At 61.1% G+C, this 54,719-nt stretch carries 58 protein-coding genes (2 of these 58 running past the window's edge); 28 read left to right on the top strand and 30 right to left on the bottom strand.

Going from position 1 to position 54,719, the window contains the following annotated elements; genetic code table 11:
- On the top strand, positions 1-226 hold the 3' portion of the coding sequence (gene murI / locus AD662_RS23935; protein ID WP_053189851.1) for a glutamate racemase. It extends 566 nt beyond the left edge of the window; the window shows 226 of its 792 coding nt (coding positions 567-792); the start codon falls outside the window, past its left edge; it ends in the stop codon at positions 224-226.
- 114 nt (positions 227-340) lie between these two features.
- Complete coding sequence (locus AD662_RS23930) at positions 341-859, top strand: acyloxyacyl hydrolase (RefSeq protein ID WP_014340188.1); 519 nt, start codon at positions 341-343, stop codon at positions 857-859.
- A 124-nt stretch (positions 860-983) separates the two neighbouring features.
- On the opposite strand, the gene AD662_RS23925 is transcribed toward AD662_RS23930, so the two are convergent.
- From AD662_RS23925 to AD662_RS23900, 6 genes are all read right to left on the bottom strand, one after another.
- A complete protein-coding gene (locus AD662_RS23925) occupies positions 984-1,289 on the bottom strand; it encodes a YkgJ family cysteine cluster protein (RefSeq protein WP_053189850.1) in 306 nt (101 codons plus the stop codon).
- Between the two features lie 27 nt (positions 1,290-1,316).
- Positions 1,317-2,090: an SDR family NAD(P)-dependent oxidoreductase gene (locus AD662_RS23920; RefSeq protein ID WP_018606472.1), complete on the bottom strand. Its 774-nt coding sequence runs from the start codon at positions 2,088-2,090 to the stop codon at positions 1,317-1,319.
- A 123-nt stretch (positions 2,091-2,213) separates the two neighbouring features.
- The gene (phrB, locus tag AD662_RS23915; protein WP_033062618.1) at positions 2,214-3,665 is read right to left on the bottom strand and encodes a deoxyribodipyrimidine photo-lyase; all 1,452 of its coding nucleotides are present in this window, start codon (positions 3,663-3,665) and stop codon (positions 2,214-2,216) included.
- Between the two features lie 12 nt (positions 3,666-3,677).
- The gene (locus AD662_RS23910; protein WP_053189849.1) at positions 3,678-4,625 is read right to left on the bottom strand and encodes a MerR family transcriptional regulator; all 948 of its coding nucleotides are present in this window, start codon (positions 4,623-4,625) and stop codon (positions 3,678-3,680) included.
- On the bottom strand, positions 4,625-5,587 hold the full coding sequence (locus tag AD662_RS23905) for a YbgA family protein (RefSeq protein WP_018606477.1): 963 nt from the start codon (positions 5,585-5,587) through the stop codon (positions 4,625-4,627). Before AD662_RS23905 ends, AD662_RS23910 begins: the two co-directional genes overlap by 1 nt.
- 174 nt (positions 5,588-5,761) lie before the next feature.
- Positions 5,762-6,748 carry an NAD(P)/FAD-dependent oxidoreductase gene (locus tag AD662_RS23900; protein WP_018606479.1) on the bottom strand — a complete coding sequence of 329 codons (987 nt, stop codon included), beginning with the start codon at positions 6,746-6,748 and terminating at the stop codon, positions 5,762-5,764.
- Between the two features lie 196 nt (positions 6,749-6,944).
- Here AD662_RS23900 and AD662_RS23895 point away from each other — a divergent pair, with 196 nt between their 5' ends.
- Both AD662_RS23895 and hemH read left to right on the top strand, forming a co-directional pair.
- Positions 6,945-7,844, top strand: coding sequence for a TIGR01777 family oxidoreductase (locus tag AD662_RS23895; protein ID WP_024617817.1), 900 nt, complete (start codon positions 6,945-6,947; stop codon positions 7,842-7,844).
- A 13-nt stretch (positions 7,845-7,857) separates the two neighbouring features.
- Entirely contained in the window at positions 7,858-8,883 is a 1,026-nt protein-coding gene (gene hemH / locus AD662_RS23890; protein ID WP_018606482.1) for a ferrochelatase, read from the top strand.
- A 134-nt stretch (positions 8,884-9,017) separates the two neighbouring features.
- Here the strand turns inward: hemH and AD662_RS23885 are convergent, their stop codons facing one another.
- Together AD662_RS23885 and upp are read right to left on the bottom strand one after the other, a co-directional pair.
- Entirely contained in the window at positions 9,018-10,292 is a 1,275-nt protein-coding gene (locus AD662_RS23885) for a uracil-xanthine permease family protein (RefSeq protein ID WP_018606484.1), read from the bottom strand.
- 2 nt (positions 10,293-10,294) lie between these two features.
- The gene (gene upp / locus AD662_RS23880) at positions 10,295-10,933 is read right to left on the bottom strand and encodes a uracil phosphoribosyltransferase (protein WP_018606486.1); all 639 of its coding nucleotides are present in this window, start codon (positions 10,931-10,933) and stop codon (positions 10,295-10,297) included.
- Positions 10,934-11,095: 162 nt separating this feature from the next.
- Here upp and AD662_RS23875 point away from each other — a divergent pair, with 162 nt between their 5' ends.
- Together AD662_RS23875 and AD662_RS23870 are read left to right on the top strand one after the other, a co-directional pair.
- On the top strand, positions 11,096-11,653 hold the full coding sequence (locus AD662_RS23875) for a hypoxanthine-guanine phosphoribosyltransferase (RefSeq protein ID WP_018606488.1): 558 nt from the start codon (positions 11,096-11,098) through the stop codon (positions 11,651-11,653).
- A gap of 3 nt (positions 11,654-11,656) precedes the next feature.
- Positions 11,657-12,130 carry a WbuC family cupin fold metalloprotein gene (locus AD662_RS23870; protein WP_018606490.1) on the top strand — a complete coding sequence of 158 codons (474 nt, stop codon included), beginning with the start codon at positions 11,657-11,659 and terminating at the stop codon, positions 12,128-12,130.
- A 183-nt stretch (positions 12,131-12,313) separates the two neighbouring features.
- On the opposite strand, the gene dauA is transcribed toward AD662_RS23870, so the two are convergent.
- A complete protein-coding gene (gene dauA, locus AD662_RS23865) occupies positions 12,314-14,044 on the bottom strand; it encodes a C4-dicarboxylic acid transporter DauA (protein WP_053189848.1) in 1,731 nt (576 codons plus the stop codon).
- Between the two features lie 324 nt (positions 14,045-14,368).
- On the opposite strand from dauA, the gene AD662_RS23860 reads away from it, so the two are divergent.
- The 3 genes from AD662_RS23860 (at position 14,369) to AD662_RS23850 (ending at position 15,846) form a co-directional block, all read left to right on the top strand.
- Entirely contained in the window at positions 14,369-14,851 is a 483-nt protein-coding gene (locus tag AD662_RS23860; RefSeq protein WP_003205495.1) for a hypothetical protein, read from the top strand.
- 61 nt (positions 14,852-14,912) lie between these two features.
- Positions 14,913-15,200 (top strand): PA4642 family protein, encoded by a 288-nt coding sequence (locus AD662_RS23855; RefSeq protein ID WP_018606494.1) that lies wholly within the window; start codon positions 14,913-14,915, stop codon positions 15,198-15,200.
- 187 nt (positions 15,201-15,387) lie between these two features.
- Positions 15,388-15,846, top strand: a complete 459-nt coding sequence (locus AD662_RS23850) for a hypothetical protein (protein WP_053181860.1) — start codon at positions 15,388-15,390, stop codon at positions 15,844-15,846.
- Positions 15,847-15,908: 62 nt separating this feature from the next.
- Here the strand turns inward: AD662_RS23850 and mqo are convergent, their stop codons facing one another.
- Complete coding sequence (gene mqo, locus AD662_RS23845; RefSeq protein WP_018606499.1) at positions 15,909-17,414, bottom strand: malate dehydrogenase (quinone); 1,506 nt, start codon at positions 17,412-17,414, stop codon at positions 15,909-15,911.
- Between the two features lie 738 nt (positions 17,415-18,152).
- Positions 18,153-18,386, bottom strand: a complete 234-nt coding sequence (locus tag AD662_RS23840; protein ID WP_018606501.1) for a hypothetical protein — start codon at positions 18,384-18,386, stop codon at positions 18,153-18,155.
- Between the two features lie 205 nt (positions 18,387-18,591).
- Between AD662_RS23840 and AD662_RS23835 the strand changes: the two genes are divergently transcribed.
- Complete coding sequence (locus AD662_RS23835; RefSeq protein WP_053189847.1) at positions 18,592-19,176, top strand: YajG family lipoprotein; 585 nt, start codon at positions 18,592-18,594, stop codon at positions 19,174-19,176.
- Between the two features lie 161 nt (positions 19,177-19,337).
- Here the strand turns inward: AD662_RS23835 and AD662_RS23830 are convergent, their stop codons facing one another.
- Entirely contained in the window at positions 19,338-19,544 is a 207-nt protein-coding gene (locus AD662_RS23830; protein ID WP_014340170.1) for a hypothetical protein, read from the bottom strand.
- A gap of 253 nt (positions 19,545-19,797) precedes the next feature.
- On the opposite strand from AD662_RS23830, the gene AD662_RS23825 reads away from it, so the two are divergent.
- A complete protein-coding gene (locus tag AD662_RS23825) occupies positions 19,798-20,079 on the top strand; it encodes a hypothetical protein (RefSeq protein ID WP_014340169.1) in 282 nt (93 codons plus the stop codon).
- A gap of 185 nt (positions 20,080-20,264) precedes the next feature.
- On the opposite strand, the gene AD662_RS23820 is transcribed toward AD662_RS23825, so the two are convergent.
- Positions 20,265-21,431, bottom strand: a complete 1,167-nt coding sequence (locus AD662_RS23820; protein WP_053181857.1) for a 1-acyl-sn-glycerol-3-phosphate acyltransferase — start codon at positions 21,429-21,431, stop codon at positions 20,265-20,267.
- A 139-nt stretch (positions 21,432-21,570) separates the two neighbouring features.
- Here AD662_RS23820 and AD662_RS23815 point away from each other — a divergent pair, with 139 nt between their 5' ends.
- The 3 genes from AD662_RS23815 to AD662_RS23805 are packed head-to-tail and all read left to right on the top strand — an operon-like array spanning position 21,571 to position 22,687.
- Complete coding sequence (locus AD662_RS23815) at positions 21,571-21,753, top strand: CPXCG motif-containing cysteine-rich protein (protein WP_053181855.1); 183 nt, start codon at positions 21,571-21,573, stop codon at positions 21,751-21,753.
- Positions 21,754-21,764: 11 nt separating this feature from the next.
- Positions 21,765-22,025, top strand: a complete 261-nt coding sequence (locus AD662_RS23810) for a putative signal transducing protein (RefSeq protein ID WP_024619861.1) — start codon at positions 21,765-21,767, stop codon at positions 22,023-22,025.
- A gap of 38 nt (positions 22,026-22,063) precedes the next feature.
- Positions 22,064-22,687, top strand: coding sequence for an SOS response-associated peptidase (locus AD662_RS23805; protein ID WP_053189846.1), 624 nt, complete (start codon positions 22,064-22,066; stop codon positions 22,685-22,687).
- Positions 22,688-22,830: 143 nt separating this feature from the next.
- Here the strand turns inward: AD662_RS23805 and AD662_RS23800 are convergent, their stop codons facing one another.
- The 3 genes from AD662_RS23800 to algW form a co-directional block, all read right to left on the bottom strand.
- Positions 22,831-23,550, bottom strand: a complete 720-nt coding sequence (locus tag AD662_RS23800) for a DUF4198 domain-containing protein (protein ID WP_024616622.1) — start codon at positions 23,548-23,550, stop codon at positions 22,831-22,833.
- Between the two features lie 11 nt (positions 23,551-23,561).
- Positions 23,562-25,664, bottom strand: coding sequence for a TonB-dependent siderophore receptor (locus AD662_RS23795; RefSeq protein WP_053189845.1), 2,103 nt, complete (start codon positions 25,662-25,664; stop codon positions 23,562-23,564).
- Positions 25,665-25,907: 243 nt separating this feature from the next.
- On the bottom strand, positions 25,908-27,068 hold the full coding sequence (gene algW, locus AD662_RS23790; RefSeq protein ID WP_014340162.1) for a Do family serine endopeptidase AlgW: 1,161 nt from the start codon (positions 27,066-27,068) through the stop codon (positions 25,908-25,910).
- A gap of 104 nt (positions 27,069-27,172) precedes the next feature.
- Between algW and AD662_RS23785 the strand changes: the two genes are divergently transcribed.
- The 3 genes from AD662_RS23785 to cysN all read left to right on the top strand — a co-directional run bounded on the left by AD662_RS23785 (position 27,173) and on the right by cysN (position 31,053).
- Complete coding sequence (locus AD662_RS23785) at positions 27,173-27,931, top strand: Nif3-like dinuclear metal center hexameric protein (protein ID WP_053189844.1); 759 nt, start codon at positions 27,173-27,175, stop codon at positions 27,929-27,931.
- Between the two features lie 296 nt (positions 27,932-28,227).
- A complete protein-coding gene (gene cysD / locus AD662_RS23780) occupies positions 28,228-29,145 on the top strand; it encodes a sulfate adenylyltransferase subunit CysD (protein ID WP_003178041.1) in 918 nt (305 codons plus the stop codon).
- A 9-nt stretch (positions 29,146-29,154) separates the two neighbouring features.
- The gene (gene cysN / locus AD662_RS23775; RefSeq protein ID WP_014340160.1) at positions 29,155-31,053 is read left to right on the top strand and encodes a sulfate adenylyltransferase subunit CysN; all 1,899 of its coding nucleotides are present in this window, start codon (positions 29,155-29,157) and stop codon (positions 31,051-31,053) included.
- A 204-nt stretch (positions 31,054-31,257) separates the two neighbouring features.
- On the opposite strand, the gene AD662_RS23770 is transcribed toward cysN, so the two are convergent.
- Genes AD662_RS23770 through AD662_RS23760 form a run of 3 tightly spaced genes read right to left on the bottom strand, consistent with a single transcriptional unit; the run spans position 31,258 to position 34,659 of the window.
- The gene (locus tag AD662_RS23770; RefSeq protein WP_053189843.1) at positions 31,258-32,166 is read right to left on the bottom strand and encodes a 1-acylglycerol-3-phosphate O-acyltransferase, YihG family; all 909 of its coding nucleotides are present in this window, start codon (positions 32,164-32,166) and stop codon (positions 31,258-31,260) included.
- Complete coding sequence (pta, locus tag AD662_RS23765) at positions 32,167-34,266, bottom strand: phosphate acetyltransferase (protein ID WP_014340158.1); 2,100 nt, start codon at positions 34,264-34,266, stop codon at positions 32,167-32,169.
- Between the two features lie 54 nt (positions 34,267-34,320).
- Positions 34,321-34,659: a DUF3565 domain-containing protein gene (locus AD662_RS23760; protein WP_018612608.1), complete on the bottom strand. Its 339-nt coding sequence runs from the start codon at positions 34,657-34,659 to the stop codon at positions 34,321-34,323.
- On the opposite strand from AD662_RS23760, the gene AD662_RS23755 reads away from it, so the two are divergent.
- From AD662_RS23755 to AD662_RS23745, 3 genes are all read left to right on the top strand, one after another.
- Positions 34,628-35,113 (top strand): FKBP-type peptidyl-prolyl cis-trans isomerase, encoded by a 486-nt coding sequence (locus tag AD662_RS23755; RefSeq protein WP_018612607.1) that lies wholly within the window; start codon positions 34,628-34,630, stop codon positions 35,111-35,113. The genes AD662_RS23760 and AD662_RS23755 overlap by 32 nt on opposite strands.
- Before the next feature lie 121 nt (positions 35,114-35,234).
- Positions 35,235-35,717, top strand: coding sequence for a glutathione peroxidase (locus AD662_RS23750; protein WP_018612606.1), 483 nt, complete (start codon positions 35,235-35,237; stop codon positions 35,715-35,717).
- Positions 35,718-36,017: 300 nt separating this feature from the next.
- The gene (locus tag AD662_RS23745) at positions 36,018-37,121 is read left to right on the top strand and encodes an NADH:flavin oxidoreductase (protein WP_018612605.1); all 1,104 of its coding nucleotides are present in this window, start codon (positions 36,018-36,020) and stop codon (positions 37,119-37,121) included.
- A 118-nt stretch (positions 37,122-37,239) separates the two neighbouring features.
- Here AD662_RS23745 and AD662_RS23740 read toward each other — a convergent pair whose 3' ends face one another.
- Positions 37,240-38,439: a glycosyltransferase family 4 protein gene (locus AD662_RS23740; protein WP_018612603.1), complete on the bottom strand. Its 1,200-nt coding sequence runs from the start codon at positions 38,437-38,439 to the stop codon at positions 37,240-37,242.
- 40 nt (positions 38,440-38,479) lie between these two features.
- The gene (gene cysZ, locus AD662_RS23735; RefSeq protein ID WP_014340153.1) at positions 38,480-39,235 is read right to left on the bottom strand and encodes a sulfate transporter CysZ; all 756 of its coding nucleotides are present in this window, start codon (positions 39,233-39,235) and stop codon (positions 38,480-38,482) included.
- A gap of 311 nt (positions 39,236-39,546) precedes the next feature.
- On the opposite strand from cysZ, the gene trxB reads away from it, so the two are divergent.
- Positions 39,547-40,509, top strand: a complete 963-nt coding sequence (gene trxB, locus AD662_RS23730; protein ID WP_018612600.1) for a thioredoxin-disulfide reductase — start codon at positions 39,547-39,549, stop codon at positions 40,507-40,509.
- Positions 40,510-40,704: 195 nt separating this feature from the next.
- On the opposite strand, the gene AD662_RS23725 is transcribed toward trxB, so the two are convergent.
- The 7 genes from AD662_RS23725 to AD662_RS23690 all read right to left on the bottom strand — a co-directional run bounded on the left by AD662_RS23725 (position 40,705) and on the right by AD662_RS23690 (position 45,406).
- Positions 40,705-41,955 (bottom strand): 2-aminoadipate transaminase, encoded by a 1,251-nt coding sequence (locus tag AD662_RS23725; protein WP_053189842.1) that lies wholly within the window; start codon positions 41,953-41,955, stop codon positions 40,705-40,707.
- A gap of 272 nt (positions 41,956-42,227) precedes the next feature.
- Positions 42,228-42,566 (bottom strand): HopJ type III effector protein, encoded by a 339-nt coding sequence (locus AD662_RS23715; protein ID WP_053189841.1) that lies wholly within the window; start codon positions 42,564-42,566, stop codon positions 42,228-42,230.
- Positions 42,559-42,855 carry a DUF1244 domain-containing protein gene (locus tag AD662_RS23710; protein WP_003205454.1) on the bottom strand — a complete coding sequence of 99 codons (297 nt, stop codon included), beginning with the start codon at positions 42,853-42,855 and terminating at the stop codon, positions 42,559-42,561. Before AD662_RS23710 ends, AD662_RS23715 begins: the two co-directional genes overlap by 8 nt.
- Before the next feature lie 97 nt (positions 42,856-42,952).
- Positions 42,953-43,333 carry a dihydroneopterin triphosphate 2'-epimerase gene (gene folX, locus AD662_RS23705; protein ID WP_014340149.1) on the bottom strand — a complete coding sequence of 127 codons (381 nt, stop codon included), beginning with the start codon at positions 43,331-43,333 and terminating at the stop codon, positions 42,953-42,955.
- On the bottom strand, positions 43,334-43,894 hold the full coding sequence (folE, locus tag AD662_RS23700; RefSeq protein ID WP_003205453.1) for a GTP cyclohydrolase I FolE: 561 nt from the start codon (positions 43,892-43,894) through the stop codon (positions 43,334-43,336).
- 20 nt (positions 43,895-43,914) lie between these two features.
- The gene (gene folM, locus AD662_RS23695) at positions 43,915-44,625 is read right to left on the bottom strand and encodes a dihydromonapterin reductase (protein WP_053181818.1); all 711 of its coding nucleotides are present in this window, start codon (positions 44,623-44,625) and stop codon (positions 43,915-43,917) included.
- A 211-nt stretch (positions 44,626-44,836) separates the two neighbouring features.
- Entirely contained in the window at positions 44,837-45,406 is a 570-nt protein-coding gene (locus AD662_RS23690) for an antibiotic biosynthesis monooxygenase (RefSeq protein WP_018604180.1), read from the bottom strand.
- Positions 45,407-45,626: 220 nt separating this feature from the next.
- Between AD662_RS23690 and AD662_RS23685 the strand changes: the two genes are divergently transcribed.
- Entirely contained in the window at positions 45,627-46,586 is a 960-nt protein-coding gene (locus tag AD662_RS23685) for a MerR family transcriptional regulator (protein WP_053189840.1), read from the top strand.
- Here the strand turns inward: AD662_RS23685 and AD662_RS23680 are convergent.
- Positions 46,583-47,188, bottom strand: a complete 606-nt coding sequence (locus AD662_RS23680) for a hypothetical protein (RefSeq protein WP_018604184.1) — start codon at positions 47,186-47,188, stop codon at positions 46,583-46,585. The genes AD662_RS23685 and AD662_RS23680 overlap by 4 nt on opposite strands.
- 54 nt (positions 47,189-47,242) lie before the next feature.
- Positions 47,243-47,716, bottom strand: coding sequence for a PAS domain-containing protein (locus tag AD662_RS23675; RefSeq protein WP_053181811.1), 474 nt, complete (start codon positions 47,714-47,716; stop codon positions 47,243-47,245).
- A 153-nt stretch (positions 47,717-47,869) separates the two neighbouring features.
- On the opposite strand from AD662_RS23675, the gene AD662_RS23670 reads away from it, so the two are divergent.
- The 6 genes from AD662_RS23670 to AD662_RS23640 all read left to right on the top strand — a co-directional run.
- On the top strand, positions 47,870-48,325 hold the full coding sequence (locus AD662_RS23670) for a flavodoxin (protein ID WP_018604188.1): 456 nt from the start codon (positions 47,870-47,872) through the stop codon (positions 48,323-48,325).
- A 136-nt stretch (positions 48,326-48,461) separates the two neighbouring features.
- Positions 48,462-49,244: a class II aldolase/adducin family protein gene (locus AD662_RS23665; RefSeq protein ID WP_018604190.1), complete on the top strand. Its 783-nt coding sequence runs from the start codon at positions 48,462-48,464 to the stop codon at positions 49,242-49,244.
- Complete coding sequence (locus AD662_RS23660; RefSeq protein ID WP_053189839.1) at positions 49,244-50,146, top strand: alpha/beta fold hydrolase; 903 nt, start codon at positions 49,244-49,246, stop codon at positions 50,144-50,146. Before AD662_RS23665 ends, AD662_RS23660 begins: the two co-directional genes overlap by 1 nt.
- A 362-nt stretch (positions 50,147-50,508) precedes the next feature.
- Entirely contained in the window at positions 50,509-51,420 is a 912-nt protein-coding gene (locus AD662_RS23655) for an SDR family oxidoreductase (protein ID WP_014340139.1), read from the top strand.
- Positions 51,421-52,101: 681 nt separating this feature from the next.
- Positions 52,102-53,910, top strand: coding sequence for a DUF1302 domain-containing protein (locus AD662_RS23645; protein WP_033062544.1), 1,809 nt, complete (start codon positions 52,102-52,104; stop codon positions 53,908-53,910).
- Positions 53,911-53,932: 22 nt separating this feature from the next.
- A protein-coding gene (locus AD662_RS23640) for a DUF1329 domain-containing protein (RefSeq protein ID WP_053189837.1) crosses the window boundary here: on the top strand, positions 53,933-54,719 show its 5' portion. The gene runs 581 nt beyond the window's last position; 787 of the gene's 1,368 nt are visible here — the first part of the coding sequence; its start codon is at positions 53,933-53,935; its stop codon lies off the right edge, out of view.

Below are 54,719 nucleotides of genomic sequence, written 5' to 3'. Positions count from 1 at the left end.
CCTCAAGCCATTGCTCGCGCGGATGATTCCGGAGCACATCAGCCTGATCGATACCGGTGCCGCCGTGGCCCGGCAACTTCAGCGCCTCCTGGCGGAGCGAGGGTTGTTGGCTGAAGGACCTGCCAGCGAAACGCACTTCTGGACGAGTGCAGACCCGATACATTTAAGAAAAATCCTACCGATGCTATGGCATTCGTCCGGCGTTGTGCGAAGCTTCGATCTGTAAAAAGAATGTGAAAACCGTGTGAAACGGGCTGAACTTCTGTTTGGATGCGGATTTCTATAGCTTTGTCTGTTTGTAACAAAACTAACTAAGTCTGTTCGGAAAAGGATGTTTCTAATGAAGCGCTTATTCTGCTTTGCCGCGTTTGCGGCTGCATTGTTGGGGCACACTTACACTGCACAAGCAGCAGGTGTGGAGTTTGGGGTTGGCCAGACCAGCGACTCGACCATGACCTACCGCCTGGGCATGCAGTTCGACTGGGACAAGAGTTGGCTGCAAAGTGATGTTGGTCGCCTGACCGGCTACTGGAGTGGCGCCTATACCTATTGGGAAGGGGACGAGACATCCAGCAATCACAGCCTGTCGTTCTCGCCTGTGTTTGTGTATGAGTTTTCCGGTCAGAACGTGAAGCCTTACATCGAGGCCGGTATCGGCGTGGCGTTGTTTGCCAATACCGAAGTCGAAGACAACAAGCTCGGTACGGCCTTCCAGTTCGAAGATCGCATCGGCTTCGGCCTGCGCTTCAACGGTGGACATGAAGTGGGCATTCGCGCCACTCATTACTCCAACGCCGGCATCAAGTCGACTAACGACGGTGTGGAAAGCTACGCGCTGCACTACACGATGCCGCTGTAACAAAACAGCTTGAGAACGGTGGGAGCGAGCTTGCTCGCGATGGCAATAGACCAGCCAAGATAAAGTTGTCTGAGCCACCGCTATCGCGAGCAAGCTCGCTCCCACAGTAGATCAGACCAGACCTTTATCGATACGCCGTCGCAATCCCTTGGCGTTCTTCCAGGCACTCCGGCGCGCCCATCTCGAACTCGCGGCAGATCAGCGGGCGCTTTTCGTAGATGGTGCACATCATGCTGTCGCGATCCAGGGCCGCGCACCAACCGTCATCCAGCCGCAGCATCACCTCTCCACCCCAGTCGTCCGTGTCGATAAAGCGCTCCGGGACCCCGGTGTCGGTGATCAGCATCACTTCCAACTGGCAGCAGCACGCCGCGCACGTCGAACACGTGACGGCCGATGTCGGGATTTCATGGACGGGGATGGTTTTCATGGCGCGCAGTGTAAGGCAATCAGCGGCTCAGGGTCGTCCCTTGATCGGATAGCCGTTTTTCGCCTGGCATGAGCCCATATCGGTCGGCACGGTTTCGGTCGACGAAGGCAAAGGCCAGAGTGCGGTCATGGACGCAATGGGAAGCGCGACTTCCCGCGGGCGTTCGACCAACTGATTCAGCACGTGCCGCGCTGTTTCGTCTGCCGACCAGTGAATCGGGGTTTGGGGGCAATCGTCGGGCCCCGGCAATGGGGCGTTGTAGCCAGGGTGTACCAGCGTCACATCGACCCCCGCGTATGCCAGTTCTGTCCGAGCCGATTCGAACAGATGACGCATCCCGTGGCCACCCGCTTCTACTTGTGAAGGGGGCAGGTAAGTCGCCGGGCTGGCAATACCCACCAGATGAGGTTCGGTCCCGGCGCGCAGCAAGGGCATGGCCACTTCGATGCAGAAACTGGCAGCCAGCAGATTGCTGCGCACAATATGCTCGATCAATGTGTGATCAGCCGGCTGCCCGTCAACGTACTCAGTCGTCCCGGCATTGACGATCACCTGATCCAGGGCGCCCCATTGCCGGGCGATCTGTTCGCCGATCTCGCGCACGGCCTGGCTGTCGGTCAAATTGCCGGGCACGGCCAGCACGTGTCCGGGATAACGTAGCGAAAGGGGTTCGCATGATCGGGTCGAGCGCGAACTGACGGCCAGGTATGCACCCGTCTGCAGTATCGCTTCAGCCAACGAAGCGCCGATTCCGTTGCCAGCCCCGGTGAGCCAATAGCGCCGTGGCAGTCTTAGACCCATTCCCTACTCCTTTCGATTGGACAGCGCACTGATTCGCAGCTTTTCAGTAGAGTCCGTACGACTAGTAAGACTATATGTTATCGGGTAAACAATGCATCCCGCAGGCTGGTAATTTCATGTTCGCTAATCGCCCATGCCTTCAAGGGCTGCGTCCCGTCGCGCCGGCAGGTTTCTGAACGCTGCCAGCGCGCGAGCCCTGGATTGGCTCAAGTCGACAATCGGTGCCGGATAATCCACGGCACCAAACAAGCCGCCTTGGGTATTTGGGCTATGGACCTGTTGCCTGTCCAGATCGTTCAGTTCAGGTAGCCAGCGTTTGATGAACAGGCCCTCACGGTCAAATTTTTCCGACTGGCTCAACGGGTTGAAGATGCGGAACCAGGGTGCCGAATCGGTGCCGGTGGACGCGCTCCACTGCCAGCCGCCATTGTTGGCGGCCAGGTCGCCGTCGATCAGATGCTGCATGAAAAAGCGTTCGCCTTCGCGCCAATCGATCAACAGGTTTTTGGTCAGGAACATGGCGACGACCATCCGCAAGCGGTTGTGCATCCAACCGGTCTCCAGCAATTGACGCATGGCTGCATCGATAATCGGCAGGCCGGTGCGCGCTTGTTTCCAGGCCTCCAGTTCTGCGGGGGCCTTGCGCCACGCCAGCGCCTCGGTTTCGGGGCGAAACGCACGATGGCGCGATACGCGTGGATAGCCCACTAGAATGTGTTTATAAAACTCGCGCCAGAGCAATTCATTGACCCAGGTCACAACACCGGCACTTCCGCTTTCGAATTCACCTTGGTTGGCTTGCAGCGCGGCGTGCAGGCACTGACGCGGCGACACCACGCCGGCCGCCAGATAGGCCGATAGCTGGCTGGTGCCGGGCTTGGCGGGAAAGTCCCGTTCGCCTTGGTAATCGTCGATGTGCTGCTCGACAAAGGTGTCCAGGCGCCGACGGGCTTCGGTTTCCCCGGCAGGCCAGAGGGCGCGTAGCGCTTCGCTGGGCGGTGCGAACCCATCGACTTGCGTCGGCACCGGGTCACGGGCAATGCCGTTGGGGGCCTGCCGGGCCGGCGTGGCGACCAGGCTCGGCAATGAAAAGTGCAGACGGCTGTAGCAGACCTTGCGGAACTGGCTGAACACTTGGAAATAGTTGCCGGTCTTGGTCAGTACGCTGCCGGGCTTGAACAGCAATTGATCGAGGTGGCTGTGAAATTCAACGCCCAGGTCATTCAGCGCGTGGGCGACTTCGGCGTCGCGTCGCGTTTCATTCAGGCCGTACTCTTCGTTGACATGCACGGCGGCGACGTTCAGTTCGCGACACAGCTTGAGCAGTACCTGCGGTGCCTGGTGCCAATGCGCAGCGGCGCGGATCAGCAGTGGGATATTCAATTCGGCCAGGGCCGCACTCAACGCGCCGAGGTTGCGCAGCCAGAAATCGATCTTGCACGGCGCGTCGTCATGGGCGCGCCATTGTTCGGGGCTGGTCAGGTACACCGCCACGCAGGGGCCCTGGGCTGCGGCCGCCGCAAGAGCGGTGTTGTCGTGCAGGCGCAAGTCGCTGCGCAGCCAGATCAGTTGCATGCTGTCTTCCATCTAAAGGAGTTCTCGGCGGCTCAGTTCGCGCTGAGCCGATAACGGGTCTTCGGCCCAGGACACGTCAATCATCGCAACGCCTGTGGATAACCTGGCCTGGTGGATCGACGCGGCGGGGCCGGCGATGATGATTGGGCAATCAATTGCGCCCAGCAGCCTGGGCAGTTGGGACAGGTTGAGGGCGTGACTGGAATACAGCAGGACGCCGCGGGCCTTGAGGCGCTCGACCGCCAGCGCCAGTTCGCCGGCCGGTAGCGGGCAGTCGAACACTTCCACCGGGCAGTCGGCGCTGCTGGCCAGCCAGGCGGTGAGCCAGAGGTGCGGCTCCTGGGGCGAGTCCGAATGATTGACCAGCAACAGCGGTGCGCCGCGCAACTGGCGGTTGTTGTGGTAGATCCGGCTGCCGAACTTGCTGCGCAGCCACGAGTACAGGAAGACCCGTTCCAGCTGCGCGCCGAACTGGCCTTGCCAGCGCAGGTGCAGCTCGGCCAGCAACGGCAAGAGCAACTGCTCGCACACGGTCCAGGGCGGGTACAGCGCCATCGCCTGGTTGACCAGGTCATCGATCTGGCGCTCGGCCAGTTGCGTCACCGCCAGCACCAGGGCATGGCGCTGACGCTGCCAGTCATTCTCCGGCACCTGGGAGGGTTCGCTCGGTGGCTGCGGCGTGTCCAGCAACGGCTTGATCTTGCTCACCGCAACGCCACGGTCGATCCAGGTGAGAATGCTCAGGATCCGTTGCACATGCTCGGCATTGAACAGTCGGTGGCCCTTGGGCGTGCGGTGCGGCACGATCAGACCATAGCGACGCTCCCAGGCGCGCAATGTGACGGCGTTGACACCGGTTTGCCGGGCGACCTCGCGTATGGGCAGCCAGCCTTGCGCCAAGGCCTTGGCAAAGTCAACCCCCAGGTCTTCGCTGGCGCTGGAGTCGGGTTCGTTCTTCATCAAATAGCGTTTCGCAAGCTGAGGTTTTCCGGGTGTGGTTGCAGGTAGACCTGCTGCGCCAGGTAAGGATCGGGGTGCTGGCGCAAGTGATGCTTGAGCAGCGTCAGTGGCACCACCAAGGGCACGATGCCGAGGCGATATTGCTCGATCAGATGCTGTACTTCCTGTTTGTCATCGGCGTCGATGGCGCGCTTGAGGTAACCGCTCAGGTGTTGCAGCACATTGGTGTGGGTGCGGCGGGTGGCACATTTCTTCAAGGCGGCCATCAATGCGCTGAAATAGCGTGGGCCCAGCTCATTGGGGTCGGCCTTGCCCATGTTGCCCAGCAAATTGCCCAGGGCCTTGTATTGCACCGGGTTGTGGGCCATCAGCAGGTATTTGTAGCGCGCGTGGAATTCGATCAGGTCGCGACGGGTCAGTCCGTCGCGGCGCAAAGGTTGCCAGGCGGCATAGGCGAACACCCGGGTCAGGAAGTTCTCGCGTAGCACCGGGTCGTTGAGGCGGCCGTCTTCCTCCACCGGCAGGTCGGGGTGGCGTTCGCAGAAGGCCTGGGCATAGATACCGCGGCCGCCGCCGTCCTGGGTCACGCCGTTGTGGTCGTAGACCTTGACCCGCTCCAGTCCGCAGGACGGCGATTTCTGCATGAAGATGTAGCCGCAGATATCATCCAGCTCCCCAGCCATCTGCTGCCCGTAGTCGGCCAGTGCCCGGGTCACGTTGAGGTCGCGATTCACCGTGCCGAGCGCCTCGGGATGTTCGGGGTTGCCCACCAGGCGAATCGGCTCCCGAGGGATACCCAGGCCGATGGCGACTTCGGGGCACACCGGCACGAAATCGAAATAATCGACGAGGGTGCGGCTGCACAACTGCGATTGCTTGTGCCCGCCGTTAAAGCGAACTTCAGCACCCATCAGGCAGGCGCTGATGGCGATTCTGGGTTTGGCGATGGCTGTGCTGGGCATGGGCGACCTCTGATTGCTAAATCTTGTACAGTTATTCATTTCTGTACAATATTTTCATCATAGGTCCGAACGTGCACAAGTCAACCGGATTTGTGGGGCGAGGCGACGTCAATCGGTGTCGCAGGCAGGCTGCTGTCTCTTTCGACAGCAGCGAAGGGCGATGGGTGACGCGATCTACTGCAGGCTTGCATGCAGGCGGCGTGCAGCTTCCTGGCCGCTGAGCCAAGCGCCTTCGACCCGACCGGACAGGCACCAGTCGCCGCACACATACAGGCCCAGGTCGGCATCGGCCAGCGCGCCCCATTCGTGGCTGCCGGCGGGGCGGGCGTAGAGCCAACGATGGGCCATGCTGAAGCTCGGTGCAGGCATCGCACTGTGCAGCAGTTCGGCGAAGGCGCCATGCAGGTGCTCGATCACCGCTTCCTTGGACAGGTCGATGTGCTGCCGGCTCCAGTCGCTGGTGGCGTGCAGGACCCAAGTGTCGAGCTTGCTGTCGCGTCCCGGTTTGCTGCGGTTGCGCGCCAGCCAGTCCAAGGGGCTGTCCTGTACGAAGCAGCCTTCCATGGGCGTATCCAGCGGCGCTTCGAAAGCCAGCGCCACGGCCCAGGTCGGGTCCATCTTCACGCCGGCGGCCACTGCGGCCAGCTTCGGTACGGCCGCCAGCAATGCGGTGGCTTGGGGCGCGGGCGTGGCGATCACCACTTGGCCGAAGGGGCCGTGGGTGAAACCTTCCGCGTCCTGCAAATGCCAGTGCTCCTGGCCGCGGTAGACCTCGGTGATCCGGCAGGCAAACTGCACTTGCAACTTGTCGAGCAAGGCGCGGGTGATGGCGCTCATGCGCGGCGTGCCGACCCAGCGGGTCTGTTCGTCTGGCGATGGGCTCAGTTGGCCGTTCTGGAAGTTGTAGAGTTGCGGGTTCCATTCCGCCGCCCAGCCGTTGGCTTGCCAGCGCTGGACTTCCGTGACAAAGCGGCGATCGCGGGCGGTGAAGTATTGCGCGCCCATGTCCAATGCGCCGGCGTCGCTGCGCTTGCTCGACATGCGTCCGCCGCTGCCGTGGCTTTTATCGAAGAGTTGAACGATGTGCCCGGCCTCCGTCAGGGCCTGGGCGGCTGAAAGTCCGGCGATGCCGGTGCCGATGATTGCGATAGGTACAGTCATGAGGGCCTCGTTTACCTTTCTGTACAGACTACGCCGTCGTTTAAACCTGTACAATTCGGGTTTTTGGTATAAGTTTTACCGTTCGCGTTTGGACAGGTTGTCCTATTGTTAAACACAGACCCTGTCCGATACGAAAAATCCCTGCTTATAAAAATAGACTAATGGGCCGGGTAAAACGCGATGCGAGGAACATCTCATGCACATATTGCTGACCGGCGGTACTGGTTTGATCGGACGTCAGCTCTGCCGCCTCTGGTTGGGGCAGGGACATCGCTTGACGGTATGGAGTCGTCGACCCGAAGAGGTGACGAAAATCTGTGGCGCAGATGTGCGAGGCGTTGCCAAGCTTGATGAAGTTGTCGAGCCGGTGGACGCGGTGGTCAACCTCGCGGGAGCGCCGATTGCCGATCGGCCCTGGAGCCACAAGCGCAAGATGTTGTTGTGGAGCAGTCGCATCACGTTGACGGAAGTTCTGCTGGCGTGGCTGGAGCGTTGCGAGCAGAAACCGCAGGTATTGATTTCCGGTTCCGCGGTGGGCTGGTATGGCGACGGTGGTGAGCGTGAGTTGACCGAGGAGTCGGGGCCGGTGAGCGAAGATTTCGCCAGCCAGTTGTGCATTGCCTGGGAAGAAACCGCACAACGGGCGGAGGCGTTGGGCATACGCGTGGTGCTGGTTCGTACCGGCCTGGTCCTGTCTGCCGAGGGCGGCTTTTTGTCGCGGCTGCTGTTGCCATTCAAACTGGCGCTGGGCGGGCGTATCGGCAATGGTCGGCAGTGGATGCCGTGGATTCATATCGACGATCAAATCGCCCTGATTGATTTTCTTCTACACCGCTTTGAGGCCAGCGGTCCTTATAATGCGTGCGCTCCGAACCCGGTACGCAACCGCGATTTTGCCAAGGCCCTGGGGCATGTATTGCATCGGCCAGCCGTGGTGCCGATGCCGGAACTTGCGTTGAAAGTCGCGCTGGGGGAATTGTCCTTGCTGTTGCTCGGCGGCCAGCGCGCCACGCCGGCCCGATTGCAGGCGGCGGGTTTCACATTCCGCTTCACTGATTTGCCTGCGGCCCTGGAAGACTTGTCCAGCCGCCTTTGAAATAGGACGTTGCATGACCGATCACGCGTTGCTTCTGGTGAATCTGGGTTCGCCTGCCTCCACTTCGGTGGCCGATGTGCGCCGCTACCTCAATCAATTCCTGATGGACCCGTATGTCATCGACCTGCCATGGCCGGTGCGGCGCTTGCTGGTGTCGCTGATCCTGATCAAGCGTCCCGAGCAATCGGCCCATGCCTACGCCTCGATCTGGTGGGAGGAAGGGTCGCCGCTGGTGGTGCTCAGCCGTCGGTTGCAACAGGCCATGACCGCACAGTGGACCCAGGGCCCAGTGGAACTGGCGATGCGTTATGGCGAGCCGTCCATTGAATCGGCGCTGGTGCGGCTGGCGAGCCAGGGGCACAAGAAGATCACGTTGGCGCCGTTGTACCCGCAGTTCGCCGACAGCACCGTGACCACGGTGATCGAGGAGGCCAAGCGGGTCGCGCGGGAAAAGAAACTCGATGTGCAGTTCTCGATTCTCCAGCCGTTCTACGATCAGCCCGAATACCTCGACGCCCTGGTGGCCAGCGCCAAGCCGTACCTGATGCAGGAACACGATCATCTGTTGTTGAGTTTCCACGGCTTGCCGGAGCGACATCTGACCAAGCTCGACCCCACGGGGTTTCATTGCTTCAAGGATGCCGACTGCTGCAAGAACGCGCCGCCGGAGGTCATGGCGACCTGTTACCGCGCGCAATGCATTCGCACTGCCGAGCTGTTCGCCCAACGCATGGGGCTCAAGGCTGGCCAGTGGTCGGTGTCGTTCCAGTCGCGATTGGGCCGGGCCAAATGGATCGAACCCTATACCGAAGCGCGCCTGGAGGAACTGGCCAAAAGCGGCGTGAAGAAAGTCTTGGTGATGTGCCCGGCGTTCGTGGCCGACTGCATTGAAACCCTGGAGGAAATCGGCGATCGCGGCCGCGAGCAGTTCCGTGCGGCAGGGGGGGAGGAGTTGGTGTTGGTGCCTTGCCTCAATGATGAGGCGCAGTGGGCGCAGGCGTTGAGTACCCTCTGCGAACGGGCGCCGATAGCTCTGTAAACCTCGAAAAGCATCGCGGGCAAGCCTTGCTCCCACAGATTTTGTCTTGACCACTCAAGCATGGTCCACTCAAGACCTGTGGGAGCAAGGCTTGCCCGCGATGACGGCAGTGCGGGCGATGAAAGTTCTGCGTTTTACTGGAACGGCTCATCCGCCTGCTTCTGCTTCCAGCTGTCATTGCCCGGCAGCAGCAGGTTCAGCGCGATCGCCACCACCGCGCACAGCGCGATGCCTTTGAGGCCGAAGTCGTCCGGCCCAGTGCCGGTGCCCACCAGCACACCGCCGATGCCGAACACCAACGTCACCGAAACGATCACCAGGTTGCGTGCCTCGCCCAGGTCGATCTTGTGGCGGATCAAGGTGTTCATGCCCACTGCCGCAATCGAACCGAACAGCAGGCACAGGATCCCGCCCATCACCGGCACCGGGATGCTTTGCAGCAGCGCGCCGAACTTGCCGATGAATGCCAGGCTGATGGCAAAGATCGCCGCCCAGGTCATGATCTTCGGGTTGTAGTTTTTGGTCAGCATCACCGCGCCGGTCACTTCGGCGTAGGTGGTGTTGGGTGGGCCGCCGAACAGGCCGGCGGCGGTGGTGGCAATGCCGTCACCGAGCAGTGTGCGGTGCAGGCCGGGTTTTTTCAGGTAGTCGCGACCGGTCACGCTGCCCACGGCAATCACGCCGCCGATGTGCTCGATGGCCGGTGCCAGGGCGACCGGCACGATGAACAGGATTGCCTGCCAGTTGAACTCCGGCGCGGTGAAGGCCGGCAGTGCGAACCACGGCGCGGCGGCGATTTTCGCGGTGTCCACGACGCCGAAGAAAAACGCCATGGCAAAGCCCACCAACACGCCGGAAATGATCGGCACCAGGCGGAAAATACCTTTGCCGAACACCGCCACGATCAGGGTGGTGAGCAGGGCCGGCATCGAAATCAGCATCGCGGTTTGATAATGAATCAGCTCGGTACCGTCGCCGGCCTTGCCCATCGCCATGTTGGCGGCAATCGGCGCCATGGCCAGGCCGATGGAAATGATCACCGGACCAATCACCACGGGCGGCAGCAGCCGGTCGATGAACCCGGTGCCCTTGATCTTCACCGCCAGGCCCAGAAAGGTGTAGACGAAACCTGCCGCCATCACACCGCCCATGGTCGCGGCCAGGCCGAACTGGCCCTTGGCGAGGATGATCGGGGTGATGAAGGCAAAACTCGAAGCCAGGAACACCGGCACCTGGCGCCCGGTGACGATTTGGAACAGGAGCGTTCCCAGGCCGGCCGTGAACAGCGCCACGTTAGGGTCCAGCCCGGTGATCAGCGGCATCAGTACCAGCGCGCCGAAGGCGACGAACAGCATCTGCGCGCCAGACAGGACCTGGCGCCAGAGCGGATCGTTGAACTCATCCTGCATGCTCAAGCGTCCTTCTGCTTGGTGCCGAAGATCTTGTCGCCGGCATCGCCCAGGCCCGGGATGATATAGCCGTGTTCGTTGAGTTTCTGATCGATGGACGCGGTGTAGATGGTCACATCCGGGTGGGCATCGTGCACGGCCTTGATGCCTTCGGGGGCCGCGACCAGCACCATGGCGCGGATGTCCCGGCAACCGGCCTTTTTCAACAGGTCGATGGTGGCGACCATGGAGCTGCCGGTGGCGAGCATCGGGTCGATGATCATCGCCAGGCGCTCGTCGATTTCCGGCACCAGTTTTTCCAGGTAGGTGTGCGCCTGCAGGGTCTGCTCGTTGCGAGCTACGCCCACAGCGCTGACCTTGGCCCCCGGGATCAGGCTCAGTACGCCTTCGAGCATGCCGATGCCGGCGCGCAGGATCGGCACCACGGTGATCTTCTTGCCGGCGATTTTCTCGACCTGGACCGTACCGGCCCAGCCGTCGATTTCATAAGACTCCAGCGGCAGGTCCTTGGTGGCCTCGTAGGTGAGCAGGGCACCGACTTCCTGGGCGAGTTCACGGAAGTTCTTCGTGCTGATGTCAGCGCGGCGCATCAGGCCGAGTTTGTGTCTGATCAGCGGATGGCGGATCTCGAGGATGGGCATGGGGAAGGCTCCGACGGCGGGCAAAAAAACCGGTTTAGATTAATCTATCCGAGGGTGTTGTCCTATAGACAATACGGAACGTTAGTCCACAAACGCTTGATCTGGCCGGGCGGGGTGCGTACCTTTGCCGGTTTTTCCGATCCGCTACCCCTGGAGAGCGACATGTCCGCTGATCTCGAGCATATCCGTCAAATCATGCGAGAGGCTGACTGCCTGTACACCGAAGCCGAAGTCGAAGCGGCCATCGCCCGTGTCGGTGCGCAAATTAACGACCAACTGGCCGAGGCCAACCCAGTGGTGTTCTGCGTCATGAACGGCGGGCTGATTTTCTCCGGCAAGCTGCTGACCTACCTGAACTTCCCCCTCGAAGCGTCCTACTTGCACGCGACGCGTTATCGCAACGAAACCAGCGGCGGCGACCTGTTCTGGAAAGCCAAGCCGGAAGTCTCGTTCATCGACCGCGACGTGCTGATCATCGACGACATCCTCGACGAAGGTCACACCCTGGGCGCGATCATCGACTTCTGCAAACACGCCGGTGCCCGCGCCGTGCACACCGCCGTGCTGATCGACAAGGACCACGACCGCAAGGCCCGTCCTGACTTGAAAGCCGATTTCGTCGGCCTGCCGTGCATCGACCGCTATATCTTCGGCTACGGCATGGACTACAAAGGTTACTGGCGCAACGCCAATGGCATTTTCGCCGTCAAGGGCATGTAATCGATGACTCGGCCAAGCTTTCTGGATCATGCACTGTTCGATGACTTGGCCGAAAAAGCTGCGGCCAGTCCTCGTGGGCGGCAGCACCATAACTTCCATGAGATGGATGAGCCGTGCCACCGCATGGCGGTGGGCTTACAGCCTTCGACCTACATCCCGCCGCACCGCCACCTGAGCGCCGACAAGGCGGAAACCTTGCTGGTGCTCAAGGGCCGGTTGGGGGTATTGATCTTCGATGAAGCCGGCGCGGTGGTGGACAAACGCATCCTGCAGGCTGGTGGTGATTGCCTCGGCGTTGACCTGCCGGCCGGTGTGTATCACGGATTGGTGGTGCTGGAAGCCGACAGCCTGATGTTCGAATGCAAGGCCGGCCCCTACCGGCCCGTGGGCGAGGGCGAACTGGCCCACTGGGCGCCCCGTGAAGGCGAGGCCGGCGTGGCGCAATACCATGCCTGGATGCGCGCCCAGTTCGACTAATACCTGTGGCGAGGGGATTTATCCCCGCTGGGTTGCGAAGCGACCCCAAACCGATCGACTCGATCAGCCTGACATAACGGGTTGCCTGTTTTTAGGGCTGCTTCGCAGCCCAGCGGGGATAAATCCCCTCGCCACATGAATTTAGCTGCCCATCTGCGCCCTCACTACAGATCAAGCCAGTCGTTAGTGGGCGGTGCTATTGGCAGCCAGCCATTGCTCGCTCTTGATCCGCGCCTGCTCCAGGGTCTGCACATACGCCAATTGCCGCTGCTCGCGATGAATGCCAGCGCGGCGCAGTTTCAGGCGCACCCTTGGCGCCGTCGCGACCAGGATCAGGCCGATGCCCTGCTTGCGGTAATCCTTCAGGATGTTTTCGAACGCGGCCAGCGCGGTCATGTCCAGCATGGGCACGGCGCTCATTTCCACGACCACCACCCGGACCCCCGGATCGAACTTGCGCAGCACATCCAGGGCTTTTTCCGCCGCGCCGAAGAACAGCGGTCCGCGAATCCCGTAGCAGCGCACATGCTCGGGCATGTCCAGCAGGGCCTGGTGGAAGTGGCGGGGCAGTTCGGCGCTGTCGGTCAGTTCGCTCATGCGCTTGATGAACAGCCCGGCGGCCAGCAGCAGACCGACGGCGACGGCCATGACCATGTCGAACAGGACGGTCAGGCTAAGGCAGGTCAGCAGCACCAGTACGTCGCTGCGCGGGGCGATGCGCAAGGTATGCAACACGTGTCCGGCTTCGCTCATGTTCCAGGCCACTATCACCAGTAGCGCCGCCAGGGCAGCCATGGGCAGGTAGCTGAACAATGGCGCCAGCAGCACCATCGCCAGCAGCACCACAAGGCTGTGAATGATCGCGGCCAGCGGTGAAGAGGCGCCGCTGCGCACATTGGTCGCACTGCGGGCAATGGCCGCCGTGGCGGTGATACCGCCGAACAGCGGCGCCACGAGGTTACCCAGGCCTTGGCCGATCAGCTCGGCATTGGGGTCGTGCTTGCTGCCGGTCATGCCATCCGCCACCACGGCGCACAACAGCGATTCGATGGCGCCAAGCATGGCAATGGCGAAGGCCGGGCCCAGCAGTTGGCGGATCAGGTCATAGGAAAGCGTCAAGGGATGACCCTGGCCATCTGGCAGGTTCCATGGCCACTCGAAACTCGGTAAAAACGGCGGGATACCGGGGTGGCTGATGCCATCGACCACGTAGCTGAAACGCTCACCCAATGTCGCCACCGGCCAACCGCCGTGCTCCAGCGCCAGTCCCAATAGGGCCCCGACCAGCAAGGCAACCAAATGCCCGGGAACCCGCGGTACCCAGCGTGGCCAGGCAATCAGTACTGCCAGGCACGTGACGCCGATGATGCCATCGCCGAGTCGGGCACTGGGCAGCGCCACGATCAGTTCGCCCAACTGTTCGATGTAGTGCTTGGCTTGCCCGACGGTGGTCAGCCCCAGCAGATCCTTGAGTTGCAAGGTGGCGATGACCACGCCGATCCCGGCGGTAAAGCCGAGGATCACCGGGTAGGGGATGTATTGGATCAGCCGTCCGGCGCGCATCAATCCCAGGGTGATGAGAATCAGGCCGGCGAGCATGGTGCATAACAACAGGCCGCCGAGGCCATATTGTTGGGTGATGGGCAGCAGGATCACCACGAACGCCGCCGTCGGCCCGCTGACGTTGAAGCGCGAGCCGCCGGTGAGGGCGATCAAGGGCGCGGCCACCAACACCGTGTACAAGCCATGTTGCGGCGGGACACCAACGGCAATCGCCAGGGCCATGGCCAGTGGGATGGCGATGATGCCGACGGTCAGCCCGGCCACCAGGTCGCCACGCAGGCGCTCAAGGGTGTAACCGGCGCGCCAGGTTTGGCGCCAGGCGGCAAACAACGGTGGGGCGGAGAAAGACATGGGCACTCCACTAAGTGAACGGGGCAAACACCGAACTCCCGGCAAACACCCAACCTGTGGCGAGGGGATTTATCCCCGCTGGGCTGCGAAGCGGCCCCCATCGGGTTGGGGTGATCTATCTGACTCACCGAGTATCCGGTTTGGGGCTGCTTCGCAGCCCAGCGGGGATAAATCCCCTCGCCACAAAAAGCATTCTGTGGCGGGTGTCAGGGCTGATGGCTCTTTGAGTATGCCGTGCTCGTTGTGCGGATGTATTGATCTGGATCGTTATTTTTACCGCTTAGGCTCATGCTAGAGTGCCCGGCCAAGACCCCGGAGCTTGTCATGCGTGTATTGATCCGCTGCGCCACTTTGCTGTTGATCTCCAGTCTGCCCTTGGCGGCCGAGGCTGCGCCGATGCACAGTCAATTCCTGCCGCCTGATGACCTGGTGGTGCGCCAGGAACAGCCTGAACAGCAGCAGTTGCTGCAAGTGACCGAGTATTCGGTGGTACTGGGTAACCAGCGTCAGTCCAACCAGCAACCGATTCCGGTCACTTCGCCCTTGCTGGTCCGCCTCAAGGGCAAGCCGATGAACAAGGGCGCGACCCTCAGCCAGGTGATCCTCAACTTCGACGGCGAAAGCAAAAGCCTGAAGAAACCGGTTTTCGACGAGGCGAGCAAGACCCTGACGCTGTCTTATCCACAGGCCCAGTACCGGGTGGTCATCGATCTGCTGCGCAACAACACGGTCTATGTGCAGTTTCTTACTTACGCCAACGGCCATATCTGGGCCGACCTGCACACCGGTGCCGAACGCCCGCGTTGAGCCCCGAGGCCTGCCGGGGGTAAACTGCCCGCCCCGTGAACTGTGCGAGCTGGAGCCGGCAATGCGTAAAGACAAGAAACAAGTGATTGGCGACGAGATTGGCGATGAACAGATCAAGCTGTTCCTCAATTTCGAACCGGTCGATGCCACGTCGCCGTCGCTGCACAAACTGATCAAGGCCTACCGCGGCCTGCGGGTCGATGACTTTGAACGCTTCCTGACGTTCTTCGTCGAGGCCGGCCATGACCTCAACGGCAAGGATGAGCACGGCAATGATTTCGTTGCGCTGATCAAGGACCAGCGTAATGCCGAGGAATATATTGAGTTGATCAAAAAAGCCCGCGGCTGAATTAACGTCTATCAACGCTCTTCGGAGCGTTGAGTATTCCGCTTGAACGCAACTAATTTTTACTTTTGCACATCGCTCTGAAAGGTTATGTCACCATTCGGGTTGTTCTGTTTTATTTGAAATTCCATTACTTTGCGTCGAAGCCAATTGGCTTTGACGTTATTGTTTAAATGGAGCTGTACTCATCATGGAAGTTAAAAGTAAATGTATCGCTGGGGTGTTATTGCCTTTGGCAGCGTGCCTGGCAAGTTCAGTGTCCTATGCACGGGATGACATTCTCAATGTCGAGATCTACAACGCAACAGCAACCGACATTGTTCCCGGTAGCGGCTTTAGCTGGACTGAATATTGGGCCAGTTCGGGCCACAATTTTTGGATAAGCCCCGGTGAAAGCCAGGAGCTAACGTACTATCTGCCCCAATCGCGCGCCGAGCGGGAGGCCTTCAGCTACACGCAAGACCGCCGCACCTGTCATTTCAGCTTTGGGCATGTCGCAAGAACACCGATCAGTGAGGGGGCGATGCCTTATCGTCGCTGGGTCAAAGCGGAGCCGACGGATTATTGTGTCGCTCAATTGATTGATGTTGAAGATCATGACGGCTATGTTCGTAACGGTGGAACACGCGTCAAGTTCACCATGAAGTAACACCGCAGGAAAATAAAAAGCCCCCCGTCTGCACGGGAGGCTTTTTATATTGACTGCAAGCGTCAGGCGTAACTTTGCGCCTTGCTGTCTTCAACCAACTCCAACGCAACGTTGTTCTGCGCGTTGATCTTGCGATACAGCGCCGCGTCGGTTTCCAGCACTTTTTCCCGGGCCGGGAAGATTTCTGCGAGCTTGGTAGCCCACTCGCCCTTGGCTTTGTCCGGGAAGCAGCGCTCGATCAGTTCCAGCATGATCGACACGGTCACCGAAGCACCCGGCGATGCGCCGAGCAGGGCGGCGAGGCTGCCGTCCTTGGCCGCCACCAGTTCGGTGCCGAACTGCAGGACGCCACCTTTCTTCGGGTCTTTCTTGATGATCTGCACCCGTTGACCGGCCACTTCCAGGCGCCAGTCCTCGGCTTTCGCCTCGGGGTAGAAGCGACGCAGGGATTCCAGGCGCTGTTCCATGGACTGCATCACTTCGCTGATCAGGTACTTGGTCAGGTCCATGTTGTCCCGGGCCACGGCCAGCATCGGGCCGATGTTGCCGGCACGTACCGACAGCGGCAGGTCCATGATCGAGCCGTGCTTGAGGAACTTGGTGGTGAAACCGGCGTACGGCCCGAACAGCAGGGATTTCTTGCCATCGACCACGCGGGTGTCCAGGTGCGGCACCGACATCGGCGGCGAGCCCACGGCGGCCTGGCTGTAGACCTTGGCCTGGTGGTGCTTGACCACTTCCGGGTTGTCGCAACGCAGCCACTGACCGCTGACCGGGAAGCCGCCGAAGCCCTTGCTTTCCTCGATGCCCGAGGCCTGCAGCAGCGGCAACGCCGCACCGCCGGCACCGAGGAACACGAACTTGGCGTCGACATCGCGGCTGCTGCCGGAATTGACGTCCTTGATGCTCACGGTCCAGCCACTGCCGTTACGCTTGAGGCCGGTGACGCGCTTGCAGTATTTGACCTGGGTGTCCGGGGCGCTGGTCAGGTGCTTGAGCAACTGGTTGGTCAGGGCCCCGAAGTTGACGTCGGTACCGTTCATGACGCGGGTGGCGGCGATGACTTCGTCGTCAGGCCGGCCAGGCATCATCAGCGGCATCCACTCGGCCATCCGGGCCTTGTCCTCGGTGTATTCCATGTCGGCAAAGGCGTGATGCTGGTGCATCAGCTCGAAGCGCTTCTTCAGGAACGACACGCCTTTCTCGCCTTGCACGAAGCTCAGGTGTGGCACCGGGGCGATGAAGGACTTGGAGGAGCCGAACGTGCTTTTTTTGGTCAGGTACGTCCAGAACTGCTTCGACACCTCGAACTGGGTGTTGATGTGCACGGCTTTCTTGATGTCGACATTGCCGTCGGCCGCCTGGGGCGTGTAATTGAGCTCACACAGCCCGGCGTGGCCGGTACCGGCGTTGTTCCACGGGTTGGAACTCTCCGCGGCACCGGAATCCATCAGCTCGACGACTTCCAGCGAGATCGCGGGGTCGAGCTCCTTGAGCAGTACGGCCAGGGTGGCACTCATGATGCCGGCCCCTACCAGAACTACATCAACTGCTTCGTTATGCGCCATTTAACGCGTCTCCAAAATCTGCAGCACCAAATTGTCGGCATAGCGGCCATGAGTGGCGGGGCAGGTCAGTTGCGCCCCAGTTATCCATGGCCAGGATCGCCATGTCCGAATCTTCGCAATTTTTCGCACCTACTGCGGATGCATGCAGCCTGGCCTCAAGAGTCACATGAACTCATTTAAGCGCCGGGCAGGCAATTCGACTTATGGCCGAGACATCCGTTCGTGCAACCAAATCCGTAGCGGACAGGCTTCAGGCGCCGGTTCTTGAGCGATATCCGGTCCTGTGTCGTTGGGCTGTTTCAGACGCTAATGGTGCTTGTTCAGACGCAAAACTCTTCATTTGCTCGCCACACTCTCGTGAAGTTGTGAAAACCCGTTTTTTCACGCTCTTTTGAAGACGTGAACCTCAAAAAAGGGCTGTCCCAGCCTGGCACTGCGCCCGGTTTGGTTGCCCCCATGTAGTACATGACAGGCAAAACGGGCAGACAGCTCAGTGACCGAGCGTAATGACAGCTCTGCAGATTCGCGAAAAGTGGTGTTTTGCCTGGAGGAACAGCAAGCACGCCAGCTTCACTCGATCTGTGTGGGCGGCTCTCTGTGGGCGTTGCGGGGTGCCAATACCAGCGCATCAGCGGTGTTGCGAGGCCCGATCAGGAGACGTCCTTATAATCGGGGGGAGATTGTATCGAAGAAACGCAGGGAAATGGTCGTGTTTAATGACTTTTATTAGCCGTCCGGTCAGATGGTCAACAGCTGCCGGTTACGTGCGCGGGCAGGAAGCGGTTGCACGCGGGCGCTGGCGGGCAATGGCTGATGCAGCCAGTTGAGACGGATCTCTTCGATTTCCACCCAGCCTTCGCCCATGGGTTGCAGGCTGCACTGCTTGAACGCCTGGCAACGGCCGTCGCGATCGAGCAAAGCGAAGCTGCGGTGATGAGGGCGAGGGGTGAACAGGGAAATAAGGAAGCGCATGATCGAATACCGGGTCAGGGAGCTTGGGACAAGCCTGGCAGCGGCCCATGACATGCCGGTGTAAGGACCGTGACAATGGGGTGACAGGAACCGGCAACCACGGCCCGTGTCAGACATTTCAGTATTCATCGTGCGACGCTAGTTCACGGCGATGGCGCACCGCTATACTGCCGGCCTGTTTGTGCCCGATTCTGGAGAGAAGAGCATGTTGCAACGCCTGTTGTTCGGTTTGATCGCTGTGACCAGTCTGACCCTCGTCGGCTGCGCCCACAGCCCGCAACAACTTAACCCGGAGCCCAAGCTCAATGCCCAGCTAGCGCCTGTGGGTCGTGGCCAGCCGGTGGTGGTGCGGGTGGTGGACGGTCGTCCGTCGCCGACGCTCGGCACCCGTGGCGGGCTGTATCCGGAAACCAGTGTGATCACGGTGCAGGGCGCGCAGATCCTGCCCAAGCTGCAGGCCCAGGCTGAAGCCGCCGTGCGTTTGCTGGGCTTCACGCCGACCGCCAATGCCTTGAATGCACCGCAACTGACCGTGACCCTGGCCGAGCTCAAGTACCAGTCGCCCAAGGAAGGCATGTACGTGACCGAAGCCACCATCGGCGCGACCTTTCGCTCCGACGTGCAGAGCGCCAACCGCCGCTACAGCGGTCGTTACGGTGCTTCCCTGGACCAGCGCTTCGGCATGGCGCCTAACCAGGACACCAACACCAAGCTGGTCAGCGATGTGTTGAGCGATGCCCTGACCCGGCTGTTCAAGGACCCGACCATTGGCCAGGTGCTGGCTGAGTAAGATTTCGGCCGCATGACCCTGGGCTGCAATGGCCCAGGGGGGCGATGAGGCTTGTGACCTGTGGGAGCAAGGCTTGCCCGCGATAGCGATCTGTCCTTCCCTGCATTGTCGAAGGTGCCGCCCTCATCGCGGGCAAGCCTTGCTCCCACAGAATGGAACCGTCATGCAGCCTCTGAGTACAGCTCCAGTACGCTGATCCCGGTCAGCAGGTCTGTCTCCGGCAGGTCGGCATGTTGATGGCCGCCGAGGGCGCAATACACCAGCCAATGTCGGTCCTGCACGTTGAAGGACAGACTGTCGACGAGGTTCTGTTGTTCGTCGCTTGGGCTGATGAGATAGAGGCGGTCCTGGTTTTCGGCGTGCAGCATGACGGGTTCCGTGCAGGTTTGAAGGGCGACAGAGTGGCCTAATCAGATGACGAAACCGTGACGGGTGAAATTAGAAAATTGAGCCCGCCCCTGTGGCGAGGGGATAAATCCCCTCGCCACAAAAGCATCCAATCCTGTAGGGGATCGTTACTGGTCGGAAAAAGCGGTGCAGGGCGTCAGGCTTTCGGTAGAATCCGCGCCCTGTTTGTAGGTCCCGGGCGTGTCCTGTCCGTTTTTTCGCTTGAGGTTCGTGATGTCGTCGCATCTGCTTTCGTTGTTCGCCGCCCACCCCGCCAAACTGATCAACCTGCTCGCGTTGCTGTTTGCCTGCCCGGGTGGCTGGGTGCTGCATGCGACGCGCCGCCGTGAACAACGGGCGCGAGCCTGCCTTGAAGCACGCAATCGCGATGGCAACGAACGATTTGAAGCGCTGCTGGATCTGGCCACTCAGCGGATGAACCGGTTTTTCTACCGGTTTGGCTTTGGTTGCCTGGCGCTGGCGTTGCTGGTGTCGTGGATCAGTACGCAGTTCTGATGAAGCAATCTGTGTCGAGTGTACTTCTTTGTGGCGAGGGGATTTATCCCCGCTCGAGTGCGTAGCAGTCGCAAGCCCTTGGGCTAGCCCGAGATCTCGGGGCTGCTACGCAGCCCAGCGGGGATAAATCCCCTCGCCACAGCAAGCTCCCTCGCCAAAGGGCGCTTGTACCTCAGAGCTGTCGCTTAAAGCGCCAACCCAGCCTTGACCCGATACTGATTGCGCACCGGCGTTGCGTATTGCAGCACCAGGAACGGCCGGTGTTCCGGCGGGCAAGCGTCCAGCCGGCGCTGCCATTCTTCCTGGGCCTTGGCCAGCTCTTCGGCACCGAACACCTCGGCCGCCTTAGGCACCTGCAACTGCGGGTCGGTGTCGGCCCATTGGGCATAAGCCAGGTAGTGCACCGGGAACAGGCGGTAGCCGCCGAGAATCTGCCGATCCATCTCCTGGGCCAATTGCTTGGTGTCCTCGAACAGCTCGGTGATGGGCGCGGCGAAGTTCACGTGGACCCGGCCCTTGTAGCCGGTGATGCCCTTGGCGATGCTCACGTCGTCCTCGCCCGGGACCTTGGTGTAGGTGCCAGTGGTGGCGCGGATGTACAACTCGCGGGCCTTGGCCTGGTCGCACGGGTCGTATTCGTAGCTGATCGACACCGGTGTGAGGTTCAGTGACTGGATCACCTCGCCGAACGGCTCGTCCTTGCGGCTCATGTGGAACATCTTGAGGATCGCCGATTCGGTCCGGTCGTCACCGTCCTTGGCCCGCCCTTCGGCCTGGGCGATCCAGATCGAGGCGCAGTCGTGGCGGATCGAATGGTTGATGTACGCCGACAGCAACTGGTACGCCGCCATTTTTTCCCGTCGGCCGGTGATGGAGCGGTGCACGATGAAGCTCTTGTTCAGGCGCATCAGGTCGCTGACAAAAGGCTTTTGCAGCAGGTTGTCGCCAATGGCGATGCGCGGGGTCGGCAGGCCGGCGTGGTACACGGCATAGTTGACGAAGGCCGGGTCCATCACGATATCGCGGTGGTTGGCGATGAACAGGTACGCACTGCCGGACTTGAATTGCTCCACCCCGGTATAGGTCACGCCATCGGTGGCGCGCTCGATGGTGTGGTCGACGTAGAACTCCACCTTGTCCTGCAACGTGGCGACCGACGTCACGCCGGCGAACTCACGGCGCAATCTTTGCGCTATAAGGGGTTTGAGCATCCAGCCGAAGGCGCCGGCCAGGCGTGGGAAGCGGAAGTGGGTGAGGATATCTAGAAACGCCTTGTCGCCAAGCAGTCGTGCCAGCACCGCTGGGACTTCGCTGTCGTCGTAAGGTCGGATGGCATCGAATTCGCCCATCATGCTCTCTTGTTGGAAACGGCTAGGGTAAGTAAAGGTTCTAACGAAAAAACGACAGGGTACGGCCTGGAAGATAAGCCAGACAAAAATAGCCCTGCAAATAGACCGGCGATTATACGCACAAGTCACCTGGGAGACCGCGATGCTGGAAACCGAACGCTACGAATGTCCTTATTGCGGCGAACCAGCGGAAGCGGTTCTGGATTTGTCCGGCGGCGACCAGACCTATATTGAGGACTGTCCGGTGTGTTGCCGCCCGATCACCTTCGTGCTGCAGGTCCATGAAGATGAGTGGCATCTCGAGGTCCGCAGCGAAAACGAGTGAAGGGGGCGCCCATGCAGCGAATCTACGAGCTGGAAAACCTGATGGAAGGCGAGTTGCTGCAAGGCATGCTTGCCAGTGAAGGCATCACGGCGCATCTGGTGGGGCGCGATCTGCTGGGCGGTGCGGGGGAGTTGCCCATGCAGGGCCTGCTGGGACTGGCGGTGGAAGACGAGCAGGCGCAATACGCCCGGGAGTTGATCGCCGCGTACAATGTCGCACTGCCGTTGCCCGGCGATGAACCGGACAGCTACCCCGGCACGCTGGTCTGTTAGGCTGGCGGTCGTTTGTCGATCAAGAGTCGTGCTGCCCCATGTGTGGACGTTATGCCCTGTTTCGCTGGAACCCCAGCTTCGCGGCCCTGCCCGGTTTTCCCGCCGATCAGAAGGCCCAATGGAATATTTCGCCCAACGATTCGGTGCTGATGCTGCGGGCCGGCGCCGAGGGCCAGCGTGAACTGGCCCGGGCGCGCTGGGGCTTGACGCCGCCGTGGCTGACCGACCTGTCCCGCACGCCGGCCCATGCCCGCGCCGAAACCGTGGCCGAGCAGCCGATGTTCCGCGAGGCCTTGCGCCTGCGCCGCTGCCTGCTGCCGGCCAACGGCTTTTATGAGTGGCGCGGCGGCACGCGCAAGCGTCCGTACTGGCTGACGCCGGGGGAGGGCTCGTCGTTGTTTTTTGCCGCGATCTGGGAAGCGTATCCGGTGCAGGAGCAGGTGTGGCTGAGCACGGCGGTCATCACCCAGCCAGCGGCGGGCCAGCGCCGGCCGTTGATTCTGGACGAAGAAGGTCAGCGCCTGTGGCTCGACCCCGAGACACCGCTGCATGCCTTGCAAGGGCTGCTGGCAAGCGAGCCGGCGCCACTGCGCGAGCGGGTGTTGGCCAACATGGTCAATGATCCGAAACTCAATGGGCCGGAGTGCTTGACTCCGGCTTGAGTTTTGCGGCGACTGTGCTGCCCTCATCGCGAGCAGGCTCCCCACAGTGGATTACAGGTGTATTCAAATTTCCCGTACACCGACCATCCCCTGTGGGAGCGGGCGTTCACAAAAAATGTGTTCACCGCCTATCCCCTGCGGGGTTAATCGTGATGCGGCTCACCGAGGAAGGTCAACGAGGTGAACACGCCACGGGTGGCCACGTCTTTGTTGTCCTTGAGCGCAATTTCCATCTGCGCCGCGATCACATTCAAGCCTTCGTTGCGCACCAGCACCTTGGCCCGGCCTTCTGCGTCGGTTTCAGTCGATACGGTGTTCGGCGCGCTGCGGTAGTCGCCCACCAGTTTCACACCGGCCGCCGGTTTGCCGTCCAGCAGCACCCGTACCGGCAATGACTGGCCCGGGCCAACGGTCAGCGGGTCGACTTCCGGCAGGATCACGAACTTGATCGGTGCCAGCGTCGGCAGTTTCGCTCCCGGCTCATAGATCGCCAGGCTGTACTTGAACGTGTGGGTCGACTCGATCGCCCCGGGCACTTTGCTGCGGCCTTCATTGATCCACTTCTTGTCGGCCGTCTGGGACCACATGCCGTTGTCCAGGGCCACGGCCAGCACCGCTGGCGGCTTGAGCGGTTGCAGGCGGGCGTGATCCGGCAGGCGCTCTACGGTGACCGGGATCATCTTGCCGCCCAGGTCATAGGCCCAGGCGCCGCTGACTTTCTGCGCCTTGAAGGCATTGTCTTCGGCGCCGTGGCCGTAGATCACTTCGATGTTGCCGCGACGCTGTTCGGTCCACAGACCATGGGCCGAGGCCTGTGTGGCCAGGAGCAGGCCGAGCAGGGCGAAGGTCTTGGGGTATTTCATGCTGACTTCCTTTATAGATCGAGGGTGAGGCTGACAGTGAAGTTGCGCGGATCGCCGGGGGTAACCCAGTAATTGCTGTAGGAGCGTTCGTAGTATTTCTCGTCGAAGACGTTGTTCAGGTTCAGGCCCACGGTGACGTCATCGCTGGCCTTGTAATGGGCCAGCAGGTCCACGGTGTGATAGGCCGGCAGTTCGAAATCCTTGCCGGCTTCGCCCGAGCGATCACCGACGTAAGTGAACGCCGCGCCGACATCCGAACCGCGCAGGTGGCCGTCCTGGAATTCGTAGACCCCCAGCAGGCTACCGCTGTGTTTGGCGACGCCGAGGATCCGGCTGCCGGTGGGGATTTGCTCGTCACCCTTGGTCACTTCTGCGTCGATGTAGGCGAAGGCGCCGATTACGCGCACGGTGTCGGTCACCTGCCCGGTGAATTGCAGGTCGATGCCCTGGCTGCGGGCCTTACCCATGGCACTGTAGAAATCAGTCCCGGCGATTTGCGCCAGGACGTTTTCCTTTTCTATATGGAACGCCGCCAGGGTGGTGCTCAGGCGATCATCGAACAACTCGCTCTTGATCCCCACTTCATAGCCAACCCCTTCCTCGGGATCGAAGGTTTTGCCACCGGCATCCAGGCCGTTGTTGGGCTTGAACGAGGTGGAGGCGTTGGCGAACAGCCCGACTTCGGGTGTCAGTTGATACAGCAGGCCGGCCCGCTGTGTCAGCGTGTCGTGGCGCTGGCGGCTGGTTTTACTGCGGGTGTGATCGTCGATGCTCTGCTCGAAATGCTCATAGCGCACGCCGAGCATGCCCCGCAGTTTGTCGGTGAAGACGATCTGGTCCTGCAGGTTCAATGCGCGGCTTTGCACACGCTCGAAAAAATCCGTGCCGGTACGATCACCATTGGGTTTCGGCTGGCCGTAGACCGGCTGATAGATGTCGATGGGGTAAGCGCCGGCGATGTTGGTCACGCGCTCGTTCTTGCGGTAATCCTCGTATTCGCTGCCGATCAGCAGTTCGTGCTGCCACGGGCCGAGGTCGAACACGCCACGCAATTCCAGTTGGGTGATGCTGTCGTGCCAATTGTTGTCGCGCTCGCGATAGCGGCGGTCCACCGTGTGGCCATCGGCGTTCAGCGGGCGCGCTTCGGAGGCAAAACCCCAGAGTTCACCCTGCTTGTAATGGCTGGCCAGGCGCAGTTGCCAGGTGTCGTTGAGCTGATGTTCGAGGGCGGCCTGGAGCATGTTGTTGTGATTGTCGATGTCGCCGTCGTTGGGCTCGCCCAAAAAGGTCGAGCGGGAAACGCCGCTCCAGCGGTTGTTCGGGGCGACGATGCCACGGTCGAACGTCGAGCTGTGGCGCACGATTTCGCTTTCCACCAGTAACCGGGTGTCAGGGTTCAATTGCCAACTGATGGAAGGCGCGACGAAGAGGCGCTGGCTGTCGACGTGATCGCGAAAGCTGTGGTTGTCCTCGATCGCCAGGTTGACCCGCGACAACAGGTTGCCTTCGGTGTCCAGTGGCGTGTTGACGTCCAGCGCGGTGCGGTAGCGATCCCAGCTGCCGGCGCTGGTTTGCAAGGTGGTGAAGGCTTCGGGCTGGGGTTTCTTGGTGACTATGTTCACCGTACCGCCGGGATCGCCCCGTCCATACAGGCTGGCGGCCGGCCCCTTGAGCACTTCGATCCGTTCGATGTTCGCCGCATCCGGCGTGCTTGGATAACCGCGGTTGGCGCTGAAGCCGTCCTTGTAGAACTCCGAGGTGGTGAAGCCGCGCACGCTGTATTCGTAGAGCGTCAGGCCACCGAAGTTGTTCTGCTTCGATACACCGCCGGCGTATTCCAATGCCCGTTCGACGTTGGTGCTGCCCAGGTCCTTGAGCACGCTGGCGGGAATCACGCTGATCGATTGCGGGATGTCGCGCAGGGCCGTGTCGGTTTTGGTGGCGCTGGCCGAGCGCGTGGCGCGATAGCCTGTGACAGGTCCGGTGGGGGATTCGTAGTCGGACGTCACGGTGATGGCGTCCAGCTCCAGGGGCTGGCTCTCTTCGGCGTAGGCCGGATCGCCCAGCAGGCCCAAGGCGAGACTGGCAGCGGAAATCCGTTTCAGGGATGACATGTTAGGGTGTTCCAATTTTTAGTATTGAAACAATATAACACTACCGATGAGAATTTATGCTATTCCTGATTTTCAGAGAGATGGAGCCGCCGTAGGAGCTGTGTAGGAGCTGTCGAGTGCAACGAGGCTGCGATCTTTCCCCAGACACTTGAGTCTCAAGCAAAAGATCGCAGCCTTCGGCAGCTCCTACAGAGCCCAGCGGGAGCAAGCTCCCTCGCCACAGGGTGGAAGGCTTGAAGCGGCTTACTGCTCTTCCTTGAGCACCACCGGCGCCGGCGGTGGGCGCAGGCCGATTTCAGCGGTGAGCTTGAGCTCCTTGCCGTTGCGCATGACCTGGATCGTCACCTTGTCGGTGGGCTTGATCCGCGCCACCTGGTTCATCGAGCGGCGGCCATCGCCGGCCGGCTCGCCATCGATGCTCAGGATCACATCGCCCAGTTGCAGGCCGGCCTTCTGTGCCGGGCCGTCGCGGAAAATCCCCGCCACCACGATGCCGGGCCGCCCGGACAAGCCGAAGGACTCCGCCAGTTCCTGGGTCAGCGGCTGGACTTCAATGCCCAGCCAGCCGCGAATCACCTGGCCGTGTTCGATGATCGACTTCATCACCTCCATCGCCAGCTTCACCGGAATGGCGAAACCGATGCCCTGGCTGCCGCCGGACTTGGAGAAGATCGCCGTGTTGATCCCGGTGAGGTTGCCGTTGGCATCCACCAGCGCGCCGCCGGAGTTGCCGGGGTTGATCGCGGCGTCGGTCTGGATGAAATCCTCGTAGTTGTTCAGGCCCAACTGATTGCGCCCGGTGGCGCTGATGATGCCCATGGTCACGGTCTGGCCAACGCCGAACGGGTTGCCGATGGCCAGGGTCACGTCGCCGATGCGGATGCTGTCGGAGCGGCCGATGGTGATGGCCGGCAGGTTCTTGAGGTCGATCTTCAGCACCGCGAGGTCGGTTTCCGGGTCGCTGCCGATTACCCGGGCCAGGGTTTCACGACCGTCCTTGAGCGCCACCACGATCTGGTCGGCACCGCTGGTGACGTGGTTGTTGGTCAAAATATAACCTTCCGGGCTCATGATCACGCCCGACCCCAGGCTCGACTCCATGCGCTTCTGCTTGGGCGAGTTGTCGCCGAAGAAGCGCCGGAATTGCGGGTCTTCGAACAACGGATGGCTGGGTTTGTTGATGACCTTGGTGGTGTACAGGTTCACCACGGCTGGCGCGGCGGTGGTCACGGCGTCGGCATAGGACACCGGCCCCTGTTGCACCGCCTTGGTTTGCGGCGCCTGCTGCAAGTTGACGTCGAGGCTCGGCAAGCCCACCCATTCCGGGTAGCGCTGGATAATCAGTAGAGCGACAAGCACGCCGGCCAACAGCGGCCAGCCGGAAAAACGCAGCGCCTTGAGCATTAAGCACGTCCTACAAAGGTTGCAGGCGGTATGAGACCGCCCATAATGTCGCGCATTATACGAGGCCGCGCGCGCCTCTGAACGGGATATTTAGGAGTCTTTTCATGGCCGTAGCCCTGAACACCCTGGTCGAAGAAGCGGACCGTTACCTGGCCAGCAGCCGGATTGCCGATTATTGCCCCAACGGCCTGCAGGTCGAAGGTGCGCCCCAGGTGATGCGCATTGTCAGTGGCGTCACCGCCAGCCAGGCGTTGCTTGATGCTGCCGTCGAGGCCGAGGCCGACCTGGTGCTGGTGCATCACGGTTACTTCTGGAAGGGCGAAAACCCTTGCATCACCGGCATGAAACAGCGTCGCCTCAAGACGTTGCTCATGCATGACATCAGCCTGCTGGCCTACCACTTGCCCTTGGACCTGCACCCGGAGGTGGGCAACAACGTGCAATTGGCCCGCCAGTTGGACATCACTGTCGAGGGACCGCTGGATCCGGACAACCCCAAGATCGTCGGCCTGGTCGGCTCCCTGTCCGAACCGATGACGGCGCGGGATTTCGCGCGCAAGGTCCAGGAAGTCATGGGGCGAGAGCCGTTGTTGATCGAAGGCGAGCAGATGATTCGCCGGGTCGGCTGGTGCACCGGTGGCGGCCAGGGCTATATCGATCAGGCGGTGTTGGCTGGCGTCGACCTGTACCTCAGCGGCGAGGCGTCGGAGCAGACGTTCCACAGTGCGCGGGAAAATGGCATCAGCTTCGTCGCCGCCGGCCATCATGCGACCGAACGCTATGGCGTACAGGCGTTGGGTGATTATCTGGCGCGACGCTTCGCCTTGGAGCACATCTTCATCGATTGCCCGAATCCCATCTGACTGTTTATAACCCCTGTTTGTATTCCCTGTGGGAGCGAGCCTGTGGGAGCAAAGCCTGTGGGAGCAAAGCTTGCTCGCGATAGCGGCGTTGCATGTGCCGACGTCATCGCGAGCAAGCTTTGCTCCCACAGGGTTCACTGTCTCCCACAGGGCCCACTGCAACGGCCGAACCGTCAGGCATATCCATATGCTGTTTCGATCTAGTTGGCGCCCTGATTAGAAGAGGTCGCTGTGCTAGGATTCCCCGCTCGAACACGGCCCGCTGGCCGTTCATAAGAAAGTTTTCGTGAGTAGCCATGGTCGACAAACTGACGCATCTGAAACAGCTGGAGGCGGAAAGCATCCACATCATCCGCGAGGTGGCCGCCGAGTTCGATAACCCGGTGATGCTGTACTCCATCGGTAAAGACTCCGCCGTGATGCTGCACCTGGCACGCAAGGCGTTCTTCCCCGGCAAGCTGCCGTTTCCGGTGATGCACGTCGACACCCGCTGGAAATTCCAGGAAATGTACAAGTTCCGCGACCGCATGGTCGAGGAACTGGGCCTGGATTTGATCACCCATGTGAACCCGGACGGCGTGGCGCAGGGCATCAACCCATTCACCCACGGCAGTGCCAAGCACACCGACATCATGAAGACCGAAGGCCTCAAGCAGGCCTTGGACAAATATGGTTTCGACGCCGCGTTCGGCGGTGCCCGTCGCGATGAAGAGAAATCCCGCGCCAAGGAGCGCGTGTACTCGTTCCGCGACAGCAAGCACCGCTGGGACCCGAAGAACCAGCGCCCGGAGTTGTGGAACGTCTACAACGGCAAGGTCAACAAAGGCGAGTCGATCCGGGTATTCCCGCTGTCGAACTGGACCGAGCTGGACATCTGGCAGTACATCTACCTTGAAGGCATCCCGATCGTGCCGCTGTACTTTGCCGCCGAGCGTGAAGTGATCGAGAAGAACGGCACGCTGATCATGATTGACGACGAGCGCATCCTCGAGCACCTGTCCGACGAAGACAAAGCCCGTATCGTCAAGAAGAAAGTGCGTTTCCGTACCCTTGGCTGCTACCCGTTGACGGGCGCGGTGGAGTCCGAGGCCGAAAGCCTGACGGACATCATCCAGGAAATGCTCCTGACGCGAACTTCCGAGCGCCAGGGCCGGGTCATCGACCACGATGGCGCAGGCTCGATGGAAGATAAAAAACGTCAAGGTTATTTCTAAGGGGCTGTCATGTCGCATCAATCTGATTTGATCAGCGAGGACATCCTCGCCTACCTGGGCCAGCACGAGCGTAAAGAGCTGCTGCGCTTTTTGACCTGCGGTAACGTCGACGACGGCAAGAGCACCCTGATCGGGCGCCTGCTGCACGACTCCAAGATGATCTACGAAGATCACCTGGAAGCCATCACCCGCGATTCGAAGAAAGTCGGCACCACCGGTGACGATATCGACCTGGCGTTGCTGGTCGACGGCCTGCAGGCCGAGCGCGAGCAAGGCATCACCATCGATGTCGCCTACCGCTATTTCTCCACCGCCAAGCGTAAATTCATCATCGCCGATACCCCCGGCCATGAGCAGTACACCCGCAACATGGCCACCGGTGCGTCCACCTGTGACCTGGCGATCATCCTGGTGGACGCCCGCTACGGCGTGCAGACCCAGACCCGTCGTCACAGCTTCATTGCCTCGTTGCTGGGCATCAAGCACATCGTCGTGGCCATCAACAAGATGGACCTCAAGGACTTCGACCAGGGCGTGTTCGAGTCGATCAAGGCCGACTACCTGAAGTTCGCCGAAGGCTTGAAGATGAAGCCCACCACCATGCACTTCGTGCCGATGTCTGCCCTCAAGGGCGACAACGTGGTGAACAAGTCCGAGCGTTCGCCGTGGTACACAGGCCAGTCGCTGATGGAGATCCTCGAGACCGTGGAAGTGGCGGGCGACCGTAACTTCACCGACCTGCGTTTCCCGGTGCAGTACGTCAACCGTCCGAACCTGAACTTCCGCGGCTTCGCCGGCACCCTCGCCAGTGGCATCGTGCACAAGGGCGACGAAGTGGTGGTGCTGCCGTCGGGCAAGAGCAGCCGCGTGAAATCCATCGTCACCTTCGAAGGCGAGTTGGAACATGCAGGTCCTGGCCAGGCGGTAACGCTGACCATGGAAGACGAAATCGACATCTCCCGTGGCGACTTGCTGGTGCATGCCGACAACGTGCCGCCGGTCACCGACAGCTTCGAAGCGATGCTGGTGTGGATGGCCGAAGAGCCGATGCTGCCGGGCAAGAAATACGACATCAAGCGCGCCACCAGCTACGTGCCGGGCTCGATTGCCAGCATCGTCAACAAGGTCGATGTGAACACCCTTGAAGAAGGTCCGGCCAGCGCATTGCAGCTCAACGAAATCGGCCAGGTGAAGATCGCCCTGGATGCGCCCATCGCCCTGGACGGTTACGAGAGCAACCGCACCACTGGCGCGTTCATCGTCATCGATCGCCTGACCAACGGCACGGTCGGTGCCGGCATGATCGTCGCCCAGCCGCTGGCTCACGGCAGCAGCACGCACCACGGCAAGCTGGCCCATGTGTCGGTGGAAGAACGCGCCCAGCGCTTCGGCCAGCAGCCGGCCACGGTCTTGTTCAGTGGCCTGTCGGGCGCTGGCAAAAGCACGCTGGCCTATGCGGTCGAGCGCAAGTTGTTCGACTCGGGCCGTGCGGTCTTTGTCCTCGATGGCCAGAACCTGCGCCATGACCTGAACAAGGGCTTGCCACAGGATCGCGCCGGGCGTACCGAGAACTGGCGCCGGGCGGCTCATGTCGCCCGTCAGTTCAACGAAGCCGGCCTGCTGACCCTCGCCGCGTTTGTCGCCCCGGATGCCGAAGGCCGCGAACAGGCCAAGGCGCTGATCGGCAAGGAGCGTCTGCTGACGGTCTACGTCCAGGCCTCGCCAACGGTGTGTGCCCAGCGTGATCCGCAAGGGCTGTATGCCGCCGCTGGCGACAACATCCCGGGCGAATCCTTCCCGTATGACGTGCCGCTGGATGCCGACCTGGTGATCGACACCCAGTCGCTGACCCTGGAAGAAAGCGTCAAGCAGGTGCTGGATCTGCTGCGCAAGCGTGGGGCGATCTAAGGTCCGCCGCTGTAACTAAAAGCCCGCAGATGAGCGATCATCTGCGGGCTTTTTCATTTCCAGAGAACAATTCGGTCAACTGTGGGAGCGGGCTGTGTGGGAGCAAGGCTTGCCCGCGATGAAAACGCCGCGGTCTCTTGAGGACCGCAGCGCCTGGATCGCGAGCAAGCCTTGCTCCCACACAGCCCGCTCCCACAGGGGAAGTTAGTGGGGGTTTGGATACTCCCGATGCATCTGCGCAAGCAACGCATCCTTGTCCTGCCACAACTGGTTGATCCAGCCCTGGAACTCCAGGCGATACACGCCGTCCTGGTCGTAGTTCTTGCCGATGAACTGCGCTGGGATCTTCAGTTCCTGGAAATGCACCACCACCTCCCCAACGTTGCCGCAGAGCAAATCCCAATACCCCGGACGACCGCCCGGATAATGAATGGTCACGTTGATGATCGATTCCAGTTGCTCACCCATGGCATCCAGTACAAACGCGATGCCGCCGGCCTTGGGCTTGAGCAGGTAGCGAAACGGTGACTGCTGCTGGGCGTGCTTGCTGTCGGTGAAGCGCGTGCCTTCGACGAAGTTGAAAATGCCCACAGGGTTGTCGCGAAACTTCGCGCAGGTCTTGCGGGTGGTTTCCAGGTCCTTGCCTTTCTTTTCCGGATGCTTCTCCAGGTAAGCCTTGGAGTAGCGTTTCATGAACGGGAAGCCCAGCGCCCACCAGGCCAGGCCGATCACCGGCACCCAGATCAGTTCCTGCTTGAGGAAGAACTTCAGCGGCCGGATGCGTCGGTTCAGCACGTACTGCAACACCATGATGTCGACCCAACTCTGGTGGTTGCTGGTGATCAGGTACGAATGCTGGTAGTCCAGGCCCGCCAGGCCGCTGAGGTGCCAGCGGGTACGACGCAGCAGGTTCATCCAGGCCTTGTTGTTGCTGATCCAGGCTTCGTGGATGTGGCCCATCAGCCAGTTGGTGAAGCGCTGGGCGGTGGGGAAGGGCAGCAACAGCTTGAAAATCGCCACGATGAACAGCGGTGTGCAGCAGGCGATGGTGTTCAGCGCCAACAGCAGCGAGGCAATGACGCCGCGCAAAGGAGCAGGCAAAAAGTCCAGCATTTAAATGTCCAAAGGTCGGTTGGCGGCTTGGATCGCGGTCAGGGCGATGGTGTACACGATGTCGTCGACCTGGGCGCCGCGCGGCAAGTCATTCACCGGTTTGCGCAAGCCTTGCAGCATCGGCCCGAGGCTGACGCAATCGGCGCTGCGCTGCACGGCCTTGTGGGTGGTGTTGCCGGTGTTGAGGTCCGGGAAGATGAACACCGTCGCCCGGCCGGCCACCTGGCTGTTGGGCGCCAATTGCCGTGCCACGGTTTCGTTGGCGGCGGCGTCGTATTGCAACGGACCATCGATCAACAGGCCGTGCTGGGCCTCGTGGGCCAGCAGGGTGGCTTCGCGAACTTTTTCCACTTCTTCGCCACTGGCCGACTCGCCGCTGGAGTAGCTGAGCATCGCCACCCGCGGCGTGATGCCGAACGCGGCGGCCGAGTCGGCACTTTGCAGGGCGATTTCCGCCAGCTCCGCAGCGCTGGGGTGCGGGTTCATCACGCAGTCGCCGTAGACCAGCACTTCTTCGGGAAACAGCATGAAAAACACCGAGGACACCAGCGAGCATCCTGGCGCGGTCTTGATCAGTTGCAACGCCGGGCGGATGGTGTTGGCGGTGGAATGGATAACGCCGGATACCAGCCCGTCCACTTCATCCAGGGCCAGCATCATGGTGCCGATGACCACGGTGTCTTCCAGTTGCTGCTCGGCCATCGGCGCGTTCAGGCTCTTGCTCTTGCGCAAACTCACCATGGGTTCGACGTAACGCTCGCGAATCGAATCCGGGTCGAGAATCTCCAGCCCCGGCGGTAGTTCGATACCTTGGGCGCGGGCCACTGCCTCGACGTCGGCCGGCTTGGCCAGCAACACGCAGCGGGCAATGCCCCGGGCCTGGCAAATGGCGGCAGCCTGGACGGTCAACGGTTCGCTGCCTTCGGGCAGCACGATGCGTTTGTTGGCGGCCTGGGCGCGTTGGATCAACTGATAGCGGAACACCGCTGGCGACAGGCGCATTTCCCGTGGCGTGCCGCAGCGCTGGTGCAGCCATCTGGCGTCCAGGTGACTGGCGACAAAATCGGTGATGATCTCCGCACGTTCGCGGTCATCGATGGGGATTTCCTTGTTCAAACCGTTGAGCAGGTTGGCAGTGTCATAGGAGCCGGTGCTCACCGACAGCACCGGCAACCCCGCCTGCAAGGCGCCGCGACACAAATCCATGATGCGCGGGTCGGGCAGGGTGTCACTGGTCAGCAGCAGGCCGGCCAGCGGCACGCCGTTGATCGCTGCCAGGCTCACGGCCAGGATGATGTCGTCGCGATCGCCGGGGGTCACCACCAGCACGCCAGGCTTGAGCAGCTCCACGGTGTTGCGCATGGTGCGCGCGCAAATGATGATGTTGCTCATGCGCCGGGTTTCGTAGTCGCCGGCGTTGAGCACCTGCGCGCCCATCAGATCGGCCACGTCGCGGGTGCGCGGGGCATTGAGTTCGGGGCGAAACGGGATGCAACCGAGCAGGCGGAAATCGCCGCTGCGCAGCAAGGGCGAGTGCTCCTTGAGCCGTGCGGAAAACGCCTCCATGCTTTCGTCGGTGCGGACCTTGTTCAGGATCACCCCGAGAACTTTCGGGTCCTTCGGCCCGCCAAACAACTGCGCCTGCAACTCTACCCGGCCAGACAGTTCGGTCAGCACTTCGTTTTCCGGCGCCGACACCAGGATGACCTCGGCGTCCAGGCTCTTGGCCAGGTGCAGGTTGACCCGGGCGGCGTAGCTGGCGTTGCGGGTCGGGACCATGCCTTCGACGACCAGCACGTCCTTGCCGATGGCTGCCTGCTGGTACAGCGTAATGATTTCTTCCAGCAGCTCATCGAGCTGGCCGTCGCCGAGCATGCGCTCGACGTGCGCCAGGCCCAGTGGCTGCGGCGGCTTGAGGCCATGGGTGCGGGCCACCAGCTCGGTGGAGCGTTCCGGCCCGGTGTCGCCGGGATGCGGCTGGGCAATGGGTTTGAAAAAGCCGACTTTCAGCCCGGCGCGTTCAAGGGTGCGCACCAGCCCGAGGCTGATGGAGGTCAGGCCCACACCAAAATCGGTGGGCGCGATAAAAAAAGTTTGCATGCGAATTCTCTAAGGGGGAATGGCGCGGCCTATATCTGGCCGTCTACCCACGATTCAGTCGCCAAGGTTATCGCTAACCGGGCCTTGAGCGCACCAGCCGCAATCAAAGGGCTGACCTATTTTTTCAATACGTTGCCCGGGGTCCAGCACCCAGGCCCGGGACTGCCACGGTGGCTGGTGACGCAGATGCTGAGTGTGGCCACAGGACAGCTCGGCCACCCAGTGCCCGTCCTCGTCCTGATGGAAACCGGTGACCGTCGGTCTGTTCGAGCTAGCCCGTTTGTCCGGGTTCCGTTCGCTTTCGGGCAAATCCTTGTTTAGACTTGTCCGTTCTTCATTCTTATGCAAAAGGTCTCGCCCCATGCTGATCGCCGCCAATAAGGCTGTCTCCATCGACTATACCCTGACCAATGACGCTGGTGAGGTCATCGACAGCTCTGCCGGCGGCGCTCCGCTGGTCTACCTGCAAGGCGCAGGTAATATCATTCCGGGTCTGGAAAAGGCCCTGGAGGGCAAAGCCGTCGGTGACGAGCTGAAAGTGGCCGTTGAGCCGGAAGACGCTTATGGTGAATACTCCGCTGAGCTGGTCAGCACCTTGAGCCGCAGCATGTTCGAAGGCGTGGATGAGCTGGAAGTGGGCATGCAGTTCCACGCCTCGGCGCCCGATGGCCAGATGCAGATCGTCACCATCCGCGACCTGGAAGGCGATGACGTCACCGTTGACGGCAACCACCCGTTGGCCGGTCAGCGCTTGAACTTCCAAGTCAAGATCGTTGACATCCGTGACGCCAGCCAGGAAGAAATCGCCCATGGTCACGTCCATGGCGAAGGCGGCCATCACCACTGATTTCTGCGCTACGCTCAAGTAACCAGTGAACTGGAAAGGCGCCATACGGCGCCTTTTTAGTCGGTTGCTGTTAGCATCACCCATGGCTGTTTCGAAAAGATCCGCAAACCTGGAGTTCGTCATGAGTGCTTTTCACGACCTTAAATTGAAAGCCCTGGATGGTCAGGAGCTTGCTCTGGCGCCGTTCAAGGGGCAAGTCGTGCTGGTGGTCAACGTCGCCTCCAAATGTGGCCTGACGCCTCAGTACGCGGCGCTGGAAAACCTCTATCAGCAATACAAGGCCAAGGGTTTCAGCGTGCTGGGCCTGCCCTGCAATCAGTTCGCCGGGCAAGAGCCGGGGACCGAGCAGGAAATCCAGGACTTCTGCAGCCTCAACTATGGCGTGACATTCCCGCTGTCCAGCAAGCTGGACGTGAACGGTCACGATCGTCATCAGTTGTACCGCCTGCTGGCGGGCGAGGGGGCCGAGTTTCCCGGGGACATTACCTGGAACTTCGAAAAATTCCTGCTCGGCAAGGACGGTCGGGTACTGGCGCGTTTCTCACCGCGCACGGCGCCGGATGATCCTGCCGTGATCCAGGCGATCGAAAAAGCGCTGGGCTGAAAGCCCGGCACTGAACCCTGTGGCGAGGGGATTTATCCCCGCTGGGTTGCGAAGCAGCCCCCAAAACCTGCTAACTCGGTGTGTCAGAAAAGACTCGGTCGCAGCTGATGGGGTTGCTGCGCAACCCAGCGGGGATAAATCCCCTCGCCACAGGTTTTGCACTCGCCTTGGCATTAGCTTCCAGACAGTCGCGATCTTTTGATCCTTAATCACTCCAATCAATAGTGCTACCCAGCGCTTACCATGCTCCATATTATCGTCGTCATATCCGACCTGTGACTTCGTCCCGTGGAGTGCCCCATGCCTGCAAAAGCCCTGTTCAAACCTTTCCACCTCGGCGCGCTCGAGTTGCCGACCCGGGTGGTGATGGCGCCGATGACCCGTTCCTTTTCGCCGGGCGGCGTGCCCAATGCCAAGGTCATCGAGTATTACCGTCGCCGCGCGGCGGCCGGGGTCGGCCTGATCATCACCGAGGGCACGACGGTGGGGCACAAGGCCTCCAACGGCTACCCGAACGTGCCGCATTTCTATGGCGACGCCGCGCTGGCCGGCTGGAAGAAAGTGGTTGATGCGGTGCATGCCGAAGGCGGCAAGATTGTTCCACAACTGTGGCATGTGGGCAGTGTGCGACGCATCGGCACCGAGCCGGACGCCAGCGTGCCGGGCTATGGCCCGACCGAAAAGCTCAAGGACGGTCAGGTGGTGGTCCACGGTATGACCCAGGCGGACATTGACGACGTCATCGCCGCGTTCGCCCAGGCGGCAAAAGACGCGCAAAGTATCGGCATGGACGGGGTGGAAATCCACGGTGCCCACGGCTACCTGGTGGACCAGTTCTTCTGGGAAGGCAGCAACCAGCGCACCGACGGATATGGCGGCAGCCTGGCCAACCGCTCGCGCTTTGCGATCGAATTGATCCGTGCCGTGCGCGCGGCGGTGGGAGAGGGCTTCCCGATCATTTTCCGCTTCTCCCAATGGAAGCAGCAGGACTACACCGCGCGCCTGGTGCAGAGCCCTGAAGCCCTGGGCGAATTCCTCAAGCCGTTGTCTGACGCGGGCGTGGATATTTTTCACTGTTCGACACGGCGCTTCTGGGAGCCGGAGTTCGAAGGCTCCGAGCTGAACCTGGCCGGCTGGACCCGCAAGCTCACCGGCAAGCCGACCATCACCGTCGGCAGCGTCGGCCTGGATGGCGAGTTCCTGCAGTTCATGGTCAACACCGACAAAATCGCGCAACCGGCCAGCCTGGAGAAACTGCTGGAGCGCTTGAACAACGATGAGTTCGACCTGGTGGCGGTGGGGCGTGCGCTGCTGGTGGATCCGGACTGGGCGCAGAAAGTTCGCGAAGGTCGGGAGCAGGAGATCTTGCCGTTCAGTCGTGAGGCGTTGATGACCCTGGTTTAAGCGGCGCCTTGTAGGGCCTCATCGCGGGCATGCCTTGCTCCCACATTGATCTTCAGCGAACACATTTTGCGTGAACGACTGATAACTCTGTGGGAGCAAGGCTTGCCCGCGATGCTTTTCAGCGTTGCGACACGGCCTGGGGCAGCGACGATTCGACCTGGCAAACCCCGCGCAACTGCGCCTCGAATTGCTCGATCACCGACGCCCAGCCCTGGCGACTGGCATGCTGGCGCGCATTGAGCCGTACGCAACGCAAAGTCTCGCGCTTCTCCAGCAGCCAACGGGCCGCATCGCAAAACGCCTCTTCATCCCCCGGCATCGCCAGCACGCCGTTATAGCCGTGGCGAATATGTTGCGCCGCCGCAGCCTGATCGTAGGCCACCACACCCAGCCCGGACGCCAGCGCTTCCAACACCACATTGCCGAAGGTTTCGGTCAGGCTCGGAAAGACAAACACATCCCCGGACGCATAATGGCTGGCCAGCGCCTCGCCGCGTTGCGAGCCACAAAAGATCGCTTCGGGCAGTTCCTGTTCCAGCGCGGACCGCTGCGGGCCGTCGCCGATCACCACCAGTTTCATCCGTCGCCCTGGGAAAGCGCTGCACAGCGTGGCGAAACTGCGCTTGAGCAGCCCGAGGTTTTTCTCCGGAGCCAGGCGTCCGACGTGGATCACGGCGATGTCATCGTCGCCCAGGCCCCACGCCTCACGCAGGCTCGCCGAGCGCTTGACCGGATGAAACAGTTGGCTGTCCACGCCGCGCGACAGCAGCGCCACGCGCTCGAAATGTCGTCGCTCCAGTTCCAGGCGCTGACTGACGCTGGGCACCAGGGTCAGGTTGGAGCGGTTGTGAAACCAGCGCAGGTAATGGGTGAGCACGCGACTCAACAGCCCGAGGCCGTACTGCTGGGTGTATTGCTGGAAATTGGTGTGGAAACCACTGACCACCGAGATGCCCAGGCGCCGTGCCGCGCGCAGTGCCGACAAACCCAGTGGCCCTTCGGTGGCGATGTACAGCACGTCCGGACGATGGCGTTTCCAGCGCCTGAGCAGTTTGTGCATGGACGCCTGGCCCCACTGCAAACCCGGATAGCCCGGCAACGGCCAGCCCCGGCACAGCAGCAACTGCTCGTCACTGGCCAGGTGTTGGTCGTCGACCTGGCGCGGCCGTATCAGCTCGACCTGATGCCCGCGGGCGCGCAGGCCGTCGTACAGGCGGCCCAGGGTATTGGCCACGCCATTGATTTCCGGCGGGAAGGTTTCGGTGATCAGGGTAATGTGCAGGGGTGTGGTCATGACCCCAGTGTCGACCGGGGCCATTTCGTCATTGTGACGTCAGGATGATGGATTTGTGACGGGCTCAGCCCTGCCGCGCCAAAGCGGTCTCGGCGCCTTGCTCACGGACCCAGAACAACGTCGCCCCGGCCACCGCTGCCGGCATCATCAGGATATTCACCACCGGGATCAGCAACACCAGGTACACGCTGCCGCCAAAGCCCAGGCTCTGCCAGCGTTTTTCCCGCAGCCAGGCGAGCATCTCGTTCCAGCCCAGCTTGTGGTTGTCCGCCGGGTAGTCGATGTACTGGATCGCCATCATCCACACGCCGAACAGCAGCCACAGCGGTGCCGCCACCAGGTTGACCACGGGGATGAACGACAGCACGAACAGCCCCAGGGCGCGGGGCAGGAAATAGCCGAGCTTGCGCGCTTCCCGGCTGAGAGTCCGCGGGATCATGGCGATCAATTCGGCCCAACTGAAGGCCGGGAAGTCGTCGGTGCCGCGGATGACCACTTCGACTTTTTCCGCGAGAAAACCGTTGAACGGTGCGGCGATGACGTTGGCGAGCATCGTGAAGGTGAAAAACACCATCAGCACGACGAGCACCACGAACAGTGGCCAGAGCACATAGCTGAGGAAACTGAGCCAGTCTGGCAGCGACGGCATCAGCGTATCGACCCACAGGCTGAACTGATGGCCGGCCAGGTAGATCAATCCGACAAACAGCACCAGGTTGATCGCCAGGGGCAAGAGTACGAAGAGGCGCAGGCCCGGGCTCAAGACCAGCTTGAGGCCTTCTCGCAAATATTGCGGGCCGGACAGGACGGGGGCGGGCATAGGTGACTCCGAGCGAAGGTGAACGCGCCGACCTTACCGGCTTTGCCCCGCCCGGGAAAGCGGCGACATGGCGTGTAACAACGTTTCTTCAGGCGAAGGCGCCTATTGAAAGGACCGCTGGGGATAGAGCTCACCTATGAGCTGGATTGTTAAACCGTATTTCCTTAATCTTCGCTCCCTCGATACGCTGCACCCATTCTTTTCCAGGACTGTCGAACCCAAGCCTTCCCCAAGTGCGTCAACGGTCCTTTTTTATTCGCGCCGCTCACCCGGCGTTCCGGCCCGCAAGGTCCGGTCAACAGGAGCAGGTCATGTCTGAAGTGCGTCATTCGCGAGTGATTATTCTCGGTTCCGGCCCTGCCGGTTACAGCGCTGCGGTTTATGCGGCCCGTGCCAACCTCAAGCCGCTGCTGATCACCGGCATGCAGGCCGGCGGTCAATTGACCACCACCACCGAAGTCGACAACTGGCCGGGCGACGTCCACGGCCTGACCGGCCCGGCCTTGATGGAGCGCATGAAGGAACACGCCGAGCGTTTCGAGACCGAGATCGTTTTCGACCACATCAATGCCGTGGATTTCGCCGCCAAGCCCTACACCCTGACCGGCGACAGCGCGACCTACACCTGCGATGCCCTGATCATCGCTACCGGCGCCAGCGCTCGTTACCTGGGCCTGCCGTCGGAAGAAGCCTTCATGGGCAAAGGTGTTTCCGCCTGCGCCACCTGCGACGGTTTCTTCTACCGCAACAAGCCTGTGGCAGTGGTCGGTGGTGGTAACACCGCCGTTGAAGAAGCGCTGTACCTGGCCAACATCGCCAGCACGGTCACCCTGATCCACCGTCGCGAGACGTTCCGCGCCGAGAAGATCCTGATCGACAAGCTCAATGCCCGCGTCGCCGAAGGCAAGATCATCCTCAAGCTCAACGCGACCCTGGACGAAGTGCTGGGCGACAACATGGGCGTGACCGGTGCCCGCCTGAAGAACAACGACGGCAGCTTCGACGAGATCAAGGTTGACGGCGTCTTCATCGCCATCGGCCACACCCCGAACACCTCGCTGTTCGAAGGCCAGTTGGAACTCAAGGACGGCTACCTGGTGGTCAAGGGCGGCCGCGACGGCAACGCCACTGCCACCAGTATCGAAGGTATCTTCGCGGCCGGCGACGTGGCCGACCACGTCTACCGCCAAGCGATCACCTCGGCCGGTGCCGGCTGCATGGCAGCCCTGGACACCGAGCGCTACCTGGATGGCCTGCAGAACGCTTCGTTCTGATTCAGCGGGTACAAAAAAACCGGCTTCGGCCGGTTTTTTTGTGCCTGTCACAAGATCAACGGATGGATGCTGGACCCTGTGGGAGCGGGCTTGCTCGCGAAAGCGGTGTGTCAGTCAACGTTGATGTCGACTGGAACACCGCTTTCGCGAGCAAGCCCGCTCCCACAAGGTTTTGTGGGTCAGAAACACTGCATTTCAGGCCAGCTTCGCCAGGCACGCCTCCAGAATATCCAACCCCTCTTCCAACACGGCCGGCTCGGTCGTCAACGGTGCCAGCAACCGAATGATGTGCCGCGATTTTCCGCTGGGCATCAGCAGCAAGCCCGATTCCCGCGCCAGGGCCAGCAGTTGCGTCAGTTGTGCCGAGGCCGGGGTGCCGTCGGCGTGGGTCAGCTCGATGCCGCGCATCGCGCCGACGCCGGTCAGGCGGCCCAGGTAGGGCGTCAGCCCACGGTTGCGCCAGGATTGGTAGCGGCTGACGATCGCCTCTTCCTGTTGCGAGCCCCAGGCGTGCAGGTTGGCGTCGGTCATTTCATCCAGGGTCGCCAGGGCGGCGGCGCAGGCGATGGGGTTGCCCGAGTAGGTGCCGCCGAGGCCGCCCTTGGGCAGGTTGTCCAGCAGCGCCTTGCGTCCCACCACCGCGCCCAAGGGCACGCCGCCGGCGATGCTTTTACCGAGCAGGATCAGGTCCGGTTCGATGCCCAGTCGCGAGAAGGCAAAGCGCTGGCCGGTGCGGCCGAAGCCGGACTGGATTTCATCGATGATCAGCACAATGCCCTTGTCATCACAGAACTGCCGCAGGGCCTGGGCGAAGGGCACGTCCATCGCCAGGAAGCCGGCTTCGCCCTGCACCGGTTCGACAATGAAACAGGCCACGTCATTCACGTCGATCTCGACGCTGAACAGCCGCTCCATGGCCTTCAAGGCCTCTTCGCCGGTGACGCCGTTGTCCTTGCTGGGGTACGGCAGGTGATACACCGGCCCGGGCAGTACGCCGACTTTCTGCTTGTAAGGCGCGACCTTGCCGTTGAGGTTGAGGGTCGCCAGGGTGCGGCCGTGAAAGGCGCCATCAAACGCGATTACGGCGGTACGGCCCGTGGCGCCGCGTACGATCTTCAAGGCGTTCTCCGCCGCTTCGGCGCCACTGTTGGTGAGCATGCCGCTGACCGGATAATCCACCGGGACAAACGCCGCCAGGCGTTCCATCAATTCAATGTAGGGCGCGTGGGGCGCGGCATTGAATGCGTAGTGCGTCAGCCGGGTGGCCTGTTCACGGATTGCCTCGACAATGCGCGGATGGCAATGGCCGAGGTTCAACACACCGATGCCGCCGACGAAATCGATGTAGCGTTTACCGTCGGTGTCCCAAACCTCGGCATTCTTGCCGTGGCTGAGGCTGACGGGATGCACGATGGAGATCGATTGGCTGATGGTTTCGCTGCTCATGGATGACGGCTCGGACGATGGAGAAATTTCCGTTATCTAAGCCGCGAGCAGAGGGGCCCGGCAAACGAAATAAAGTTGCCGGGTCAATCTTAAAAGTCGGGATGTGGAGCGGGAGGATTTATTTGCGGGAGGAAGACCTGTGGGAGCATGGCTTGCCCGCGATGAACGATAACGCGGTTCGGCTGTTAAACCTCGGCGCGCCCATCGCGGGCAAGCCATGCTCCCACAGATGAATGCCCTCGCCACAGAAGAGGGCTGCAAGAATTTGTGGATCAGCGCCGTTGCAGCGGCTGCGCCTCGAACGTCACACCGGCCAACCCATGGGCCATCAGCGCGCGGATATTGCCGTGATCGCTGCCGTCGGGCGTGGCCAGCACCGAGCGGTAATGTTCGCCGAACGCCCGCAGCGCTTCTTCATCGCTCAAGCCTTCGAGCAGCGCCAGGCCCAGGGTCTTGCACGAGCCTTCGTTCTGCCCGGCGGCGTTTTCCACGCCACCGTTGTTGAAGGCCTGGGGCTGGTAGTCGTAACCGGCGGCGATGAAGGCCAGGGTGTCGGCGAAGGCATGTTCGCCACTCTTGAGGCGGGTACGCAGGGTATTGAGATCAGGCATCGGGTTTTCCTTTGGCGAACGCCGCCTGTTGTTCGGCGCTGGCTTCTTTCTGGTATTGGGCTTTCCACTCGGCGTACGGCATGCCGTAGACCACTTCGCGGGCGTCGTCGAGGCTGACCTCGACCTGGCGTTCATCGGCGGCGGCCTTGTACCACTTGGACAGGCAGTTGCGGCAGAAGCCGGCGAGGTTCATCAGGTCGATGTTCTGCACATCCTTGCGGCTGTCCAGGTGGGCAACCAGCCGACGGAAAGCGGCGGCTTCGAGTTCGAGGCGTTGTTGGTCGTTCATGGTGTTCCCTGACGGGCAGCTGCAAGCGGCGAGCTTCAAGCTGCAAATTGGATGGCGTTGATCAGGCTTGAAGTTTACCGCTTGAAGTCAGTAGCGGCTACGAAGCCGCCCGGCTTGCCGCAAGGGTAATCGACACCGACTCGGCAAATCGCAAGGCGTGGGGTTTGTCGACTTCGACTTCGGCGTACAGCACCGATTCGTTGGCCATGACCAGGTCGAGCAATTCCTGGGTCAGGCGTTCGAGCAGGGCGAAGCGGTTGCCTTCCACGTGGGCGATGATCGCCTTGGTGATGGTGCGGTAGTTCAGCGCGTGGTCGATGTCGTTGTCGCGCACCGCTTCCTGGGCGGCGTAGAGGATGGTCAGGTTGATCAACACATCCTGCTTGTTGAGGATTTCATCCTCGTTGATGCCGATGAAGGTGCGTAGGCGCAGGTCCTTGACCTTGATGCGTGCCATGGCTGGCTGAAGTTGTGGCATTTAATTGCTCCGTCGAATCAATTGCAGGAACTCCTGGCGCGTGGTGCTGGAGTCGCGAAAGGCGCCGAGCATCACCGAGGTGTTCATGGTCGAGTTCTGTTTTTCGACACCGCGCATCATCATGCACATGTGCTGGGCCTCGATCACCACCGCCACGCCGGCGGCCTGGGTGACCTGCTGCACCGCGTCGGCGATTTGCCGGGTCAGGTTCTCCTGGATTTGCAGGCGGCGGGCGAACATGTCCACCAGCCGGGCGATCTTCGACAGCCCCAGGACCTTGCCCGTAGGAATATAAGCCACATGGGCCTTGCCGATGAAGGGCAACAGGTGATGTTCGCAGAGTGAATAGAGTTCGATGTCGGCGACGATCACCATTTCATCGCTGTCAGAGGCGAACAACGCGCCATTGACGATCTGCTCGACGCTTTGTTCATAGCCATGGCAGAGGTACTGCATGGCCTTGGCGGCACGGACCGGGGTATCGAGCAGACCCTCTCGCTCGGGGTTTTCCCCCAGGCCTATAAGGATTTCGCGGTAGTTCTGGGGCAGGGATAGCGTCATGGTGCATCCTCGAAACAAGGCTATTTGACGTGCCGCCCGCCGTTGACGGTCAGGGTCGTGCCGGTGACATAAGGGTTGTCCAGCAGATAACGCAGGCTCTGGTAGATCACTTCGCTGCCGGGTTCGATGCCCAGCGCGGACTTGGCCAGGGCCTTGGCGCGGTAAGCCGCGTCGTCTTCGGGGTTGAACAGTAGCAGGGCCGGGGCGATGCCGTTGACCTTGATCGCCGGGGCGAACTTCGCCGCGAACGACAGGGTCAGGCTTTCCAGGCCAGCCTTGGTGGCGCAATAGGCGATATGCCGGGCGCTGCCCTTGCGGGTCACATCATCGCTGATGTGCACGATATCCGCCGGGGTTGAACGCTGCAGCAGCTCGGCGCCGTGCAGGTTGATCAGGTAAGGCGCAAGCATGTGCACGCCGAACATGGCGTTGAAGGCCGCTGCTTCGCTGCCCGGGTCCTCGGCCAGCCAGGCCGAGGCGTTGTGCACGATGGCCCGCAGCCGGTCGGTGTGCTGCTTGAGTTGTTCGATAAAGGCCAGGATCCCCGCTTCGCTGGAGAAGTCGGCAAACAGCATGACCGCGCCCAGGTCTCGCAACGTTTGCACGCCTGGGCGTTCGGTTCGATAGGTCGCGATCACCGGTTGCCCGTCTTCCAGCAATCGCCGGGCGCAATGCAGGCCGACGCGCTGGGCTGCGCCAGTGATCAGGATCGGAGCGGTGGCGCTGGACATAGGACGGCTCGGTTCACGGCAAGAGCAAAACTATAACAGCGACGGGTAGTGTGTACCTATTGATGGCTAATCCAGCGGATATATCGCCGTATTCCACTGTGGGAGCGAGCCTGCTCGCGATGTGCTGGGTCAGCCAACACAAATATCGCCTGACACACCGCTATCGCGAGCAGGCTCGCTCCCACAGAAACCGCTGCCAAGGCTGGCAGCATCACCGATTCTGTGTGAAAGGCTTGGCCGGCAACGTCCGCTGTGGCGCGCCGTTGAGCCAGTTCGCCAGCAGATGGGTCGACATCGGGATAAACAGATAGACCATCAGTGGCGTCAGGATCAGCGTGCTGATGAACACCCGGCTCAACAGGCCCAGTTCGCTCAGCAGCGGCCCCAACAGGAAATTGAACAACAGCGAGACGGGAAAAAACGCCAGCCAGATGGCCACGGCCTGTTTCCAACGTGGCGGACGCTGACCGACTGCGCCGAACCAGCCATCGATGCCACGCACCCGGTGTTCGGAGGGATGGGCAAACAGATCGCTGCCCCGTCCCAGCCAGGCCGTGCGGGAGGCCGAGTGTTCCCAGGCGTGCAGCGTCTGCTCGTCGGCAAAACGGAAGATGATCTGGAATTCATCGTCCTCGGGCGGTGGAGCGAGCACGCCGGAACCCAGGTAGCCAGGAAAGTCGGTTGCCAGTTGTTCGCCTTCGCGCAACCAGGCGATCAGGTCCTGATAACGTCCATTGGCAACGCGGCGGGCAACCATCAAAGTGACGGGTGAGGTAGACATTATGTATCTCCGTAAGACAGGCGCGGCACTCCGGGTAGGAGGTTCGCTGGGGACGCCCCGGGGTGGTGGGTAGCGTCTGGTCGCCAAAAAACAGGCAAGGATTATTCCTGATTGTGCGTAAAACAACAAAACCGCACATCGAGTACGTTTATCCTTGTCATGACATGTCCTGGGAGGGGTAAACTAGGATCCAATTTGCCAGCCGGAATTGTCTGCCAAAATGAGTGTAATCACAGAGGATGGCTTCGTTTTCCAGGCATCAGGTGCCTTGAAGCGGGAAGACCTGTTTCCCATTCGCGAAGTCGCGCGCATGACCGGCGTTAACCCCGTGACCCTGCGTGCCTGGGAGCGGCGCTACGGTTTGATCCAACCTACCCGCACCGAAAGCGGGCATCGCCTGTACTCGTTGGGCGATATTGAAAAAGTGCGCAGCATTCTGGCTTGGATAGAGCGCGGGGTGGCCGTCAGCAAAGTGGGAAAGATCCTGGCGAAGACCGAGTCGGTGCAACCGGTTTCCACGCTGATCTCATCCGATCTGGTCAGGGCCGATCACGCCCGCTGGCAACAACAGGTGGCGGACGCGGTTAGCAGCTTTGACGATGTGGAGCTGGATCGCGTCTACGGGCAGGTCTTTTCCACCTATACCGTGCCAATCGTCTTCCAGGACATCCTGATGCCGCTCTGGCGACAAATGCTGTATCGCCAGCCAGAGTTCGGGCAAATCAGTGAATGGGTGTTTTTCGATGGGTTCCTGCGCTCGCGCATCATCCAGCGGCTTTTGCTCAAGCGCGAAAGTGGAGTGCCGCGTGTCCTGGTCTGTGCCATTGCCGGCCAATGCCGTGAGCTGGAGTTGCTGGTCGCGGCGCTGTTCCTCTCCAAGGCGGATGTGGGCGTCAGGGCGCTGTCGATCGGCCTGCCATTCAACGAGCTGACCCTGGTGTGCCAGAAGATCCAGCCGGTGGCATTGGTGCTGGTTTCCAATCATGCGCCGCTCCCGGATTTGCCCAAGCGCCTGGGCAAATTGGCGATGAGCCTGGACTGTCCGGTGATGCTGGCCGGTGAAGCATCCGACTTGGCGCAGGAAAGCCTGGCTAGCTCGTCAATCGGCTGCCTGGGCAATGAAGGAACGGTGATGCGCCAGCGCCTGTGTCAATTTCTGGCAGGCAACCTCGACACCTAGAGATGCATGGAAGGATGGGTCAGGCGATGTTGCTGCAGGATGTACTGGCGCAGGCGCTCCGTCTCGTCCTGGTCATTCTGGCTCAGGTGGTAGGCAAACAGGCCGCGATCGGTTTCCCGTTCGAAGGTGCCTCGCAACGAAATTCTCTCGTAGCCTGATGGGCTGAACCACAAGGCAAACTGCTTTGGCGGTTTGGTCCGACTGCGGTTTTCCAGCAATACGCCCTTGCAGGAGACTTCGTGGACCCACAGCGGTCCCGGCTGACCCTTGATATTTTCCAGCGCCACCGGCTCTTCGAGCGCCAGACGCCATGGGCGTATCTTCGGTCCGTCCTCGTAGATGCTTGGTACACCCAAGCGCAGGTGCATCGCATGGAATTCGTCTTCCACCAGATGCAGCGGAAAGGTCATTTGCTGGTTTTCGAAATTGGCTTGCAGCGTAACCTGCTCATTTGCCGCCAGACGTGTCAGCAAGTCACGGATCTGCGACCCACCGTTTACCAGCAAGCTCGACGTGACATCCCGCTCGTTCAGCTGCGGGTTGTGTTGCATGGTTCGGATGAAATCCAGTTCATCCTGCGTCAGAAGGGCATCGCGCTGCATGATCTGCTCGAAATAATAATTTACGTGTTCACTGGTGATTGTAGTGACTGACCATTAATTCGTGGTTTTGTTTGAACCGTTCGTCGCTTCGAGCCGAGCAATTGTCGCCCGCGCGTCGGCCAGCTCCTTTTCCAGCTGTGCGACGCGTTGTTGAGCCTTGACCTGGGTCGTGACGTCTTTTTGCACACCCACGAAATAGGTATGTCCGTCAGCCTGGTTTTTTACCGTGGACAGTGACAACTCATTCCAGAACGGCGTGCCGTCCTTGCGGTAATTGCGCAGCACCTCACGACAGGTACCGCCCTCTTGCAAGGCTTTGCGAATCGGCTCCAGCGAGGGCTGGTCCCGATCACCCGATTGCAGGAACCGGCAATCCTGATAGAGGATTTCGTCGCGGTGATAACCGGTCAATCGTTCGAAGGCCGGGTTCACGTAGATCAGGATATTGTCTTCACCTTCTTTTTCGGCGATGACAATCCCGTCGTTCGAAGCATTGATGACCAGTTGCATCAGTTGAGCGTTGATCATGGGGAGAACCCTTTGAACATCCTTGTAGAAGCAGCATTCTAAAAGAAATCGATAGACTGTCCACTGGCCATTAGGGCCGTTGAGAGCCATTCGCAGCCTGACAGGTGCAACTGTTACTATCCCGGCTCTTTTTTCAGGTTCAGGATCAGATTGATGAAAGTCGCCATTCTTTCCGGCTCGGTGTATGGCACCGCCGAAGAAGTCGCCCGGCACGCCGCCAAACTGCTTCGCGAGGCAGGTTTCGACGCCTGGCACGACCCGCGTGCGACCCTGGCGGATGTGCAGGCATTCGCCCCAGAGGCCGTGTTGGCAGTGACTTCCACCACCGGCATGGGTGAGTTGCCGGACAATCTGATGCCGTTGTATTCGATCATCCGCGACCAATTGCCGGGGTTCTTTCGTGGTTTGCCTGGCGCGGTGATCGGCCTGGGCGACGCCAGTTATGGGGATACCTTCTGCGCCGGCGGCGAGCAGATGTGCGAACTGTTCGTCGAATTGGGTGTACGCGAGGTGCTGCCGATGCTGCGCCTGGATGCCAGCGAAAGTGTCACGCCGGAAACCGACGCCGAGCCATGGCTCGCTGAGTTGATCGACACGTTGCGCGCTTGAAGCGGGTGCGCTGACTCGTTCGGCCAGTAAGCTGGCTGCCAACGCAACTACCGCCTCTGAAAGAGCTGACTAGACTGATTTTCTTGCGTACGACGTTTCGATCGAGACATATAACAAGAAACCAGAGGTCAGAGCCGTGAGCGTAGCGCCCGTCCAAACGATACTCAGCATCAAGGATCAGGTCAGTGCGGCCGAATGGCAAACCCGAGTGGACCTTGCCGCCTGTTATCGGCTTGTCGCGCTGCATGGTTGGGATGACCTGATCTTCACCCATATTTCCGCAAAGGTTCCCGGTACCGAGGATTTCCTGATCAACCCGTTCGGGATGATGTTCCATGAAATCACCGCCTCGAGCCTGGTCAAGGTCGATCAGGCCGGCAACAAATTGATGGACAGCCCCTACGAGATCAACCCGGCCGGCTACACCATCCACAGCGCGGTGCATGAGGTGCGCCATGATGTGGCCTGTGTGCTGCACACCCACACCGCTGCTGGCGTGGCGGTATCGGCCCAGAAGCAGGGGGTGCTGCCGATCAGCCAGCAATCGCTCTTCGTGCTGTCGAGCCTGGCTTATCACGCCTACGAAGGGGTGGCCTTGAATCACGAAGAAAAGGCTCGCTTGCAGGCGGACCTGGGCGAGAGCAACTTCCTGATGCTGCACAACCATGGCTTGCTGACCTGCGGCGGGACCATCGCCGATACCTTCCTGATGATGTTCACCTTTCAGCGGGCCTGTGACATTCAGGTCCTGGCGCAGAGCGGCGGGGCCGAACTGATTGCCATCGAGCCGCAGATCCTGGCTGGCGCCCGGGCGATGATCGCCGGGGTGACCAAAAGCGCCCAGGGCATGGGCGGCGCGTTGGCCTGGCCGGCGTTATTGCGCAAGCTCGATCAACAAGATGCCGGGTATAGAAGTTGATGGCCCTGGCCCAGATTCCCCTGCGTATCTGGCGCCAGCGCAGCCAGATCTTCATGTTCCGTGGCCATGCCATTCGTTACTGGGTGGCCGGGCAGGGTGAGCCGCTGCTGCTGATCCACGGTTTTCCCACCGCCAGCTGGGATTGGCATTACCTGTGGCAACCGCTGGCGCAACGCTACCGGGTGATCGCGTGTGACATGCTCGGTTTCGGTGACTCCGCCAAACCGACGGATCACGTCTACAGCCTGCTGGAGCAAGCCGATCTGCAACAGGCCTTGCTCGCGCACCTGAATGTGCGGGGCGCGCTGCATGTGTTGGCCCACGATTACGGCGACAGCGTGGCCCAGGAGCTGCTCGCACGGCATTACGAAGCGCGCATCCACCTCGCCAGTTGTGTCTTTCTCAATGGCGGCCTGTTCCCGGAAACCCACCGCCCGGTCTGGGCCCAGAAACTCTTGCTCAGTCCGCTGGGGTGGCTGTTGGGGCGGGCGTTCTCCCGGGAAAGCCTGGTCAGCAGCTTTCGGCAGATTTTCGGCCCCAGGACCACCCCCACTGAAAGCGAGTTGGATGATTTCTGGAGCCTGGTGCAAGCCCATCACGGTCCGAGGATCATGCACAAGCTCATCGCCTATATTCCCGAACGCCGTGTGCAGCGTGATCGCTGGGTGCAGGCGATGCAGCGCGGCGACGTGCCGTTGCGGGTGATCGACGGCGCGCTCGACCCGATTTCCGGTGAACACATGGTGGCGCGCTACGAGGCCCTGATCCCAAACCCTGACACGGTGTTGCTGCCCGACATCGGTCATTACCCGCACATCGAGGCACCCGTGCAGGTGCTCAAGCATTACCTGGCGTTTCGCGAAGCCATCGCCGCACCGCACAGACAAATGGCCTGTTCCTGACGACTTGGCATTGCAGCAGACCTGTGGGAGCGGGTTTGTGTGGGAGCGGGCTTGCTCGCGAAGGCGTCAGCACATCCAGCATCTATCCTGACTGAAAGACCGCTTTCGCGAGCAAGCCCGCTCCCACAGTTTTTCGGGTGTTTACGAGATTGCATTCCACTGCAAATCCCTTGTGGGAGCGAGCCTGCTCGCGATAGCGGTGCCTCTGCCAGCAGGAAAATCGAATATGCCGCCGTGGCCTGGGCCTGCATCATCCCCTCACCTTATCGGTCACTATTCACTTGCAACCGTGTTGATTGTGACCGGCAGATTTGTGCCGGACACTCGTGCCCATTGTCCTGTCCGCCTGCTGGAGTTCTGCCATGAGTGAGTCTGTGCGCTTCGAAGATAAAGTCGTGATCGTCACGGGGGCCGGCGGTGGCCTGGGACGCGCCCATGCGTTGCTGTTCGCCAAACAAGGCGCGAAAGTGCTGGTCAACGACCTGGGCGGCTCGGCGCAAGGGGAAGGGGCCAATGCCTCGGCAGCAGACCGGGTGGTTGCCGAAATCCGCGAGGCGGGCGGCATCGCCGAGGCCAACCACGACTCGGTGACCGATGGCGACAAGCTGGTACAAAACGCCCTCGACGCGTTCGGTCGCGTCGATGTGGTGGTCAACAACGCCGGGATCCTGCGGGACAAGACGTTCCACAAAATGGACGACGCCGATTGGGACCTGGTCTACCGCGTCCACGTCGAGGGCGCCTACAAGGTCACCCGGGCCGCGTGGCCGCACTTGCGTGAGCAAAACTACGGGCGGGTGATTTTCACGGCTTCCACCTCGGGCATCTACGGCAACTTCGGCCAATCCAACTACGGCATGGCCAAGCTCGGCCTCTATGGTTTGACTCGGACCCTGGCTATCGAAGGCCGCAAGAACAACATCCTGGTCAATGCCATCGCCCCCACCGGCGGCACGCGCATGACCGAAGGCCTGATCCCGCCGCAGGTGTTCGAACAACTCAAGCCCGAACTCGTCAGCCCGCTGGTGGTGTACCTGGCCAGTGAGAATTGCCAGGAAACCTCCGGCCTGTTCGAAGTGGGCGGCGGCTGGATGGGCAAGGTGCGCTGGGAGCGCAGCCTGGGGGCGGGCTTTGATCCGCGCAAAGGCTTTTCACCCGAAGACGTCGCCGCCCATTGGCAGCAGATCTGCGACTTCGAGAACGCGGTACACCCGAACGACAATCTGGAAGCCTTGAAAGAAATGATGGCGAACCTGCAACGCCACGCCATCTAGACCTCACTGCCCGGGTCGGTTGCCGTCAGCCGCGGCAACCGTGCTCATGGACAATACTTTCGCCAGGGCCGCCGGGACTCGACGGTCTCGATACCCATCACACCGTCATATCTCGCCGGGCGGAAGTGCCCTTGGGAATCAGTGACGAGGTCGACGATTTCAATGCGGTCGAAGTCTCGTTCAGGTTGCGTCGATTCCCCCAACTGCTCATCCCCGAATGCCAGGCGCACTGTTTTTGTCCGCATAAAAAAGGCCGCTGCAAAAAGCAGCGGCCTAAGCGTGACGTTGCAAAGGAGCTACAAACCAACGTCGGTAAACACGGGATGATGGACCGATACGCCAATCCATCCGAAGACGGTGTGCCAGGCATGAGGGATGCCATGAGGCTTGTGCTTGCAGGCCCGTTGCCCTGAAAGCCCGGTCAGCATAGGCATCGGGCCTTGCGGGAAACAGCCCGGATCCGGACATGCACCGTTGCAGGGCGCGTAACAGTCGAAGGCTGGGCATGAGTATGCGCGGCGCTGATGGCCCATCATCCAGTCCATCCATGCACGGCGCAAAGGCCCGGGCCGCATGGGCTGTAATCCTTTTTAGGTACAGCGCGAATACCTCCTTGGTGCGCTTATCGCCCATGGCGTGCGGCAGTAGGGTGAAGCTTCTGTCACTCACCGGGGAAGACGCATGACAACAATAACAATGCGCGCCATCTTCAAGCCGCAGGCGCTGGCCGTTGCGGTGGCCTTGGGTTGCTGTGCCCAGGCGCAGGCCGTTTCATTCAACATTGGCGAGATCGAGGGTCAGTTCGATTCGTCGCTGTCCGTGGGCGCGAGCTGGGGCATGCGCGACGCGGACAAGGACCTGATCGGCACGGTCAACGGCGGTACGGGCCAGTCCTCCACCGGTGACGATGGGCGGCAGAACTTCAAGAAAGGCGAGACCTTTTCCAAAATCTTCAAGGGCCTGCACGACCTCGAACTCAAGTACGGCGATACCGGCGTGTTCGTGCGCGGCAAGTACTGGTATGACTTCGAACTCAAGGACGAGAGCCGTCCGTTCAAGGACATCAGCGACAGCAATCGCAAGGAAGGCGCCAAGTCCTCGGGGGCGCAGATTCTCGATGCCTTCGTCTATCACAACTATTCCATCGCCGATTTGCCGGGCACTGTGCGCGCCGGTAAGCAGGTGGTCAGTTGGGGGGAAAGTACCTTCATCGGCAACTCCATCAACAGCATCAACCCGGTGGACGTGTCCGCGTTCCGTCGCCCCGGTGCGGAGATCAAGGAAGGCCTGATCCCGGTGAACATGCTGTTCGCCTCCCAGGGTTTGACTGACAAGCTGACCATCGAAGGGTTCTACCAACTGGAGTGGGACCAGACGGTTGTTGATAACTGCGGTACGTTCTTCGGCAATGACGTGGTGGCCGATGGTTGCACCAGTGGCTACACCGTGGGCAGCCCGGCGATTGCGCCGTTCGTGCCATTGACTCAGGCCTTTGGCCAGGGCATTGAGGTGAATGACGAAGGCGTTGTCATTGCTCGCAGCGGCGACCGTGACGCCCGTGATTCCGGCCAGTGGGGCACGGCGTTGCGCTGGCTCGGTGATGACACCGAGTACGGCCTGTACTTCATGAACTATCACAGCCGTACACCTACCGTCGGCACCACCACGGCAGACGCCTCTACGCTGGCCGTGCTTGGGAACCTGGGGCCAGGGGGTATGATCCCGATTGCCGAAGGACTTGCCCCCGGCAGCGGTGCGGGCCTGGCGCAAAGCGTGATGCTGGGACGCGGTCAGTACTACCTCGAGTACCCCGAGGACATTCGCCTGTACGGCGCCAGTTTCTCCACGACGTTGCCCACCGGTACCGCGTGGACCGGCGAAGTCAGCTACCGCCCCAACGCACCGGTGCAGGTCAATACCAACGACCTGACCCTGGCGCTGCTTAACCCGATTGCCGGTGGCGCGGCTTCACCCATCGCGACCTCGGCCGGGGCGGACAACACCGGCTACCGCCGCAAGGAAATCACCCAGGTCCAGAGCACCCTGACGCACTTCTTCGATCAGGTACTGGGCGCCGATCGCCTGACCCTGGTCGGCGAGGCGGCGGTGGTGCACGTCGGCGGTTTGGAATCGAAGGACAAGCTGCGTTACGGCCGCGATTCGGTCTACGGCCAGTACGGGTTCAATGGCGACACCGATGGCTTCGTCACCTCAACGTCCTGGGGTTATCGCGCCCGGGCGATTCTCGATTATTCCAACGTGATCGGCGGGGTGAACTTCAAGCCCAACGTGTCCTGGTCCCATGACGTGGCCGGCTATGGCCCCAACGGCCTGTTCAACGAAGGCGCCAAGGCCGTCAGCCTCGGTGTCGATGCCGATTACCGCAACACCTACACCGCCAGCCTCAGCTACACCGACTTTTTTGGCGGCGATTACAACGTTCTCGAAGACCGCGACTTTCTCGCGTTGAGCTTCGGCGTGAACTTCTGATCTGGCTGACAAGGAAAACCCAATGCGCAAGATGATCCTGCAATGCGGTGCCCTGGCCTTGAGCCTGCTGGCCGTGAACGTGATGGCGGCGGTCTCGCCGGATGAAGCGAACAAACTGGGCACCAGCCTGACGCCGTTGGGCGCGGAAAAAGCCGGCAATGCCGACGGCTCGATTCCGGCCTGGACCGGCGGCATTGCGAAAAACGCCGGGGCCGTGGACAGCAAGGGTTTTTTGGCTGACCCGTTCGCCAATGAAAAACCGCTGTTCACCATCACCGCCGCGACCGTGGACAAGTACAAGGACAAGCTGTCCGAAGGTCAGGTCGCGATGTTCAAGCGCTACCCGCAAACCTACAAGATCCCGGTCTACCCGACCCATCGCAGCGTCGGCCTGCCGCCGGAAATCTACGAGTCGGCCAAGCGCAGCGCCCTCAACGTCACGTCCATCAACGACGGTAACGGCCTGTCCAATTTCACCGGCAACCGCTACTACGCCTTTCCGATTCCGAAGAACGGCGTGGAAGTGCTGTGGAACCACGTCACCCGTTATCACGGTGGCAACCTGCGCCGGGTCATCACCCAGGTCACGCCGCAAACCAATGGCAGCTTCACGCCGATCCGCTTCGAAGAAGAAATCGCCGTGCCGTTCCTGATCAAGGATGCCGACCCGGAAAAGGCCAGCAACGTGCTGACCTATTTCAAGCAGTCGGTCACTGCCCCGGCGCGCCTGGCCGGTAACGTGCTGCTGGTGCATGAGACCCTCGACCAAGTGAAGGAACCGCGCCTGGCCTGGATCTACAACGCCGGCC

This window comes from Pseudomonas kilonensis (assembly GCF_001269885.1).
In the GTDB taxonomy this organism is placed as follows: domain Bacteria; phylum Pseudomonadota; class Gammaproteobacteria; order Pseudomonadales; family Pseudomonadaceae; genus Aquipseudomonas; species Aquipseudomonas kilonensis.
Note: the sequence above shows the minus strand (reverse complement) of the source record. Positions and strands in the feature narration are given on the sequence as shown.

Coding starts and splice junctions, on each gene's coding strand:
- AD662_RS23930 (WP_014340188.1), top strand. CDS start 341: ATGAAGCGCTTATTCTGCTTTGCCGCGTTTGCGGCTGCATTGTTGGGG.
- AD662_RS23925 (WP_053189850.1), bottom strand. CDS start 1,289: ATGAAAACCATCCCCGTCCATGAAATCCCGACATCGGCCGTCACGTGT.
- AD662_RS23920 (WP_018606472.1), bottom strand. CDS start 2,090: ATGGGTCTAAGACTGCCACGGCGCTATTGGCTCACCGGGGCTGGCAAC.
- phrB (WP_033062618.1), bottom strand. CDS start 3,665: ATGCAACTGATCTGGCTGCGCAGCGACTTGCGCCTGCACGACAACACC.
- AD662_RS23910 (WP_053189849.1), bottom strand. CDS start 4,625: ATGAAGAACGAACCCGACTCCAGCGCCAGCGAAGACCTGGGGGTTGAC.
- AD662_RS23905 (WP_018606477.1), bottom strand. CDS start 5,587: ATGCCCAGCACAGCCATCGCCAAACCCAGAATCGCCATCAGCGCCTGC.
- AD662_RS23900 (WP_018606479.1), bottom strand. CDS start 6,748: ATGACTGTACCTATCGCAATCATCGGCACCGGCATCGCCGGACTTTCA.
- AD662_RS23895 (WP_024617817.1), top strand. CDS start 6,945: ATGCACATATTGCTGACCGGCGGTACTGGTTTGATCGGACGTCAGCTC.
- hemH (WP_018606482.1), top strand. CDS start 7,858: ATGACCGATCACGCGTTGCTTCTGGTGAATCTGGGTTCGCCTGCCTCC.
- AD662_RS23885 (WP_018606484.1), bottom strand. CDS start 10,292: ATGCAGGATGAGTTCAACGATCCGCTCTGGCGCCAGGTCCTGTCTGGC.
- upp (WP_018606486.1), bottom strand. CDS start 10,933: ATGCCCATCCTCGAGATCCGCCATCCGCTGATCAGACACAAACTCGGC.
- AD662_RS23875 (WP_018606488.1), top strand. CDS start 11,096: ATGTCCGCTGATCTCGAGCATATCCGTCAAATCATGCGAGAGGCTGAC.
- AD662_RS23870 (WP_018606490.1), top strand. CDS start 11,657: ATGACTCGGCCAAGCTTTCTGGATCATGCACTGTTCGATGACTTGGCC.
- dauA (WP_053189848.1), bottom strand. CDS start 14,044: ATGTCTTTCTCCGCCCCACCGTTGTTTGCCGCCTGGCGCCAAACCTGG.
- AD662_RS23860 (WP_003205495.1), top strand. CDS start 14,369: ATGCGTGTATTGATCCGCTGCGCCACTTTGCTGTTGATCTCCAGTCTG.
- AD662_RS23855 (WP_018606494.1), top strand. CDS start 14,913: ATGCGTAAAGACAAGAAACAAGTGATTGGCGACGAGATTGGCGATGAA.
- AD662_RS23850 (WP_053181860.1), top strand. CDS start 15,388: ATGGAAGTTAAAAGTAAATGTATCGCTGGGGTGTTATTGCCTTTGGCA.
- mqo (WP_018606499.1), bottom strand. CDS start 17,414: ATGGCGCATAACGAAGCAGTTGATGTAGTTCTGGTAGGGGCCGGCATC.
- AD662_RS23840 (WP_018606501.1), bottom strand. CDS start 18,386: ATGCGCTTCCTTATTTCCCTGTTCACCCCTCGCCCTCATCACCGCAGC.
- AD662_RS23835 (WP_053189847.1), top strand. CDS start 18,592: ATGTTGCAACGCCTGTTGTTCGGTTTGATCGCTGTGACCAGTCTGACC.
- AD662_RS23830 (WP_014340170.1), bottom strand. CDS start 19,544: ATGCTGCACGCCGAAAACCAGGACCGCCTCTATCTCATCAGCCCAAGC.
- AD662_RS23825 (WP_014340169.1), top strand. CDS start 19,798: ATGTCGTCGCATCTGCTTTCGTTGTTCGCCGCCCACCCCGCCAAACTG.
- AD662_RS23820 (WP_053181857.1), bottom strand. CDS start 21,431: ATGATGGGCGAATTCGATGCCATCCGACCTTACGACGACAGCGAAGTC.
- AD662_RS23815 (WP_053181855.1), top strand. CDS start 21,571: ATGCTGGAAACCGAACGCTACGAATGTCCTTATTGCGGCGAACCAGCG.
- AD662_RS23810 (WP_024619861.1), top strand. CDS start 21,765: ATGCAGCGAATCTACGAGCTGGAAAACCTGATGGAAGGCGAGTTGCTG.
- AD662_RS23805 (WP_053189846.1), top strand. CDS start 22,064: ATGTGTGGACGTTATGCCCTGTTTCGCTGGAACCCCAGCTTCGCGGCC.
- AD662_RS23800 (WP_024616622.1), bottom strand. CDS start 23,550: ATGAAATACCCCAAGACCTTCGCCCTGCTCGGCCTGCTCCTGGCCACA.
- AD662_RS23795 (WP_053189845.1), bottom strand. CDS start 25,664: ATGTCATCCCTGAAACGGATTTCCGCTGCCAGTCTCGCCTTGGGCCTG.
- algW (WP_014340162.1), bottom strand. CDS start 27,068: ATGCTCAAGGCGCTGCGTTTTTCCGGCTGGCCGCTGTTGGCCGGCGTG.
- AD662_RS23785 (WP_053189844.1), top strand. CDS start 27,173: ATGGCCGTAGCCCTGAACACCCTGGTCGAAGAAGCGGACCGTTACCTG.
- cysD (WP_003178041.1), top strand. CDS start 28,228: ATGGTCGACAAACTGACGCATCTGAAACAGCTGGAGGCGGAAAGCATC.
- cysN (WP_014340160.1), top strand. CDS start 29,155: ATGTCGCATCAATCTGATTTGATCAGCGAGGACATCCTCGCCTACCTG.
- AD662_RS23770 (WP_053189843.1), bottom strand. CDS start 32,166: ATGCTGGACTTTTTGCCTGCTCCTTTGCGCGGCGTCATTGCCTCGCTG.
- pta (WP_014340158.1), bottom strand. CDS start 34,266: ATGCAAACTTTTTTTATCGCGCCCACCGATTTTGGTGTGGGCCTGACC.
- AD662_RS23755 (WP_018612607.1), top strand. CDS start 34,628: ATGCTGATCGCCGCCAATAAGGCTGTCTCCATCGACTATACCCTGACC.
- AD662_RS23760 (WP_018612608.1), bottom strand. CDS start 34,659: ATGGAGACAGCCTTATTGGCGGCGATCAGCATGGGGCGAGACCTTTTG.
- AD662_RS23750 (WP_018612606.1), top strand. CDS start 35,235: ATGAGTGCTTTTCACGACCTTAAATTGAAAGCCCTGGATGGTCAGGAG.
- AD662_RS23745 (WP_018612605.1), top strand. CDS start 36,018: ATGCCTGCAAAAGCCCTGTTCAAACCTTTCCACCTCGGCGCGCTCGAG.
- AD662_RS23740 (WP_018612603.1), bottom strand. CDS start 38,439: ATGGCCCCGGTCGACACTGGGGTCATGACCACACCCCTGCACATTACC.
- cysZ (WP_014340153.1), bottom strand. CDS start 39,235: ATGCCCGCCCCCGTCCTGTCCGGCCCGCAATATTTGCGAGAAGGCCTC.
- trxB (WP_018612600.1), top strand. CDS start 39,547: ATGTCTGAAGTGCGTCATTCGCGAGTGATTATTCTCGGTTCCGGCCCT.
- AD662_RS23725 (WP_053189842.1), bottom strand. CDS start 41,955: ATGAGCAGCGAAACCATCAGCCAATCGATCTCCATCGTGCATCCCGTC.
- AD662_RS23715 (WP_053189841.1), bottom strand. CDS start 42,566: ATGCCTGATCTCAATACCCTGCGTACCCGCCTCAAGAGTGGCGAACAT.
- AD662_RS23710 (WP_003205454.1), bottom strand. CDS start 42,855: ATGAACGACCAACAACGCCTCGAACTCGAAGCCGCCGCTTTCCGTCGG.
- folX (WP_014340149.1), bottom strand. CDS start 43,333: ATGCCACAACTTCAGCCAGCCATGGCACGCATCAAGGTCAAGGACCTG.
- folE (WP_003205453.1), bottom strand. CDS start 43,894: ATGACGCTATCCCTGCCCCAGAACTACCGCGAAATCCTTATAGGCCTG.
- folM (WP_053181818.1), bottom strand. CDS start 44,625: ATGTCCAGCGCCACCGCTCCGATCCTGATCACTGGCGCAGCCCAGCGC.
- AD662_RS23690 (WP_018604180.1), bottom strand. CDS start 45,406: ATGTCTACCTCACCCGTCACTTTGATGGTTGCCCGCCGCGTTGCCAAT.
- AD662_RS23685 (WP_053189840.1), top strand. CDS start 45,627: ATGAGTGTAATCACAGAGGATGGCTTCGTTTTCCAGGCATCAGGTGCC.
- AD662_RS23680 (WP_018604184.1), bottom strand. CDS start 47,188: ATGCAGCGCGATGCCCTTCTGACGCAGGATGAACTGGATTTCATCCGA.
- AD662_RS23675 (WP_053181811.1), bottom strand. CDS start 47,716: ATGATCAACGCTCAACTGATGCAACTGGTCATCAATGCTTCGAACGAC.
- AD662_RS23670 (WP_018604188.1), top strand. CDS start 47,870: ATGAAAGTCGCCATTCTTTCCGGCTCGGTGTATGGCACCGCCGAAGAA.
- AD662_RS23660 (WP_053189839.1), top strand. CDS start 49,244: ATGGCCCTGGCCCAGATTCCCCTGCGTATCTGGCGCCAGCGCAGCCAG.
- AD662_RS23655 (WP_014340139.1), top strand. CDS start 50,509: ATGAGTGAGTCTGTGCGCTTCGAAGATAAAGTCGTGATCGTCACGGGG.
- AD662_RS23645 (WP_033062544.1), top strand. CDS start 52,102: ATGACAACAATAACAATGCGCGCCATCTTCAAGCCGCAGGCGCTGGCC.